General features: G+C 34.4%; 55 protein-coding genes and 3 pseudogenes (1 of these 58 only partly in view). 32 read left to right on the top strand and 26 right to left on the bottom strand.

The window, feature by feature from the left end; translation table 11 throughout:
• A protein-coding gene (locus tag MKX78_RS24255) for an Lrp/AsnC family transcriptional regulator (protein WP_116354207.1) crosses the window boundary here: on the bottom strand, positions 1 to 146 show its 5' end (the start). Its footprint begins 295 nt before the window's first position; the window shows 146 of its 441 coding nt (coding positions 1-146); it begins with the start codon at positions 144 to 146; the stop codon falls past the left edge of the window.
• 132 nt (positions 147 to 278) lie between these two features.
• On the opposite strand from MKX78_RS24255, the gene MKX78_RS24250 reads away from it, so the two are divergent.
• A complete protein-coding gene (locus tag MKX78_RS24250) occupies positions 279 to 692 on the top strand; it encodes a carboxymuconolactone decarboxylase family protein (protein WP_116354206.1) in 414 nt (137 codons plus the stop codon).
• Between the two features lie 241 nt (positions 693 to 933).
• Here MKX78_RS24250 and MKX78_RS24245 read toward each other — a convergent pair whose 3' ends face one another.
• A complete protein-coding gene (locus MKX78_RS24245; protein ID WP_307317420.1) occupies positions 934 to 1,563 on the bottom strand; it encodes a hypothetical protein in 630 nt (209 codons plus the stop codon).
• A gap of 626 nt (positions 1,564 to 2,189) precedes the next feature.
• Between MKX78_RS24245 and MKX78_RS24240 the strand changes: the two genes are divergently transcribed.
• The gene (locus MKX78_RS24240) at positions 2,190 to 2,936 is read left to right on the top strand and encodes a hypothetical protein (RefSeq protein WP_307317417.1); all 747 of its coding nucleotides are present in this window, start codon (positions 2,190 to 2,192) and stop codon (positions 2,934 to 2,936) included.
• A 35-nt stretch (positions 2,937 to 2,971) separates the two neighbouring features.
• Here MKX78_RS24240 and MKX78_RS24235 read toward each other — a convergent pair whose 3' ends face one another.
• Entirely contained in the window at positions 2,972 to 3,256 is a 285-nt protein-coding gene (locus tag MKX78_RS24235) for an AbrB/MazE/SpoVT family DNA-binding domain-containing protein (RefSeq protein WP_307317414.1), read from the bottom strand.
• 427 nt (positions 3,257 to 3,683) lie between these two features.
• Here MKX78_RS24235 and MKX78_RS24230 point away from each other — a divergent pair, with 427 nt between their 5' ends.
• From MKX78_RS24230 to MKX78_RS24210, 5 genes are all read left to right on the top strand, one after another.
• Positions 3,684 to 4,031, top strand: coding sequence for a hypothetical protein (locus tag MKX78_RS24230; protein ID WP_307317412.1), 348 nt, complete (start codon positions 3,684 to 3,686; stop codon positions 4,029 to 4,031).
• Positions 4,032 to 4,361: 330 nt separating this feature from the next.
• Positions 4,362 to 4,862 carry a site-specific integrase gene (locus MKX78_RS24225; RefSeq protein WP_252188118.1) on the top strand — a complete coding sequence of 167 codons (501 nt, stop codon included), beginning with the start codon at positions 4,362 to 4,364 and terminating at the stop codon, positions 4,860 to 4,862.
• 95 nt (positions 4,863 to 4,957) lie between these two features.
• Positions 4,958 to 6,868: a site-specific DNA-methyltransferase gene (locus MKX78_RS24220; RefSeq protein WP_341052955.1), complete on the top strand. Its 1,911-nt coding sequence runs from the start codon at positions 4,958 to 4,960 to the stop codon at positions 6,866 to 6,868.
• 17 nt (positions 6,869 to 6,885) lie between these two features.
• Entirely contained in the window at positions 6,886 to 8,778 is a 1,893-nt protein-coding gene (locus tag MKX78_RS24215; RefSeq protein ID WP_341052953.1) for a site-specific DNA-methyltransferase, read from the top strand.
• On the top strand, positions 8,768 to 11,371 hold the full coding sequence (locus MKX78_RS24210; protein ID WP_307317408.1) for a DEAD/DEAH box helicase family protein: 2,604 nt from the start codon (positions 8,768 to 8,770) through the stop codon (positions 11,369 to 11,371). Before MKX78_RS24215 ends, MKX78_RS24210 begins: the two co-directional genes overlap by 11 nt.
• 554 nt (positions 11,372 to 11,925) lie before the next feature.
• Here MKX78_RS24210 and MKX78_RS24205 read toward each other — a convergent pair.
• The 4 genes from MKX78_RS24205 to MKX78_RS24190 all read right to left on the bottom strand — a co-directional run bounded on the left by MKX78_RS24205 (position 11,926) and on the right by MKX78_RS24190 (position 15,604).
• Positions 11,926 to 12,126 carry a hypothetical protein gene (locus tag MKX78_RS24205; protein WP_040037814.1) on the bottom strand — a complete coding sequence of 67 codons (201 nt, stop codon included), beginning with the start codon at positions 12,124 to 12,126 and terminating at the stop codon, positions 11,926 to 11,928.
• A 153-nt stretch (positions 12,127 to 12,279) separates the two neighbouring features.
• Entirely contained in the window at positions 12,280 to 14,409 is a 2,130-nt protein-coding gene (locus MKX78_RS24200) for a heavy metal translocating P-type ATPase (RefSeq protein ID WP_041098637.1), read from the bottom strand.
• Positions 14,402 to 14,770 (bottom strand): ArsR/SmtB family transcription factor, encoded by a 369-nt coding sequence (locus tag MKX78_RS24195; protein WP_040037816.1) that lies wholly within the window; start codon positions 14,768 to 14,770, stop codon positions 14,402 to 14,404. The genes MKX78_RS24200 and MKX78_RS24195 overlap by 8 nt, the downstream gene beginning before the upstream one ends.
• A gap of 258 nt (positions 14,771 to 15,028) precedes the next feature.
• Positions 15,029 to 15,604, bottom strand: coding sequence for a recombinase family protein (locus tag MKX78_RS24190; RefSeq protein WP_040037817.1), 576 nt, complete (start codon positions 15,602 to 15,604; stop codon positions 15,029 to 15,031).
• A gap of 146 nt (positions 15,605 to 15,750) precedes the next feature.
• Here MKX78_RS24190 and MKX78_RS24185 point away from each other — a divergent pair.
• The 6 genes and pseudogenes from MKX78_RS24185 to MKX78_RS24160 all read left to right on the top strand — a co-directional run bounded on the left by MKX78_RS24185 (position 15,751) and on the right by MKX78_RS24160 (position 22,155).
• Positions 15,751 to 18,717, top strand: a pseudogene (locus MKX78_RS24185) (Tn3 family transposase).
• Positions 18,718 to 18,821: 104 nt separating this feature from the next.
• Positions 18,822 to 19,046 carry a hypothetical protein gene (locus tag MKX78_RS24180; protein WP_307317497.1) on the top strand — a complete coding sequence of 75 codons (225 nt, stop codon included), beginning with the start codon at positions 18,822 to 18,824 and terminating at the stop codon, positions 19,044 to 19,046.
• Between the two features lie 64 nt (positions 19,047 to 19,110).
• The gene (locus MKX78_RS24175) at positions 19,111 to 19,659 is read left to right on the top strand and encodes a hypothetical protein (protein ID WP_307317398.1); all 549 of its coding nucleotides are present in this window, start codon (positions 19,111 to 19,113) and stop codon (positions 19,657 to 19,659) included.
• Positions 19,660 to 20,250: 591 nt separating this feature from the next.
• Positions 20,251 to 20,694 carry a JAB domain-containing protein gene (locus tag MKX78_RS24170; RefSeq protein ID WP_307317494.1) on the top strand — a complete coding sequence of 148 codons (444 nt, stop codon included), beginning with the start codon at positions 20,251 to 20,253 and terminating at the stop codon, positions 20,692 to 20,694.
• Between the two features lie 131 nt (positions 20,695 to 20,825).
• Positions 20,826 to 21,320 (top strand): hypothetical protein, encoded by a 495-nt coding sequence (locus MKX78_RS24165; RefSeq protein ID WP_307317396.1) that lies wholly within the window; start codon positions 20,826 to 20,828, stop codon positions 21,318 to 21,320.
• Between the two features lie 4 nt (positions 21,321 to 21,324).
• Positions 21,325 to 22,155, top strand: coding sequence for a hypothetical protein (locus MKX78_RS24160; protein ID WP_307317393.1), 831 nt, complete (start codon positions 21,325 to 21,327; stop codon positions 22,153 to 22,155).
• A gap of 596 nt (positions 22,156 to 22,751) precedes the next feature.
• Here MKX78_RS24160 and MKX78_RS24155 read toward each other — a convergent pair.
• Positions 22,752 to 23,216 carry a hypothetical protein gene (locus MKX78_RS24155; RefSeq protein ID WP_307317488.1) on the bottom strand — a complete coding sequence of 155 codons (465 nt, stop codon included), beginning with the start codon at positions 23,214 to 23,216 and terminating at the stop codon, positions 22,752 to 22,754.
• A 279-nt stretch (positions 23,217 to 23,495) separates the two neighbouring features.
• On the opposite strand from MKX78_RS24155, the gene MKX78_RS24150 reads away from it, so the two are divergent.
• The gene (locus tag MKX78_RS24150; RefSeq protein WP_307317491.1) at positions 23,496 to 23,900 is read left to right on the top strand and encodes a hypothetical protein; all 405 of its coding nucleotides are present in this window, start codon (positions 23,496 to 23,498) and stop codon (positions 23,898 to 23,900) included.
• A 192-nt stretch (positions 23,901 to 24,092) separates the two neighbouring features.
• Here MKX78_RS24150 and MKX78_RS24145 read toward each other — a convergent pair whose 3' ends face one another.
• Positions 24,093 to 24,284, bottom strand: coding sequence for a hypothetical protein (locus tag MKX78_RS24145; RefSeq protein WP_095373733.1), 192 nt, complete (start codon positions 24,282 to 24,284; stop codon positions 24,093 to 24,095).
• Between the two features lie 27 nt (positions 24,285 to 24,311).
• Positions 24,312 to 24,641, bottom strand: coding sequence for a hypothetical protein (locus tag MKX78_RS24140; RefSeq protein ID WP_095373734.1), 330 nt, complete (start codon positions 24,639 to 24,641; stop codon positions 24,312 to 24,314).
• Between the two features lie 146 nt (positions 24,642 to 24,787).
• Here MKX78_RS24140 and MKX78_RS24135 point away from each other — a divergent pair, with 146 nt between their 5' ends.
• The 3 genes from MKX78_RS24135 to MKX78_RS24125 are packed head-to-tail and all read left to right on the top strand — an operon-like array spanning position 24,788 to position 26,285.
• The gene (locus MKX78_RS24135) at positions 24,788 to 25,447 is read left to right on the top strand and encodes a SprT-like domain-containing protein (RefSeq protein WP_095373735.1); all 660 of its coding nucleotides are present in this window, start codon (positions 24,788 to 24,790) and stop codon (positions 25,445 to 25,447) included.
• 37 nt (positions 25,448 to 25,484) lie between these two features.
• Positions 25,485 to 25,970 (top strand): hypothetical protein, encoded by a 486-nt coding sequence (locus MKX78_RS24130; RefSeq protein WP_095373736.1) that lies wholly within the window; start codon positions 25,485 to 25,487, stop codon positions 25,968 to 25,970.
• 27 nt (positions 25,971 to 25,997) lie between these two features.
• Positions 25,998 to 26,285 carry a hypothetical protein gene (locus MKX78_RS24125; protein WP_095373737.1) on the top strand — a complete coding sequence of 96 codons (288 nt, stop codon included), beginning with the start codon at positions 25,998 to 26,000 and terminating at the stop codon, positions 26,283 to 26,285.
• A gap of 55 nt (positions 26,286 to 26,340) precedes the next feature.
• Here MKX78_RS24125 and MKX78_RS24120 read toward each other — a convergent pair whose 3' ends face one another.
• Positions 26,341 to 27,009 (bottom strand): YqeB family protein, encoded by a 669-nt coding sequence (locus MKX78_RS24120; RefSeq protein ID WP_071220738.1) that lies wholly within the window; start codon positions 27,007 to 27,009, stop codon positions 26,341 to 26,343.
• Positions 27,010 to 27,197: 188 nt separating this feature from the next.
• Positions 27,198 to 27,794 (bottom strand): TetR/AcrR family transcriptional regulator, encoded by a 597-nt coding sequence (locus MKX78_RS24115; RefSeq protein WP_071220739.1) that lies wholly within the window; start codon positions 27,792 to 27,794, stop codon positions 27,198 to 27,200.
• 359 nt (positions 27,795 to 28,153) lie between these two features.
• Here MKX78_RS24115 and MKX78_RS24110 point away from each other — a divergent pair, with 359 nt between their 5' ends.
• Entirely contained in the window at positions 28,154 to 28,723 is a 570-nt protein-coding gene (locus MKX78_RS24110; protein ID WP_076315855.1) for a recombinase family protein, read from the top strand.
• Position 28,724: 1 nt separating this feature from the next.
• Positions 28,725 to 31,670: a Tn3 family transposase gene (locus tag MKX78_RS24105; protein WP_095373738.1), complete on the top strand. Its 2,946-nt coding sequence runs from the start codon at positions 28,725 to 28,727 to the stop codon at positions 31,668 to 31,670.
• Positions 31,671 to 31,713: 43 nt separating this feature from the next.
• On the opposite strand, the gene MKX78_RS24100 is transcribed toward MKX78_RS24105, so the two are convergent.
• The 4 genes from MKX78_RS24100 to MKX78_RS24085 all read right to left on the bottom strand — a co-directional run bounded on the left by MKX78_RS24100 (position 31,714) and on the right by MKX78_RS24085 (position 35,487).
• A complete protein-coding gene (locus MKX78_RS24100; protein WP_095373739.1) occupies positions 31,714 to 32,085 on the bottom strand; it encodes a spore germination protein in 372 nt (123 codons plus the stop codon).
• Positions 32,086 to 32,709: 624 nt separating this feature from the next.
• Complete coding sequence (locus MKX78_RS24095; protein ID WP_095373740.1) at positions 32,710 to 33,669, bottom strand: hypothetical protein; 960 nt, start codon at positions 33,667 to 33,669, stop codon at positions 32,710 to 32,712.
• Positions 33,650 to 34,174: an RNA polymerase sigma factor gene (locus MKX78_RS24090; RefSeq protein ID WP_095373741.1), complete on the bottom strand. Its 525-nt coding sequence runs from the start codon at positions 34,172 to 34,174 to the stop codon at positions 33,650 to 33,652. Before MKX78_RS24090 ends, MKX78_RS24095 begins: the two co-directional genes overlap by 20 nt.
• A gap of 926 nt (positions 34,175 to 35,100) precedes the next feature.
• Entirely contained in the window at positions 35,101 to 35,487 is a 387-nt protein-coding gene (locus MKX78_RS24085; protein ID WP_095373742.1) for a hypothetical protein, read from the bottom strand.
• A gap of 568 nt (positions 35,488 to 36,055) precedes the next feature.
• Between MKX78_RS24085 and MKX78_RS24080 the strand changes: the two are divergent.
• From MKX78_RS24080 to MKX78_RS24060, 5 genes and pseudogenes are all read left to right on the top strand, one after another.
• Positions 36,056 to 36,257, top strand: a pseudogene (locus MKX78_RS24080) (IS4 family transposase); the annotation flags it as partial.
• Positions 36,258 to 37,760: 1,503 nt separating this feature from the next.
• On the top strand, positions 37,761 to 37,913 hold the full coding sequence (locus MKX78_RS24075) for a hypothetical protein (RefSeq protein ID WP_157734013.1): 153 nt from the start codon (positions 37,761 to 37,763) through the stop codon (positions 37,911 to 37,913).
• Positions 37,914 to 39,093: 1,180 nt separating this feature from the next.
• Entirely contained in the window at positions 39,094 to 40,458 is a 1,365-nt protein-coding gene (locus MKX78_RS24070; protein WP_095373743.1) for a coproporphyrinogen-III oxidase family protein, read from the top strand.
• The gene (locus MKX78_RS24065) at positions 40,455 to 41,717 is read left to right on the top strand and encodes an MFS transporter (RefSeq protein WP_095373744.1); all 1,263 of its coding nucleotides are present in this window, start codon (positions 40,455 to 40,457) and stop codon (positions 41,715 to 41,717) included. Before MKX78_RS24070 ends, MKX78_RS24065 begins: the two co-directional genes overlap by 4 nt.
• A gap of 27 nt (positions 41,718 to 41,744) precedes the next feature.
• A complete protein-coding gene (locus tag MKX78_RS24060) occupies positions 41,745 to 42,227 on the top strand; it encodes a DinB family protein (protein WP_095373745.1) in 483 nt (160 codons plus the stop codon).
• Between the two features lie 365 nt (positions 42,228 to 42,592).
• Here the strand turns inward: MKX78_RS24060 and MKX78_RS24055 are convergent, their stop codons facing one another.
• Both MKX78_RS24055 and MKX78_RS24050 read right to left on the bottom strand, forming a co-directional pair.
• The gene (locus MKX78_RS24055; protein ID WP_157734014.1) at positions 42,593 to 43,726 is read right to left on the bottom strand and encodes a peptidase G2 autoproteolytic cleavage domain-containing protein; all 1,134 of its coding nucleotides are present in this window, start codon (positions 43,724 to 43,726) and stop codon (positions 42,593 to 42,595) included.
• Between the two features lie 12 nt (positions 43,727 to 43,738).
• Entirely contained in the window at positions 43,739 to 44,146 is a 408-nt protein-coding gene (locus MKX78_RS24050; protein WP_157734015.1) for a hypothetical protein, read from the bottom strand.
• Between the two features lie 259 nt (positions 44,147 to 44,405).
• Here MKX78_RS24050 and MKX78_RS24045 point away from each other — a divergent pair, with 259 nt between their 5' ends.
• The gene (locus MKX78_RS24045; RefSeq protein ID WP_095373746.1) at positions 44,406 to 44,891 is read left to right on the top strand and encodes a hypothetical protein; all 486 of its coding nucleotides are present in this window, start codon (positions 44,406 to 44,408) and stop codon (positions 44,889 to 44,891) included.
• 33 nt (positions 44,892 to 44,924) lie between these two features.
• On the opposite strand, the gene MKX78_RS24545 is transcribed toward MKX78_RS24045, so the two are convergent.
• Positions 44,925 to 45,161, bottom strand: a complete 237-nt coding sequence (locus tag MKX78_RS24545) for an FtsK/SpoIIIE domain-containing protein (RefSeq protein WP_157734016.1) — start codon at positions 45,159 to 45,161, stop codon at positions 44,925 to 44,927.
• A gap of 714 nt (positions 45,162 to 45,875) precedes the next feature.
• On the opposite strand from MKX78_RS24545, the gene MKX78_RS24040 reads away from it, so the two are divergent.
• Complete coding sequence (locus MKX78_RS24040; RefSeq protein ID WP_307317327.1) at positions 45,876 to 46,751, top strand: tyrosine-type recombinase/integrase; 876 nt, start codon at positions 45,876 to 45,878, stop codon at positions 46,749 to 46,751.
• A 399-nt stretch (positions 46,752 to 47,150) separates the two neighbouring features.
• Here the strand turns inward: MKX78_RS24040 and MKX78_RS24035 are convergent, their stop codons facing one another.
• The 3 genes and pseudogenes from MKX78_RS24035 to abc-f form a co-directional block, all read right to left on the bottom strand.
• The gene (locus MKX78_RS24035; RefSeq protein ID WP_307317329.1) at positions 47,151 to 48,170 is read right to left on the bottom strand and encodes a hypothetical protein; all 1,020 of its coding nucleotides are present in this window, start codon (positions 48,168 to 48,170) and stop codon (positions 47,151 to 47,153) included.
• 949 nt (positions 48,171 to 49,119) lie between these two features.
• The gene (locus MKX78_RS24030) at positions 49,120 to 49,968 is read right to left on the bottom strand and encodes an AraC family transcriptional regulator (protein ID WP_307317331.1); all 849 of its coding nucleotides are present in this window, start codon (positions 49,966 to 49,968) and stop codon (positions 49,120 to 49,122) included.
• A gap of 104 nt (positions 49,969 to 50,072) precedes the next feature.
• Positions 50,073 to 51,318: pseudogene (abc-f, locus tag MKX78_RS24025) on the bottom strand (ribosomal protection-like ABC-F family protein); the annotation flags it as partial.
• Between the two features lie 39 nt (positions 51,319 to 51,357).
• Here abc-f and MKX78_RS24020 point away from each other — a divergent pair.
• From MKX78_RS24020 to MKX78_RS24010, 3 genes are all read left to right on the top strand, one after another.
• On the top strand, positions 51,358 to 51,930 hold the full coding sequence (locus MKX78_RS24020) for a recombinase family protein (protein ID WP_307317333.1): 573 nt from the start codon (positions 51,358 to 51,360) through the stop codon (positions 51,928 to 51,930).
• Positions 51,931 to 52,197: 267 nt separating this feature from the next.
• Positions 52,198 to 52,806 carry a TetR/AcrR family transcriptional regulator gene (locus MKX78_RS24015; RefSeq protein WP_307317336.1) on the top strand — a complete coding sequence of 203 codons (609 nt, stop codon included), beginning with the start codon at positions 52,198 to 52,200 and terminating at the stop codon, positions 52,804 to 52,806.
• 170 nt (positions 52,807 to 52,976) lie between these two features.
• The gene (locus tag MKX78_RS24010; protein ID WP_341052925.1) at positions 52,977 to 53,645 is read left to right on the top strand and encodes a YqeB family protein; all 669 of its coding nucleotides are present in this window, start codon (positions 52,977 to 52,979) and stop codon (positions 53,643 to 53,645) included.
• 55 nt (positions 53,646 to 53,700) lie between these two features.
• On the opposite strand, the gene MKX78_RS24005 is transcribed toward MKX78_RS24010, so the two are convergent.
• Genes MKX78_RS24005 through MKX78_RS23995 form a run of 3 tightly spaced genes read right to left on the bottom strand, consistent with a single transcriptional unit; the run spans position 53,701 to position 55,198 of the window.
• Complete coding sequence (locus MKX78_RS24005) at positions 53,701 to 53,988, bottom strand: hypothetical protein (protein WP_095373737.1); 288 nt, start codon at positions 53,986 to 53,988, stop codon at positions 53,701 to 53,703.
• A gap of 27 nt (positions 53,989 to 54,015) precedes the next feature.
• Entirely contained in the window at positions 54,016 to 54,501 is a 486-nt protein-coding gene (locus MKX78_RS24000; RefSeq protein ID WP_095373736.1) for a hypothetical protein, read from the bottom strand.
• A gap of 37 nt (positions 54,502 to 54,538) precedes the next feature.
• Positions 54,539 to 55,198 carry a SprT-like domain-containing protein gene (locus MKX78_RS23995; protein WP_095373735.1) on the bottom strand — a complete coding sequence of 220 codons (660 nt, stop codon included), beginning with the start codon at positions 55,196 to 55,198 and terminating at the stop codon, positions 54,539 to 54,541.
• A 146-nt stretch (positions 55,199 to 55,344) separates the two neighbouring features.
• Between MKX78_RS23995 and MKX78_RS23990 the strand changes: the two genes are divergently transcribed.
• Both MKX78_RS23990 and MKX78_RS23985 read left to right on the top strand, forming a co-directional pair.
• Positions 55,345 to 55,674: a hypothetical protein gene (locus MKX78_RS23990; protein WP_095373734.1), complete on the top strand. Its 330-nt coding sequence runs from the start codon at positions 55,345 to 55,347 to the stop codon at positions 55,672 to 55,674.
• Positions 55,675 to 55,701: 27 nt separating this feature from the next.
• A complete protein-coding gene (locus MKX78_RS23985) occupies positions 55,702 to 55,893 on the top strand; it encodes a hypothetical protein (protein ID WP_095373733.1) in 192 nt (63 codons plus the stop codon).
• 192 nt (positions 55,894 to 56,085) lie between these two features.
• On the opposite strand, the gene MKX78_RS23980 is transcribed toward MKX78_RS23985, so the two are convergent.
• The gene (locus MKX78_RS23980; RefSeq protein WP_307317491.1) at positions 56,086 to 56,490 is read right to left on the bottom strand and encodes a hypothetical protein; all 405 of its coding nucleotides are present in this window, start codon (positions 56,488 to 56,490) and stop codon (positions 56,086 to 56,088) included.
• A gap of 279 nt (positions 56,491 to 56,769) precedes the next feature.
• Between MKX78_RS23980 and MKX78_RS23975 the strand changes: the two genes are divergently transcribed.
• Positions 56,770 to 57,234 (top strand): hypothetical protein, encoded by a 465-nt coding sequence (locus tag MKX78_RS23975; protein WP_307317488.1) that lies wholly within the window; start codon positions 56,770 to 56,772, stop codon positions 57,232 to 57,234.
• Positions 57,235 to 57,671 lie beyond the last annotated feature (437 nt).

Here is a 57,671-nt window from a genome sequence, read left to right as displayed (position 1 = left end):
ATAACTCCAAATGATTCCATTTGCCTTACCCGTTCTGTTACTGATGGGGAGGACAGATTCACCCTTCTCCCAAGCTCGCTCATTGATAGACGGCTGTTATTAAGTAGTTCATCTAAAATTTTTTTATCAATATCATCTATTTTCATTTTTAAAGTCTATCCCCAATAATCGTTAATTTTATAAAAGATTAATTTGATAATCGTTATAAATTTAATTTGTTTTAGTGATTTTATTTTTTATAATTAATTTGTAATTAAATATAACAGGGAGGTACCTATATGGCAAGGATTGTTGGATCTAATTTCGGGGAAACACATTTTCAGAGACTATTGGGGCATAATAAAGAAGTAATGGAAGGATGGAATCAGTTAGGAAATGTGTTAGAAAAAGATGGACTACTAACATCTGAATTAAAGGAACAAGTAAGGAGAACATTAGCCCAAAGTAACGGATGTGAGTATTGTAAGGCGAAAGGAAAACCTGATCCAGATAAGTTTAATGAAAAAACTTCTATTGCAGTAGGATTTGCAGAAGTCTTTTTAAAACAAAAGGGTGACATAGCTGATTCATCTTTTGATATTTTAAAAGAATATTTCACTGAAGAGGAAATAAGTGAATTATGTGCATTTATCTCTTTTACAACTGCTTCACAATATTTTGGTGCAATGATGAAATTAGAACCTTTAAATTAATATTCTATTCATTCCATTATCGGGCGCGATTGCGAAAAAAGTAGTAAAGAGCGATACATATTATACATGACTAATATGTATCACTCTTTATTTTTTATGACTTTTTACGATTTAGGTCTTGATAAATTCCAAAGCTACAATTGAAATTATAAACCATTCACCTTTCCAAAAGAAATTAATTTCGCCTCAGAGCCAATCTGAAGCGTAGTTAATTTCTTTTTTTGCGTAGCTGAAGCATGAACTATTCTTTTTTGCTCAACCAATTATTAATGGCTACTTTTACATTGGTGGTACTGTCTTTTACCTCTTCAAAAATCATGGATAAAAGAGTAAACCAAGATATTTCTTCGTTGTATGGATTATTCTTATTTACATACTTCATGACTTGTTTTAATTCATCCATGCGTGATTGATCGAGTTGTTCATGTAAGAATAATTTGACCATGGCATTCAATAAATTCACATTCTGCACGCTTGCGTCTAGTAATAAAGCGGTTGCTTTTGATGGCGTGACGTCTAAGGCATCTGACAGCTGGCGAATATCTTCATATGTCCACTGGGTGAATCGAACCGAGACCCTTTCGTTTTTAGGTGATTGATACTTTCTTTGTAGCGATTCCCTTTCGAGTTGTCCAAAGAAGGTTGTATTGAAAAACTGGTAATCCCTTCTGAAATATTGAGACAAGTATTCCATGACTTTTCTCGACTGCAATCCTTTTTCGCAAAGGATTTCTACAATATCTTTTACGGGTTGATTAGTGATATAAGACAATCGGTAAAGACAATTTTTTAATTCAATGGAAATGGTCGGTTTGATTTCTCTTTTTTTATCTGAACGAGTTTTTCTTTTCTTTTTCTCCTCTTCTTTCAACAAAACAATCCCCTCATTTCGTCAGTGTGCTTTAAGACAGTGTCATAGTGTCTTAGATTTAATTTATGTATATGAGAGATAGAGAGGGGGTATGTTTAAAAAGATTCATTGTTGACCAAACTTTTGATAAAAGAGATTTGGGGAGGAAAAGTTAAATGAAATTGACCAAAAAAGAAGCGGAAGAGTTGGCGAAAAAATTACATGAGCATAGTAAAAAATACAGCATTCCTTTGAAACCGAAGAAAGCGAAAAAAGCAAAATAAAGCAAAACCTTTCGTTAATGACCGCCACCTTAAGGTGGTTTTTTTTCTTAAGAAAAAGGTCGGCAATAAGGGAAGTTGGGGAGGAATTATGCATGTTTCCATTCATTCTTTAAAAAGAACAAATCGTGCTTAATCAATGAATTTTTAAATGTATAATGATTGGCCAATAAAAGCGCAAACGAAAAGCCAGTTCCCACAAGGGTTCTGGCTTTTTGTAATTGCCGATAATAAGTAGTTATGTCTACTAGAATGTATGGGCGCTGTATATTTTTTGTCAAGAAATTATCCTTTTTAATTAGACATTTAAGCTATAATGAAATTAAAAACAGATAGGTAGATTAAAAGGATAAGGGGATTAGAAAAGTGAAAAAAGCTATATTTATTACAGCTGCTTTATTTTTGTTAACGGGGTGCGGAGATGAGGAAGGAAAAAAAAAGAAAGTAGAAGCGGGTGAAGAAGTCGTCACCGAAGTGTCCCAACCTGAAAATACCGAAAGTAAAGAAATCAAACCTGATACAAAATCAATTGAAGGGGAAACCGAAGATGGTAGAGTGATAACATCTTATCACTGGCATAATATCGAAGCTATGGAGAAAGCGAAAACGATATCGGAAGCTGTAGAAACTATATACGGAACAGACCGATATTATTATGATCATTCCAAAGATGAAATTGAATTAATGACAAATGTTATTGGTGCTACTTATGATAATACGACGTCTGAAAAAAATCCGTTTGTTTTTCCTATTACCAAAAATGAGAAAGATACAATTATAAATTTTGAGAATGGCTTCACGTTTGATTTAGTTATAGATAAAAATGTAGACATGAGAATGGAGATGATTGACTTCTTTCATTTTTTGAAAGATAGCGGATTAATTCAGTCTAGAGAACAGACGAAAACAGGAGCGTTTAACTACTCAATTAATCTTTACTATGAGAGGTTACCAGGGGAAAACTATAGTGAACCGTCAATTAAATGGACAGTTAGTGGAGAATCATTGCTCGAAATGGACTTTTCAAACAAAGAAGGAATATATAGAAAAATTTATGCGTTCGGTGAATATGACGGACCATATCCAAGCGTTGATGAACAAAATCAAGAATAATAAGGAGGACTAGGTCCTCCTTTTAGTATGTGCGATTAAGCATTTACAGTTATGTAATCCTTTAATTCTTCTTGAAGTAGATGAATTGCAGCGGTACTTAATACAATCTTTCCTCCAGCAAGTTCAACGTTGCTATCGCTTATTTCCCCTGTAATCATACATGCACGTGCATGTGAATATTTACGAAGAATAATCTGATCTTCATCTACGAAAATTTCTAGTGGGTCTTTAATGTTAATATCCATTACTCTTCTTAATTCCATTGGTATTACAACTCTTCCTAGCTCGTCTACTTTTCTTACAATTCCTGTACTTTTCAAAATGGAATCACCTCTTATATTATTTATAGATAAATAGGTAGTTATCATAAGAATGTTGGTATTTTGATAAGTTAATTATACCTTTTTTTACATAAAGTTACACAAGGAGGGGTAGTACCAGCCAAGATGTCACCACCCGCAATAAGAAGATATTCCCTACGATGATTTGTCCCAAAAACGTTTGAAGTTAATATTGTTATAAGAAATTTATGTGACAGTTATTTTGTTACACAGTCTTTTAGGCATTTTGTAGCCAATTTATACAGGGAGGGGTATAGTCGTAACTAAATAGATCATTTTTGTGACACCTAATTCCCCTGTAAATTAAGCTTTAGCTTTCATTAAATTACTTGTTGCGGTCTATAGCAGCTTCGCTGGTATTAGGCCGTGTAAACAATTACAAAGTAGAAAGCGTATAGCCGTAAGTGTGAATGATTTAAACGGAAATGGAATTGAAAAAGCTAGTAAGTATTTAAAGAAAGTCGTGGGAATTGACTTTCCAAACCAAGCGGAAGAATGGACGTATATTAATCATTGTAATCAGTTACGGAACTGTTTTGTTCATAACGGAGGAATTGTTAATGAAGAAAACAAAAAATTATTAAAAGCTATTGATGCAATTCCTTCTGTTAGTGCTAGTAATAATTCACTTGATAAGAGATTACGGTTAGAAAAAACGTTCTGCCTTGATTTTATAAAGAATATTGAAACCTTTTGGGAACGGTTAGAGAACGAGTATAAAGAAGTATTATATCCGTTACCTTATTACTTATAAATTTCCACACCACACGATTTAGTAGAGCAGAAGGAATCCTGTCAGACTTGTCAAATCCTTAAATATGAATGGTAGTTGAGTATTTAACATCGAATCTAACATAATAGATATTTTGTTAAATTCGTATATTGGTGGAAAAACCGGAGAAACCTTTGATAATCAAGGGTTTTTCTATTTTTATTGAGGTATATAAAAAAATGAATTTAACGTTTTATATAATAGTGTTATATTTAATTTAACAAAATGAGTAGATGGAGGTGCACCGTGAAATCCAAACGAACTGGGGCGAATGCTGTTGAGCCGATCCGAGAAAAGGAAACAATTCAAAACATGAAGGAAGTACTATTACACCAATCATATAGAAATTACTTTCTTTTTGTTTTTGGGATTAATTCAGGACTTCGGATTAGCGATATAATCCACCTAAAAGTATTGGATGTGAGAAATGCGGAATATCTCAAAGTTCGAGAACGAAAAACAAAAAAAGTGCGTCGCATTAAGATAACTACTACTTTGCGAAATGAAATTGACAAGTACATACGTAATCTGGCAGATTCAGATTATTTGTTTCCATCGAGAAAAGGACAACAACCAATCAGTAGAGTGCAAGCGTGGAAGATTGTGAATGATGCAGCGCGTGAAGTCGGCATTAAAGATGCTATTGGCACACATACGTTACGGAAAACCTTTGGTTATCACTTTTATCAGAAGACAAAGGATGCTGCCATGCTTCAGAAGATATTCGGTCATTCATCCCCTTCAATTACTTTAAGATATATCGGTATTAGTGACGATATGATTGATGAAGCGTTGGATGATTTTGCTTTATAAGAAGGTCATGAACATCCACCGTAAGAATGGTCTGACCAGGAATGCTATTTACAATATTTGTTATTTTGAGGCTGTTAGTTTAGGAGGATAATAGGGTGGAAACAAGGTTACTACAAGAAATCAATACGGTTCTATCAGTTTTCCCGGAATATTGGGAAGGTGATGTTTTACTTAAAACAAAAGTGATTGAGGATTTAAGAGAATACAAAAAAGAGTTGATTGAGAGCTTACTGTCAAACGACGTTATCAAGGAAGTGTACTCGCTCGATATTGCTCATGGTACGATTTTTAAGATTGATGAGTTTATTAGTATGCTTCGATATAAGAACTATTGGGATAACAGCTACACAAGGTTCAGTAATGAAATTGGTTTGACAAGTGATAGCAAATACTTGAAATATAACACTGATGTAGTGTTAGATTTTCCGCATAAAGATTGTGTTCTTGAAGGTGGCATGACCAAAGAGGACTTCAGTAAGCAGGAGGTTTATTATCATAAGGTTTTAGCGAAAGACGAAATTGATATGATGTTGTCTCCTAAATTGTTGACCAACATGCGTAAATATGATCAGAATGGCGAGCGTGCTACCTTAGAGTTTGATGGAAAAGATAACTTGATCATTAAAGGGAATAATTTAATTGCTTTGCACTCATTAAGAAATCGGTTTGCAGGCAAAGTGAAGTTGATATACATAGACCCTCCTTATAACACAGGTGGAGACAGCTTTAAGTACAATGATCGTTTTAATCATGCAACATGGTTAACATTTATTAAAAATCGTTTAGAGATTGCAAGAGAACTCTTGAGTGATGTTGGTTCTATTTGGATAAATATTGACGATGATGAAGGTCACTACTTGAAAGTACTTGCAGATGAGATTTTTGGCCGAAATAATTTTCTTGCTAATATAGTATGGCAAAAAAAATACTCGCCTCAAAACGATGCGAAGTATTTTTCGGATATGCACGATCATATTTTGGTATTTGCGAAAAATAAAGAAACTTGGAAAGCAAATCCTATGCCACGGACTGCAGAAATGAATGCAAGGTATACAAATAGAGATAATGATCCTAGAGGACCTTGGAAAGCTGAAAACTTCTCGGTCAAAACCTATTCTTCTGACTATGATTATGAGGTTACTACACCGGGTGGAAGAGTTGTTCGCCCACCTAATGGACGGTCGTGGGCAACAAGTAAAGAAAAATTTTTGGAGTTAGTTTCAGATAATCGTGTCTGGTTTGGAAAAGATGGAAATAATGTTCCAGCTATTAAAAAATTCTTGAGTGAAGTTAAAGATGGTATGTCTCCTATCACTACATGGACTGGAGAAGAACTTTATGAAAATGAACAAATTTCCAGTTTCTGGCATTATAGTGAGGTATCCCATACTCAAGATGCTAAACGAGAGCTGATTTCTTTAAATGTTGATTTTTCAACACCTAAGCCTGAAAAGTTACTTCAAAGGATTATTAGTATTGCTAGTGACGAAGGAGATATTGTTTTAGATTTCTTTATGGGATCTGCTACCACACAGGCTGTTTCAATGAAGATGAATAGACGTTTTATTGGAATTGAACAGATGGATTATGTTGAGGGTGTTTCTGTTTCAAGGCTGAAAAAAGTCATTGAAGGAGAACAAGGTGGAATTTCAAAAGAAGTAGGATGGAACGGTGGCGGCAGCTTTATTTATGCTGAACTATATCAACTGAATCATCAATATGTTTCTCGAATCCAGGATGCACAATTGGATGAAGATATTAAAGGGATTGTTGCGGAAATCAAAGATACAGCCTTCTGGGACTATAAAATCAATATCGATCGTTTAACCAATGAGGACAGTGAGTTTTCTGCTATGTCGTTAGAAGCTAAGAAGAAATTGCTCATTGAAAGTCTCGATGCCAACCAAATGTATTTAAGCTACTCGGAGATCGACGATGCACAATACGCGATTCCAGAATCCGTCAAACAATTCAATTATTCATTCTATCAAAGAAGTAAATGCTAGTTTAGGAGGATAATAGAGTGGAAACAAGGTTGCTACAAGAAATCAATACGGTTCTATCAGTTTTCCCGAAATATTGGGAAGGTGATATTTTACTTAAAACGAAAGTGATTGAGGATTTAAGAGAATACAAAAAAGAGTTGATTGAGAGCTTACTGTCAAACGACGTTATCAAGGAAGTGTACTCGCTCGATATTGCTCATGGTACGATTTTTAAGATTGATGAGTTTATTAGTATGCTTCGATATAAGAACTATTGGGATAACAGCTACACAAGGTTCAGTAATGAAATTGGTTTAACAAGTGATAGCAAATACTTGAAATATAACACTGATGTAGTGTTAGATTTTCCGCATAAAGATTGTGTTCTTGAAGGTGGCATGACCAAAGAAGACTTCGGTAAGCAGGAGGTTTATTATCATAAGGTTTTAGCGAAAGATGAAATTGATATGATGTTGTCTCCTAAAGTGTTGACCAACATGCGTAAATATGATCAGAATGGCGAGCATGCTACCTTAGAGTTTGATGGAAAAGACAACTTGATCATTAAAGGGAATAATTTAATTGCTTTGCACTCATTAAGAAATCGGTTTGCAGGCAAAGTGAAATTGATATACATAGACCCTCCTTATAACACAGGTGGAGACAGCTTTAAGTATAACGATCGTTTTAATCATTCCACATGGCTGACATTCATGTGGAATCGTTTAGAAGCTGCGCGTGATCTGTTGGATGATGGTGGCTCTATTTGGTTGAATATTGATGACAATGAGGTTCATTATCTAAAAGTCATTATGGACAGCATATTTCCAAATGGATTTGTTGCCAATGTTCTATGGCAAAAGAGAACGTCCCCTGATGCGCGGGCGACTTTAGGTGATGCACATGATCATATTCTCGTCTATACGAATAATGTTCTGAAATTTAAGGAGCAATTGAAGACACTACCTTTAACAGACGAACAAAAAGATCGATTCCAAAATCCTGATGATGATCCGAGAGGTCAGTGGGTTTCATCAGACTTTACTGCGCAAGGATTTAGACCGAATCAGGTGTATACAATCGTGACACCATCAGGAAAAGAATATACTCCTCCACCGGGAAAGTGTTGGAAGAATATAGAATCAGAATATAGAAGATTACGAGAAGAAGGCAGAATATGGTTTGGTAAGAACGGCGATGCTATGCCGCGTAGAAAAACCTATTTATCAGAATCGCCGGGGAGGGTAGCTTGGACTTGGTGGACAAATAAAGAAGTTGGCCATAATCAAGAAGCTAAGAAAGAATCTATTGCTCTGTTTGGAGAAAACAATCCTTTTTCTACCCCTAAACCAGAAAGGTTAATTCATAGAATTGTGACCTTATGCACTGATGAAAGTGATTTAGTATTAGACTTTTTTGCAGGTAGTGGGACAACAGCAGCTGTTTGCCATAAAATGAACAGACAATATATCGCTATTGAGCAGATAACATATGGAATTGATTACACGCCAGAAAGACTTAAAAAGGTAATAGAAGGCGAACAAGGCGGGATTTCAAAAGAGTTAAGTTGGAATGGCGGAGGTAGCTTTGTCTACGCTGAATTATTCAGGTTAAACCAGCAATATGTTACTCGAATCCAGGACGCAAAATCGGATGATGAGATCAACGAGATAGTTAGAACCATTAAAGATTCGGCTTTCTTAGATTATAAGATCAATATAGATCGTTTAACCAACGAAGACAGTGAGTTTGCTGCTTTGTCGTTAGACGATAAGAAGAAATTGCTTATTGAAAGTCTCGATTCCAACCAAATGTATCTAAGTTATTCGGAGATTGACGATGTACAATACGAGATTCCGGAATCCGTCAAACAATTCAATCATTCGTTCTATCAAAATAGGAAAGTGACGGTGAATAATCATGAGCAATGAGATTTTGCACACCCGGATCGAAAAGCGTTTTAATGACATCTTTGAAACACCGCCAGAGATTCCTGATTATCTGTACGATAATTTAAGTCATGAGTTACGTCCGTACCAGAAAGAAGCTCTACGTCATTTCATGTACACGCAGCGTTCAGATGCAGCTGACCTTTCCTTTAATCATTTGCTGTTTCACATGGCGACTGGTTCAGGGAAAACGCTAGTTCTTGCTGCAACGATCCTGTTTCTTTTTAAGGAAAAAGGGCATCAGAATTTTATTTTTTTCGTTAACAGTGATGCGATTATCAAGAAGACGTTTGATAACTTGACCAATATGGCATCACCGAAGTACCTGTTTAAACCGGAAGGAATCGTCATTAACGGAAATACTGTCACCCTTCAGGTGGTAGACGTGTTCCCTGCTTTACCAGCAGACAACACGATCTATCTGAAGCTAACTACGATTCAGAAGCTGCATACGGACTTAACAAATCCGAGGGAGAATGGGCTAACGTATGAATCTTTGAATGAAATGGATCTTGTTCTGTTAGCCGATGAAGCCCATCATATTAACGCACTGACGCGCAGTGACAAAAAGAAACTCAACACCAAAGAGCTTGAAGAAAAGACGTGGGAAAACACGGTATCTCGACTGTTGAAGCAGCATTCTTCCAACCGTTTGATTGAATATACGGCAACCATTGACTTGACGAATGATGCGCTATTCCAAAAATACCGTGACAAGATCGTGTTTCAATACGATCTGAAGCGATTCATGGAGGATGGATATTCTAAAAACGTTGTGTTGCTTCGTGCGAATGAAGATGACGAGCAAAAGATTCTAAATGGAATGCTTCTTAGTCAATACCGTAAATATGTAGCGAAGGATCATGGAGTGGATTTGAAACCAATTATCTTGTTCAAGTCGAATAAGATTGCTACGTCGCTGGATGCGAACAATACCTTTTTGACGCTCGTTGAAGAATTAACAACGGATCGCTTAAAAGCAATTGTCGATAAAGGGGCAGCCGTTTATCAGAATGCTCAAAGTATCTGGCATAAGATGTTTTCCTATTATCAAATGAAAGACTTGAATCAAGTGGTTCGTGACTTGAAGTGGGAGTTTACGAATGAAACAACCTTAAATGCCAATGATTCCGCCTTTCTTTCAGAAGGAAATGCTTTGTTACTTAATACTTTAGAGGATGCGAACAACCCGATTCGTACGATTTTTGCCGTGGCCAAGCTCAACGAAGGATGGGATGTATTGAACCTGTTTGATATAGTCCGTATCAGTGAAGGGGCATCTAGTTCCAAGGCAACGACAGACAGCGAAGCGCAACTCATTGGACGTGGTGCTCGTTATTATCCGTTCGTCCATGAAGGGGAACGGTCATATATACGCCGTTTTGACTTTGCAGGAAGCGATCTGAAGGTTATTGAAACGCTGCATTATCATACGATTAACGACAACGCGTACATCAAGAACCTTGAGAAGTCACTTCAAGCAGCTAATATTCAGGTCAAAGAAGATCAATACGACCGTTTGGAAGCTAAGGTAAAATCTAAAATTCGTAAGATGGATTTCTTCAAGAATGGAAAAATCTATATCAATAAGCTTGTTCCAACGTCCGCAGCTGACTATCAATCGTTCAGTGATTATAACGTGTCGCATGTCTATGACGTACAGTACGAAACAGCGGTTGAGCAGCAATATTTGTCTGGTCAGACGACTACATCTGGAACGAAAAGCTATGAAGAACAGTTGACAGTTTCCAAAACAATTCTGCAGAAGGCGATTCAGAGGAATACTTTCTATCGTTTCAATAATTTGAAGGCTTACATACCGAGTATTTCGAGTATGAAAGAATTTCTCGAAAGCAGGAGATTTCTCGGTGATCTTAAGATCAACCTTTCGTTACCTCAAGGTATGGGCGTTCAAGACCTATCGTCAAAAGAGAAGTTAGTGCTCGTTGAACGATTCCTAGCTTATGCTGAGAAAAACATCCGGTCCAATTACATGAAAGAACGAGGAACACCAGTGTTTGAGGGGGTTGCCTTCTCGAAATTGATTGATGATTATGTGGTAGAGATGAACAAGATTAATCAGAAAGTGTCCAATGTGACGCAAGTCGTGAAGACAAGAAACATGCGCGATCATGATTGGTACATTTACGATAAGGCGATTGTGAATGGATTAGAAAGCGATATGATTGATTTCGTTAACGATTATGTGGAGCGTTTACGTACAAAGTATGAGGAAGTTTATCTTATTCGGAATGAACGAAAAGTCAAAATTGTTGAAATTGATGGCATCCGTGGATTTATGCCGGATTTCTTACTACATCTGAAGGATACTGATTTCACGTATCAAGTCTTTTTAGAACCGAAGGGGGATAACCTTCGGGATAAAGATCAATGGAAAGAGGATTTCTTAATTTCGTTGTCTACTCGATCGGATGTTGAGGTATTGAGTGAGAACGACAATGTTCGTTTAATTGGCATCAAGTTCTATTCAAATGATCGTGAATTAAAACAAGTATTTAGAGAAGATTTCACAGAAAAGCTAATTGGAGATTACGAAATAAAACAGTTGAGCTAATCATGATTGTTTCTGAACAAGTAAGCTGGAAAGAAGCTAAAGAAATAGACGCAATTTAGGGGTAGTACCAGCCAAGATGTCACCACCCGCAATAAGAAGATATTCCCTACGATGATTTGTCCCAAAAACGTTTGAAGTTAATATTGTTATAAGAAATTTATGTGACAGTTATTTTGTTACACAGTCTTTTAGGCATTTTGTAGCCAATTTATACAGGGAGGGGTATAGTCGTAACTAAATAGATCATTTTTGTGACACCTAATTCCCCTGTAAATTAAGCTTTAGCTTTCATTAAATTACTTGTTGCGGTCTATAGCAGCTTCGCTGGTATTAGGCCAAGGAAGGAGAACTCAAATGAAAGTAGTGATAATGGGGTAGCGTCAGGAAAATGCGGATTTACAACGCTAAGGAAATTCTCATACTAAAAAGCCAAATTTCTCAACATCAATTGAGAAATTTGGCTTTTTTCGTTGCTCAGTTAAAGCGTCCTTTAGTTGTATAATTAAAATATATATGATGAAAGGAGTAGCCTACTCCTTTTTTGATGGCATTTGTCAGCCACCTTCTATACATGTTGCCGTTGAACTTCCAACAATAGCATTGAGTTCTTGAAGTAGGGAAGTCAATGCATCGGCTTCAACCAATGTAACTAAAGTTTTTTCAGTCAGTGGAATATTGTGTTCTTTAAAAACATCCGTTGTACTTTCCCAAACTTCAGCAATAGCTTTGGGTGACATATTTGATTGTATGACCATTTTGACAACCTCCTTTTAATCAGTTATTTCCCTTTTAATTTTACCCTACTAATACAGCAACTGTAATTCCATGATTATTCCTGTTAATATCCCTATTGAAGCATAACATTGTTTTCAATTATCACACCTGATTGTTGAAGCCCATTTTAGAACCTATTCTTTGATTTTCAATAAGCGTAAACTGTTTAATGTTACAAGTAAAGTTGCTCCCATATCAGCAAATATCGCTATCCATAGTGTTAACCAACCGGGCATGACCAACAGTAATGCCACTAATTTAATCGCCAAAGAGAAGGTAATGTTTTGCTTGATGATTGCTAAAGCCTTACGGCTTAATTTTATTGTATATGGTAATCTACTCAAATCATCAGACATTAATGCGATGTCAGCCGTTTCTAAAGCTGTATCAGTTCCAGCACCACCCATCGCTACACCAACGGTAGATGCTGCAAGTGCTGGAGCATCGTTCACGCCATCTCCGACCATTCCCACACTTTGATGTTTTTCTCGAAGTTCTTTAATGAAATTCAACTTATCCTCTGGAAGTAAATCAGCTCTAATATCAGAAACACCAATTTGTTTTCCAATTGCAGTTGCAGTTCTCTGATTATCACCTGTAAGCATTACTGTTTCTATTCCAATATTATTCAATTTTCCGATAACTTCTTTTGATGTTTCCCTAATTTCATCAGCTACAGCAATTAACGAAAGAATCTCTTTTTTCGTTCCTAGCACCATCACGGTTTTTCCTTGGATCTGCATTTCTGTAATCTTTTGTTTTCTATCACTTTCAATGCTTCCATGTAATTCTTCAAAAAGTGCTGGGCTTCCGACATAATACATTTCGTTATTTACTTTGGCTTTTACACCTTTGCCCGTAATGGATTGGAAGTCTTCAACCATTACATCATTAAAGTCTGATCCATTTTCTTCTGCTTTTCTCATAATTGCTGAAGCAAGTGGATGCTGCGATCCTTTTTCAATGGCTGCTGTTATGGTCATTAATTCATTTTCATTTCCACCATATGTCACAATGTCTGTTACAGCAGGAATCCCTTTTGTTAATGTTCCTGTTTTATCAAAAGCAATCGCTTTTAAGTGTCCTGCTTCTTCTAAATGGATACCACCTTTAATTAAAACACCATTTTTCGCTGCATTTCCTATTGCTGTAACAACAGCAACTGGAGTTGAGACTACTAAGGCACAAGGACAACCAACCACTAATACAGCTAATCCTTGATAAATCCATTGGCTCCAGTCTCCCCCAAATAATGGTGGAACTACCGCAATTAAAAGAGCTAGTATCACAATAGCTGGTGTATAGTATTTAGCAAATTTATCGACAAACGCTTGAGAAGGGGCCCGTTCTGCTTGAGCTTCTTCTACCAAGTGAATGATTTTTGAAAGAGTAGTATCTTCAACTCGTTTTGTTACTTTAACCTCAAGTAACCCTTCTTCATTCAAGGTTCCTGCAAATACTTCATCATCTGTGTTTTTCATTACTGGAACACTTTCACCTGTAATCGCAGCCTGATTTAATGTCGATGTACCTTTAACCACTACTCCATCCATTGCTAACTTTTGACCGGGCTTAACAATCATGATGTCTCCAACTTGAATATCATCAACATGAATCATCATTTCTTCATTGCCTCGTCGAATTAACGCTTCTTTTGGGGCAATATCCATTAAAGATTCAATAGATTGACGTGCTTTATCCATTGAATAACGCTCTAATGCTTCACTAATCGCAAATAGGATAACAACGGTTGCCCCTTCACCCCATTCACCAATGATTGCAGCTCCTATAATGGCAATAGTCATAAGCGTATTCATATCGAAATTTAATCTACTTAGATTTTTGAGACCTTTAATGAATAACGAATATCCACCGATTAAAATGGACGCTGCATAACCAATTGTCGGTAGAACATGCTCCTCACCATACTGTTCTCCTAAGAACCAGCTAACTACAAGTAAAAGGGCTGATATATATACCTTAGCGTTTTCTTTCTGCTTCCAAAAAGGTTCTCGTTCTACCCTTTGTTCTTTTTCATCTCGAATTTTTAAATTTTCAAATGCTCCTGCTTTTTCTAATTCTTCAATGGTTGTCGTCCCTTTAACATAAACTTTGGATGCTCCGAAGTTTACTTTCGCATCCTGAACACCGGGAAGTTCTTTAACATTATTTTCAAAAATGGCTGCACAGTTAGTACAAGTAAATCCTTGAACACGATAGGCTTTCATTTCTTCTTCAGATAGTTTTGCTTTCTCACTAGACATTGCTCTTCACCTCTTTCTTATGTGCTAATGCAATCATCATAATTTGTCTGATATGCTCATCATCTAATGAATAAAATGCCAGTTTGCCTTCTTTTCTAAATTTCACAATCCCCTGTTTATGAAGGGAGCGTAAATGATGAGAAGCATTTGCAACCGTAACACCTATAATATTTGCTATATCACACACACACAGTTCGTCATCTTGACACAAAGCATAGGTAATTTTTGCTCTATTTTCATCTGCAATAGCTTTTAACATTTGGGCAACACTAGAAATATCTACTGTCTGTAAATTACCTTGTATTCGATTGACCTTTTCTTCGTCATAACAATAAATTTGACAAGTATCTTTCTTAATCATATTCTCACCTCAATCTCATTCAAGTGTTTGCTTGAATATAGTATAACCATTTTTAATAATTCATTCAAGTGTTTATTTGAATGAATAAAAAAATTCATAAAAAAAGAATTGGAGTACCCAATTCTAATAACAAAATAACCAAACTGCATAAGACTTTAAGTACATAATTCATAATCTCCTTTAAAACATAGGATAAGGATCTGATTTTCTTTAAAGGGGTTACTTCATAATCTGGCCCTTTAATGGAATAGGACTGAACTATTTGTTCTCTTCCGATAGCTTTCTATATAATGAAGCCCTAGACACATTTGTAATTTCACAAATTTGATTTACAGTCATATTTCCTTCTTTATATAGCTTTACTGCATAATTCATTCCCGCATGATTTTTATGATATTTCTTTATCCGACCTTTAAACTTTCCTTCTTTCTTAGCCAGCTCAATCCCTTCACGTTGACGCATACGGATAAGATCTCTCTCTAACTGATTAACTCCAGCCATTACTGTAATTAAGAATTGGCTGTATGGATTATCTTCTGATAAATCTAACCACGTATCCTTTAGGGACTTTAAACTGGCCTTTTTACTTCGTATTAAATCAATTAATTCAAACAAGTCCTGCGTACTTCGAGTGATTCGAGTTAAATCTGTAACATAAATAATGTCACCTTCCTGTAAATCCTCTAACATTTTTTGAAGTTCCTCACGTTTCTTTGTTGCCCCAGAAACTTTTTCTTCGTATATAATATCCATTCCGATTTCGTTCAGCTGCTGAAATTGCCTTGAAGGGTTTTGGCTAGTCGAACTGACACGTATATAACCGATTTTTCGCAAAATATCACCTCGTTTTTGAGACAAGTCTTATGAGACGCTCTTAACTATGATTTTATCAGTCTACTACACTTGTATCAATAGAGTACACTCTATTGATATATAATTGAACTAATAAATTGAAAAATACAGAAATGGGATGATACTGAATGAAAATTGCGAGAGGTAGAGAATTGCTTACACCGGAACAGAGACAGTCTTTTATGCAAATCCCTGAAGATGAATGGATATTGGGGACCTACTTCACTTTTTCCAAACGTGATTTAGAAATAGTTAATAAGCGAAGGAGGGAAGAAAACCGTTTAGGGTTTGCCGTTCAATTAGCTGTTCTTCGGTATCCCGGTTGGCCATACACTCATATCAAAAGCATCCCGGAATCAGTCATACATTATATATCGAAACAAATCGGTGCCACTCCATCTTCGATTAGTCTTTATCCTCAAAGGGAAAATACACTTTGGGATCATTTGAAAGAAATTCGAAGTGAATACGACTTTGTAACTTTTACCCTGAGTGAATATCGAATGACATTTAAGTACCTTCATCAATTAGCTTTGGAAAATGGTGATCCCATTCATCTACTGCATGAATGCATAGATTTTCTAAGAAAAAACAAAATTATACTGCCTGCTATCACTACACTTGAAAGAATGGTGTGGGAAGCAAGGGCGATGGCTGAAAAGAAGCTATTTAATACAGTTAGTAAATCTCTTACAAATGAGCAAAAAGAAAAGCTTGAAGAGATTATTACTTCGCAGCATCCATCTGAATCTAATAAAACGATATTGGGTTGGTTAAAGGAACCACCGGGTCATCCTTCACCCGAAACATTTCTAAAAGTAATAGAACGACTCGAATATATACGAGGAATGGAATTGGAAACGGTACAAATTAGTCATTTGCACCGCAACCGCCTGTTGCAGCTGTCTCGCTTAGGTTCAAGATACGAGCCGTATGCATTCCGTGACTTTCAAGAAAATAAACGTTATTCGATATTAACCGTCTATTTATTACAACTTACTCAGGAGCTAACGGATAAAGCGTTTGAAATTCATGATAGGCAAATACTTAGTTTGTTATCAAAAGGTCGTAAGGCTCAAGAGGAAATCCAGAAACAAAATGGTAAAAAGCTAAATGAGAAAGTTATACACTTTACGAACATCGGACAAGCATTAATTAAAGCAAAAGAGGAAAAATTAGATGTTTTTAAGGTTTTAGAATCGGTTATTGAATGGAATACCTTTGTCTCTTCAGTAGAAGAGGCTCAGGAGCTTGCACGTCCTGCCGACTATGATTATTTGGACTTACTGCAAAAACGGTTTTAATCACTAAGAAAATATACGCCAACGCTATTAAGAGTATTGGAATTTCATTCTACAAAAGCAAATGAGCCACTTTTACAGGCTGTTGAGATTATCCGAGGAATGAACGAATCCGGAAAGCGAAAAGTGCCTGACGACTCACCTGTGGATTTTATTTCAAAACGATGGAAAAAGCATTTATACGAGGATGATGGTACAACAATTAATCGTCATTACTATGAAATGGCTGTTTTAACAGAACTTCGGGAGCATGTTCGGGCAGGAGATGTTTCCATTGTGGGCAGCAGACAATATAGGGATTTTGAGGAATATTTGTTTTCGGAAGATACATGGAATCAATCGAAGGGGAATACGAGATTATCAGTTAGTTTATCATTTGAAGATTATATAACAGAGAGAACTAGAAGCCTTAATGAAAGGTTAAAGTGGTTAGCTGCCAATTTCAACAAGCTAGATGGAGTTTCTCTTGAAAAAGGAAAACTGTCACTTGCACGCTTAGAAAAAGATGTTCCAGAAGAAGCAAAAAAATTTAGCGCAAGCCTCTATCAGATACTACCAAGAATAAAATTAACTGATTTACTCATGGATGTGGCTCATATAACAGGATTTCATGAGCAATTCACTCATGCTTCCAATAATCGAAAACCAGATAAGGAAGAAACAATCATTATCATGGCTGCCCTTTTAGGAATGGGTATGAATATTGGCTTGAGCAAGATGGCCGAGGCCACACCCGGACTTACATATAAGCAACTAGCCAATGTATCTCAATGGCGTATGTATGAAGATGCAATGAATAAAGCCCAAGCCATATTAGTAAATTTCCATCATAAATTACAGTTGTCCTCCAATTGGGGCGACGGTACAACATCCTCGTCAGATGGTATGAGAATGCAGCTAGGTGTTTCATCACTTCATGCAGATGCAAACCCACATTACGGGACTGGAAAAGGAGCCACCATCTACCGTTTTACTAGTGATCAATTCTCTTCTTACTACACAAAGATTATTCATACAAATTCAAGGGATGCGATTCATGTTTTGGATGGATTGTTGCACCATGAGACGGATCTAAATATAGAAGAGCATTATACAGACACGGCCGGTTACACAGACCAAATATTCGGACTGACTCATTTATTAGGATTTAAATTTGCTCCTAGAATAAGAGATTTATCAGACTCAAAATTATTTACAATAGATAAAGCAAGTGAATATCCAAAATTAGAAGCCATTTTACGTGGACAAATAAATACAAAGGTCATTAAAGAAAATTATGAGGATGTTTTGCGATTAGCTCATTCTATAAGAGAGGGAACAGTTTCAGCATCCCTTATTATGGGGAAACTAGGTTCCTATTCAAGACAAAACAGCTTGGCTTCGGCCTTACGTGAGATGGGCCGAATAGAAAAAACGATCTTTATTTTGAATTATATATCGGATGAATCATTAAGAAGAAAAATACAAAGAGGATTGAATAAAGGAGAAGCCATGAATGGATTAGCAAGAGCTATTTTCTTCGGAAAACAAGGTGAGCTTAGGGAACGGACTATACAACATCAATTGCAAAGGGCCAGTGCCTTAAACATAATCATTAATGCCATCAGTATATGGAATACCTTACACCTAACAAAAGCAGTTGAATATCAAAAACAGGCTAGTAGTTTTAATGAAGAATTATTGCACCATATGTCGCCTCTAGGTTGGGAACATATTAATTTGCTAGGAGAATACCATTTTAATTCCGAGAAAATGGTCTCGTTAGATTCTTTAAGACCATTGAAATTTTCTTAACGTTGTTAAAAATGGGGGAATCGTCTCGAAAATGTGCTTAGCGTTGTAAATCCGCATTTTCCTGACGCTACCCCATAATGACAAAGTTAAATACCGAAGGAAGTATGGGATTGAGACGAGGTAGCTTTCTCATTAGCGACTATGAATTTAAGAAAAATCCTGATTGGTATATAGGAATTAAAGCGTATGAATGGATTCAACAACAAATTGCCGAATACGGAGGGAGAAAAACGGAAATTATTCAAGTAACTTGGAATGAAGAAAATGATATTACGGAGGTTGTTAAAAGTATATATCCGATTATGCCAGAGGATGATTTACCTTTTTGACAGCATAAAGTATGAGATATTAGTAGTATAATTATTTTAGATAATTATGGAATGGAGTGTTCTCATGTTATGGATTTTAGGAGCAATATTTGTTGCTGTGGTTGGACTAGGTGGTTTTAAAGAAGTAATATTTGGAAATGAAGCACAACAAGTTAAGTCAAAACTTATAACAGTATTTGGGAGCATTTTAGTAGTAGCAATTATCTTACTTTTTATAGGTGTACGTCAGCTAAATTCTATTGATAGTGCTAATGTTGAGGAAAATATATATCAAGAAGAAAATAACCAATTGACAACAACTACTACTTCTCCGAAAACTCCATCAAATAATGAACGAAAAGAAGCTATCTTAAAGGGGCAAGATGTCACTTTTAATGATGATTTTTATATGGCAATTTCAGAACAATCATTTGATGAATTAATGAATAATGTAGCCCAAAATAATACAGATGCTACTCAAAGAATGGTAGATAAAGGGGATTTAATCTTAATTAATAAAGGAACAGAAGCATATGTATTAAACAGGACTATTGGTGGATTAGCTGAAGTAGAAATAATTAATACAGGATTAAGAGGATTTGTAGTAGTAGAAGTATTGGAGAAAAAGAAATAACCTTAATTAAAAAATACAACACAATTAAATTATATTATTGATAGAATCCGTATATTCCTGACTCACCTTACTAGGTCGATTGGTGACGGCATCGAGCCTAACCAATCGACGTCTTTTCTGCAAGAAAAGACGGTGCGCAATTTTTCTCGCTGGTAAGCCAGCTTAAAATTACTTATCGTACGCTTCAGGCTCCCTTATAGGGAGCCTGTTGCTTATGAGAAACGCCTGCGGGCATCGAGCCCTTGTCGTTTGCGGTCTATCAAGTACGCATAGACCGCTTGGTGTAGTGCCTTCTCCTTCCTTCGTTCTCCTCATTATAACAACTTCGCTTATGACAGATAGAAGGGCGGGCGATCAGGGAAAGAAAAGGGCAAAGCCAAGTAGGCTAAGGAGCAATAAGAAAGCAAAATACGCTTTCTAACTGCCCCTAAGTCATTGGGCTTCACTCCTTTTCTAACGCTTCCTCCCGTCAAGCATGGGAGAAAGCTACCCTTCTCTGGCAAGTCGGCTTCTTCGTAAGCCGACCCTTCCATCTGTTTGCGCGAATTGTTCAGTCCTTTCCGAACAAAGAAAGGAGAGAGGAAAATGAAAATGGAAAAAGTTCTAGAAATCGTAAGCATTAAACAGGTAGTCACAGATGTGGAGGTACTGGAATCAATGACAGTTCGTTCCCCAGAAGATGCAGCAAGAATAGCCGCAGCGTTTATTGGTGATGAAGACAGAGAAGTGTTTTTTGTCATGTGCTTAAACACGAAGAATTGTGTAGTGGCTGTACATCGTTGCCATGTAGGAGGGTTGAACGCATCTATTGTTATGCCACGTGAGGTGTTTAAGAGTGCTATCCTGAATAATAGCGCATCAATCATTGTTGCACACCAACATCCGAGCCAAGACACGACTGCATCAAGAGAGGATATTGACGTAACAAAGAGATTAGTTGAATGTGGCAAGATTTTAGGTATTGAAGTATTAGATCATGTCATAGTCAATGAAAAAGCATCCTTCTTCAGTATGAAAGAAAAAGGATACATCTAATCAGGAGGGAGAGCAATCTCCCTTTTTTTTGGTCAGGTTCTCATAAATCGAAAATAATGCCAGATTTTTGTTTACTTAGTAAACATCTAATGATATACTTTGTTTACTTAGTAAACAAGAGGAGAGGTTCTATGAAAAAAGTAACCGAAAGAGTCATCAAGAATTTCCCCATGTTAGAAAGTAAAATTACTGCATATGAAAATGTACTCTTAATTGAAGAAGCCATAAAGGGATTAAATGAGATTGAAAGGACCTTTTTAAAATTAGTTTGGTACTTTGAAGAGCCTGAATCTCAATCATTTGATATGAGAAATCTTTATTTGTACCTTTCAGACGAATGGCTCGATTTCGCATTAGAATTAATCACTGATTATTTTCGTAATGAAACGTATTTAATTAATACTAAGCCTACTTTCTCTGTTATCAAAGAAGATGATGAATATTTGGGGATGAGTCAGTTTGCAGATTACTTGACTGAAAATGGATTGAAATATACCAAGCAAAGAATAAATATGGCTTATAAAAGAGGGAAAATGGTTGAACCTGATTTGGTTATTGCTGGTGTAAAGTATTGGTCTATTGAAACAGCGGAAAAGTTTTTAGAGAAAAATAAGTGGGGTGTATGATTATATGGAGGTAATTGATTCTAAACCTTTTTATGAATTTGAATTGAATATGCTTGCTTTATTACAGTGTGATAACAATAATATGAGGGAATTAATAACGGATTTATACAAAATTAATAAAAATTGTCACGAAGAATACTCTGCCATAATTAATACTTCTTTAAGCATTAATAATAGAATTAAGAAAACAATTGAGAAAGAACTAGAAACATATCGCAGACATATTAATGAAATGTTGGAAGATAAGGATTTTGATGAAGAGGATGATTATAATATATATAAAATATCTCAAATGGTTAGTTTAAGGGAAGATGGATTTCGCCTTTTAGAGAGGGGAATTGAAATTCAATCAATTAGCTCTATTGTAATGTTGTTAAGTTTGTTAGAATCTACATTATTTGAAATAATAAATAAATTTTCAAGTTTTGATAAAGAAAAATTTCCTGACATTAAATCTGTATATAAAAGGGACAAAGGAATTGCTAAATATTTGAAGTATTTGGATAAGTATTTAAATGAAGTTGAGGAAAACTTTATAGTTGGGAAACCAATATATAATGAACTCTTACATTGGGCTAATCTTAGAAATAATATTGTGCATAGTTCAAATAGATATAATGATGAATTATATGCAAAGTCTTTAAAATTAAATATTCAAATAAAATATAGTAGGCGATATAATAAATTCTGCTTTGAAACAAAATCGGTTATTCAGTTAGGTATACTAGTGGGTCAAATTCTAAACATTTGCATAGTAGAAGGGTTTTATAAATATTTTGGTGAGGATTTTTTAGAAATTAGTGAAACTTTTTCGCCACCGATAATTATTGATTGACGTTATATTATGTAAGAATTTGAACATTTGTATTTATTGATGTTTGGGCGGCATGCACTACAGAATGTAAATTTACGGCCATCTACGAAAAAGCGTGTAGATAGCCATAAACCAACATTCTGTACGTGTCACTGTGGCACAAAATGATCCGATAACAACGGTCTGTACGGCTACGCCTACATTCCGTAAGTTCCTGCCTCCTTTACCTTTCAGGTCGTACCCCATGAGCCGAAAACCTTTAACAACGTATAATAATGTTTAAACCTTGGACTTTGCCCAAACCCACTGGGGAAGTCTTCCCCAGACCCCCTTCAACGAACTCCCCAGCCCCTCAAATCCTTGAGGGGCTCCCTCGCCGGTAGGCAGGTCAAAAGGTGTTGCCTTTTGACACAGCAAGAGGGTTTGGGTGTAGTGAGTCTATCAACTCCTTAATGCTCCCTGCGGTCCGCTTACCGTTGACAGACGCCATATATTAGCTTCTGTACCTTTATGAGATTGCTGCTTTTATAATTCACTGTATTTAGTAATGTGCCCGCTATCGTATGTTTTGAACTTTTAGTTGGAAGGGGGATAGAGAAAAACGACCTCTTGAGAGGTCATTTTTTTTGAACTTCTTCATGTTCATACTTTATTAACTTTATTTTATTTGTACCATCAGGAACTTTGGTTGTATTTAACACCGATGGTTCAACAGCAAAATATAGTGTATCTTTACCAACAACGGTTCCATTTTGATAAGAAGGAAGCAATGTAACTTTTAATAAATAACTAAATTGGTTTTCTAAATCTTCATCTAGATTTCTTGTTGTACGTATAAAGACAGATTGATCGTTTTCAGGCATTCCATAACCTTGAACGTTTTTATCCTTATAATACCTTTGAACATGGCTTAATATTTCTTTGTGGTAAAGGTCCAGCATAAAGTATCCAAATAATTGATTATTTACTTTAGCTGATGGTGGAAATTCCATTGTTTGAGTATTTCTTGCGTTTGTAATAGCCGAAAATGAAGATATACATAACAAAATTGCTAAAAGTGAACTTATAATTATTTTTTTCATGTTTACACACCTCCATTTTGTAATATCTATAAAAAACGTAATATTTATACTAAATAAAAATAGGTAATTTTTATCTAATTACTTTTATTTTTTTCCATTTTTTAAAGGAATTACAAACTTAATAACGAATTTTTAATTTAGCAATCTATCATTAACATCTCAGAATTTTGATTTAATCATAAAATCCTTATAAAAAAGAGAGCGTGGTGATAGAACTTTAAAACATTTTAAAACTTAGGTATTGTTATATTTTTAAATTAATATTAAGGGGGAAATTAAATGAAAAAGTTAACACGCTTTATTATTATGGGATTTTTAGCAATCGTGTTAATCCCTACTCAAGCAGGCGCAGCATACATAGGATATGATAATTTGTCACTGACACCTTTGATTTGGAAGCCCTCTAAAACTTTTCAGACTCCTAGTGGATATGTTACAGCGTGTATAAGTGGGGTTAATAACTCTGCTAATACTTATGCAATAGATGCTTATAAGGATGACGGTATTGGTGCAGGTTTAACAAAATTAGGTGCTATTAGTGTGAATAGTAATCCTAATAAATGTGTTACTTTTCCAACAAGAGCAGTAGCTGATGGAACTAATGGTAAAGCAGAAGTATATGTTCGAATTGGAAATGTTCGATATTCTGATAGTTCAGTACGAGTGGAAATTTCCGTTAATTAAAATGCGTTTGATACCCCTTAGCTCTTAAGGGGTTTTTTCTTGCAACGATATTTCTTGCTACTTTTACTTTCATGTAAAACCACCCCCCTTCCAACTAAAAGTTCAAAACATACGCTAAGGGATTGTACAGAAAATGTTACCTAACACCATACTGTCATGGTGTTTATAAGGGCGTTCCATTTAAAATTTCCCTCATTTTTTATTCGATCTGTGTTCAGGATTTAATAAATCTGCGAAGATAAAGGACCCTTTCGATTCGTAGTTTGCTACAAGGCTATGCAACGCCATTACGGCTAATTGATTTTGTGATAACCCTACCTCCTCTGACATCTTTTCAAAGTCCTCTTTAAGCGCATCTGGCATGTTGATGGGTAATCTTTTCATAAGTAAAACTCCTTTTTAATATCTATTTCAAACAGGTTCTTTAATAGGAGAAGCATCATAATTTTCAAATCTGCTATCACAAGTGGAACAAAATTTTATCCAATTAGGATGTTCATCGTACATGGGTGTGAATATACCACCGCAACTGCAAGCTTCACTATAATCTGGCTCTTCTGGTTCGTCAAATAACCCCTCATTATGTGCCTGTTCCCATAAAAGATCATTTACTTTTTCTTTTAACTGTTCTATGGCGTCTTTTAACGCAATTTCATTTTCCTTTAAATTTTGAATTTCATTTAGCAAACGTTCATTCTGCTTTTCTAATGAAACTATTTTTTTCTTTCTGCTGAAAAGCATACTAAAAATCACCTTCCTTTTCGATATCTATTTAGTGCTATTTTAGCACATGACAAGCATCAAAACAATACCAATTGTCAGAATTTTATGTTATAATATAGTTAAGGTAATTGAATATTAATATTCAAAAAGGAGAATTCACTTAAATGTCCAGCATAAAAGTGGCTACTGACGAATTGCATATTGCGTTTGAGTTATTAAATAAGACGTTCTTCAATGATGAATTGCCTAACCTCGCCATTACGATTCAAACCAGTGGTAAACGCAAATCTATGGGCTGGTGTACAACAAAAGAGGTTTGGGGTGATCGTGACGGAAAAATCAAACTGTATGAAATAAATATAGCTGCGGAATTTTTGGATTTAGATTTTTTTGAAACCATGGATACATTACTTCACGAAATGGTGCACCTGTACAATATCACTCATGATATTCAGGATTGCAGTCGAGGTGGAAACTACCATAATAAAAAGTTTAAAGCCGAAGCAGAAAAACGAGGGTTTTACTTTGAGAAAGATAAGCCAGATAAGAAATATGGGTGGTATAACCCTAAGTTAACAGAAGAAACAAAGCAGAAAATATCCTCTCTTGATATTGATAAAAGCGCTTTTTCAATCGCTCGAAGGGGAATGCAATTACATCTTAGTAATGATGACACTAATCAAGAAGAAGATGGCCAAGAGAAAGAGAGGAAAAAATCTTATAAATGGGTTTGTCCTGGTTGTGATTTAATTGCTCGTTCTACTAAGCCCGATGTATCCCTAAAATGTATGAAATGCAATGAAGAGTTGGAAGAAAGAGACTAAGGGAGAGGTGTTCTCTCCCCTTTATGGAGGTTAAAAAATGCTAACTTGTGCTTATTGTGCCACTGAATTAAGTTCTAAATACTGTCCTTTCTGTGAAATGGAATTAAAGGATTATCAAATATCAAAAAATGGCAATCGCATGTCAAACACTATAGATTCAATTCCTGCAGAAGTGGAAATTTTCAAGGATACTAAAACCCTTATGGAGAAAGAAACCATTGAATTGTTATTCTTATTGCGTTATGCCAGAAAACACCGTTCTGATGTATATAATTTACGTATAAACGTTCATAGGGCAACCGAACAAGGGAATGAAATGCAGGAATATAACGCTGCTTCTTATAGTGATTATGAAGAAGCAACTCGAAAAGTATGGGTGATTGAAAATATTATTAAGGAGCGTATAGGTTACTTCCCTAGTAAGGTTACTGAAAAATTCATTTATATTTATCTGGACCGTATAAATCAATCTAACGAAAAAAAGATGAAAATTAAAGAATCATCGGTACAAGAAAATGCTTGAGTATAGGATTAGAAGGGAGGGAACTGTATGCATCCAATGAATAGTCTTTTTCCATTGTTGATAGGGTTATTTTTATATCTTGTTTTGAATCCTTTCTTCCAGTCATTCGACCTACTATCTGTTTATTTTATTTGTGCTGTTCCAGCTGGTTGGTCAATGATTAACCGTTATAAAAATAGACCGACAGATACGCAGCTCATTATTCGCGAAATATATCGAGTGCGTTCTGATATATTCTTCGATTTATTTTTTTTAGCAATACGGGGTCATGTCGACAAAACGCATATATTATACGCTAAGCAAATTGCAACCTAAAAAGTCGAATTCCTATACGCTAAGGAACCGACTTTTTTAAATTTGGCTTGTTTAGTTAAATCTTTCGTACATATTGATCCTTACCCTGATCTTTCACAACTACCCCTAGCTCATTTAAATCCATTTTTAAATTTTTTGCCTTTTTCTTATCTCCTTCTCTAATTGCATTTCTACGTTCATATAAGATTGAATTGGTGTTCTCCCCAAGTAAATGATCTTCTAGGGCCCAAAGTTTGAATTCATCTACATAAGGGTCCTGTTCACACCAAAGGTAATGATGATACAGAAAGATTTCTCGTATTTTTTCCTTCTTAATATCCGTCTTTTCACTCAAAAGTTCTTGACCTTTATTTCCAGTAATTACGACATTATTATCTTCCATAAAGATTTCTTTTACCTCAGATTTTCTAATTATCTTTTCTTTATCATCTTTATTGATCAATATTTCTTGATCGCTTATGCTCATTTTTAGTGCTTCACTATAAACTGTTAGTGATAAAAGAACACCTATAACTACACCTACGAACATCAAGATAATAGACACCCAAAAAGGGTTGAATGCATCCAAAAGTTCAATGACTTTTGAATCAGAAAAGAAAGATATTCTTTTTACGAATTCCAACAACTTTGGAAGAAACCAACCTATCGTTCCTAAAACAATAGGAAATAATACTGCAATCAATTTTTCCAAGAAACCCATACCAATTGTGGATGTATTTTTCATTGGGATTGTTACCTCCGAGACTTTATAGTTAAAAATAGTTGAATTAAGATGTTTAGAGTATCTTGAAATTCTGACAAAAATATTCAATACAAATGAAAATAATAATTATCAAACAACAAATACGCATAAATATATATCCTTATTCAACCATCAATTATTCTAATTAAAGGGAAATAGACCTTTTGATGTTACATAACTATTTTTGTTATTACTCTAGTTAAATCATCCCTATACTTCTCAAGACTAAAGGAAGCCCTATTTTTAAGCATACTTTCTTCTATTGCACCTTGAATCAGAACACAGATCATTTCTACATCAAATTCATTAGAAAACTCTTGTTTCTTTTGTCCCTCTAATAAAATCTCTTTGAGCAATACATTTAACAGATCTTCCTCGTCATCATCAGCTTTATAGTAAGGCACTCCTTCTTCGTCTTTAGCGTTAAAGACAATTTCAATCAATGCGATATTATTTTTATAATTAGCCACTTGGTAAGCCAAACTAGCTTCAATATATGCTTTTAATTGTGAAATAGCCGTTTCTTCTCGAACAACCTTCCCACTAATAAAATCCAATTTTTTGTTAAATAAATGCACTAAGGTTTGATTGATTAAATCCATTTTGCCAGAAAAATGATACGAAATTAATCCTGTACTCACTTTTGCCTTTTTAGCGACTTTAGTTAAACTGACATTTGTATAGCCAAGTTCATCGAGTGTATCAATACAAGCTTGAATAATCTGTTCTCTTCGTGCTTCAGCAATAAAAGATTGTTTGTTTTCCATCAGGGTCTTCCTCTCGTTTATATTGGTTATTCAATTTTTAAATTGGTCTTTCAATCAATTTTTATTTTAATACAAACTTCTTATTCCTGTCAACACTAAGAATTCGACTATCCTGCCTAGTTAGTTTAAATACACCTTTTTCACATTCTCTTATCTATTTTTAACAGAAATATCTATTTTCTTGTTAAAAAACAACAACCATAAACGACCGTTTATGGTTATGGTGAGTGAGCGTCTTTAAAAGTCTCAAATAGTGCTAAAATACATACCCAAAACTATAACCAAAAACAGAATACCAATACATCAGCCTTAACCCCCTTTTTGGTATAATTAATTTGTATGGAAAGGGGAGTTTCAAATTGAAATTTGGTTATGCACGTGTGAGTACGCAAGATCAGTCATTATCATTACAACTTGATGCATTGGATCGTCATGGAGTGGACGAAACTTTTGAAGAAAAAGAATCTGGTAAAAGGAAAAATCGCCCGCAGTTGGAGGAGCTTCTTAAAGTATTACGTAAGGGTGACACAGTAGTTGTCTATAAATTAGATCGTATCAGTCGGAGTACCAAACATTTAATCGAACTCATGGAACAGTTTGAAGCAAAAGGAATCCATTTCGCGTCTATTCAGGATAAAATTGACACAACAACAGCTATGGGGCGATTCTTTTTCAGAATGTTGGCTAGCATAGCTGAATTAGAACGGGATATCATTAGTGAACGAACGAAAGATGGGTTGGTGGCAGCTAGATCTAGGGGAAGAAATGGAGGTAGACCGAAGGTTGAATCAAAAAAAATTATGCTTGCCATGAAGATGTATGAAAGTAAAGACTACTCCTTATCTCAAATTAAAGAAGCCACAGGAATAGGAGCAACAACGCTATATCGTTACTTGGGAAAGAAAGGGCTATCCAGCGAGGAGGTGTAACATGAGAGGGAAAGAACTATTAACCCTTGATCAGCGAAATATGTTTATGTCTATTCCTGATGATATGACTGAGCATGATATGGAAATGCACTATACTTTTACCACAGAAGATCTTGCATTTATTAATAAGCATCGAAGAGACCATAATCGCTTAGGGATTGCCTTACAACTTGCAGTTCTTCGGTATCCGGGTTGGACTTTATTTCAGATTAAAGACATTCCCAACCAAATACTCGATTATATTGCGAAACAAATTGATGTCTCCCCACAAGAATATACACAGTATGCAAAACGGGTAGCAACTCGAAATGAACACCTAGAGGAACTTCGACAGCATTATGGCTACCAAAATTTATCCTTTGGGATGTATCGAATAATTGCACAATATACTCTTCAACACGCTCTTGGGAACGGGAATACAGATTACTTGATTCGCTCAACAATTAAGGAATTGCGAAGACAAAAAGTAATTTTGCCAGCTATGACAACAATAGAAAGAATTGTATGGGAGGCTCGTCAACGGGCAGAAGAACGAATTTTTAAATCTATCAGCTCTACATTAAATGAATCTCAAAAACCAAAGTTAGATCACTTACTTGATGTAAGTTCCACCTATTCAAAGACACCCCTTGCTTGGTTACGAGAAGTTCCCGGTCAATCTTCTCCAGATGCCTTCTTAAAGGTTATAAAACGTCTTCAAGTCATACGAACTTTGCAACTTAATGTGGATATTAAAGAAATTCATCCAAATAGGGTCTTACAGTTAGCACGATTGGGTTCCAAATATGAACCCCGTTCATTCCGTAGATTTAAAGAGAATAAGAAATTTACACTTTTAATTTTACATCTCCTACAACTTAGCCAAAACCTTACTGATCATGCCTTTGAGATACATGATCGGCAAATCAGCTTATTGTTATCAAAGGGACGTAAAGCTCAAGAAGAGATTCAGAGGTTAAATGGTAAATCAGTTAATGAAAAGGTTATTCACTTTGCAGATTTGGGATCAGCATTGATTCAAGCAAAAGAACAAGGGAAGGACCCATTTGAAGCATTAGAAGCTATTATGCCTTGGGAGGACTTCGTAAACTCAATAGAAGAGGCGAAGCAATTGTCACGCCCAATGGATTACGATTACTTAGACTTACTAAAATTTCGCTTTAACTACTTACGTAAATATACCCCAACATTGTTAGAAGCCTTGGAATTCACTTCTACAAAATCAGGAGAGCCATTGCTTCAAGCTATTGAGACCATTAAAGAGATGAACAGAAATAATAAACGAAAGGTTCCAGAAGGTGCTCCTTTGGACTTTATCTCGAATCGCTGGCAAAAGCACGTTTATGATGATGACGGGAATATAAATCGCCAATACTATGAGATGTCTGTTCTTACCGAGTTAAGAAATCTTGTACGCTCAGGTAACGTTTCTATTAAAGGAAGTCGTCAGCATCAAGATTTTGATAATTATTTAGTGACAAAAGAAACATGGGAGCAAAACAAGCAGCTTAATGAACTTACCGCACCACCTTCTGTTGATGAATACTTAAAAGGAAAAATGGATGTATTACATAATCGGCTTGAATGGATTAAAGCGAATATCACAGAATTAGATGGGGTTAATTTTGAGGATGGACGGCTGCATGTCCATCGTTTGGAGAAAAACGTTCCAGAAAAAGCACGAGAATATAGTTTATCTCTATATCAACTGATACCTCGTGTGAAGCTGACAGATTTGCTTATGGAAGTAGCAAGTTGGACGGGATTCGACAAGCAGTTTCTTCATGCTTCTACACTGCATCCTCCAAAAGAAGAAGAAAAGCCAGCGATCATGGCAGCGATTATGGCTATGGGAACAAATATCGGTCTTACTAAGATGGCAGAAGCGACACAAGGAGTTTCATACCGGCAAATGTCCACAGCCTCACAGTGGCGTTTATATGAAGATGCCATGAATAAAACACAAGCCATTATGGTGAATTTTCAGCATCAGTTAAGCTTGTCGTCGTACTGGGGAGATGGTACATCTTCTTCTTCAGATGGAATGCGTGTTCAAGTAGGAGTTTCATCCTTACACGCTGATGCAAATCCACATTATGGAACGGGAAAAGGAGCAACCATTTATCGCTTTGTTAGTGACCAATTTTCTAGCTTCTATACGAAAGTGATTAATACAAACGCAAGAGACGCTGTTCATGTTATAGATGGTTTATTGCATCATGAAACCGACTTGCATATTAAAGAACATTATACAGACACAGCCGGTTATACAGATCAAGTATTCGGACTAACTAATTTGTTAGGGTTTCGGTTTGCCCCAAGATTACGAGACCTTGCAGATTCAAAACTTTACTCATTTGAAAAGCCCGACCAATATCCAGAAATGGAGAAGTTGCTACGTGGAAGAATTAACACCAAGATCATTCAGGAAAATTATGATGATGTATTAAGGTTGGCACATTCCATTCGTAAAGGAACGGTATCTGCCTCTCTCATTATGGGGAAATTAGGTTCTTATTCTCGTCAAAATAGCCTTGCTACTACACTAAGAGAGATGGGACGTATTGATAAAACTTTGTTTATATTAGACTACATTTCTAGCGAAACATTACGTCGGAGAATCCAACGTGGATTAAATAAAGGTGAAGCCATGAATGCCTTGGCACGAGCTATTTTCTTTGGGAAACATGGGGAACTTAGAGAAAGAGCACTACAAGATCAGTTGCAGCGTGCCAGCGCCTTAAACCTCATTATTAATGCTATTAGTATTTGGAATACCGTGTATCTATCACAAGCAATTGAACATTTTAAAACTACAGGAAAATATCAAGAGAAATTGCTTCCACACATATCACCATTAGGATGGAAACACATAAACTTTCTAGGTGAATATTCATTTAAACCTGAGATTTCGACCTTTCATTCCCTACGTCCACTCAGAACATAAATAAAACCCTGATTTTTCTGCTTAGCGTAGAAAAATCAGGGTTTTACCTTCTGAAAAGTTCCTTATCGTATAATATCTGCGTTTTGTCGGCAGGACCCCTTATTGCACGTGTCTCGAAATTCTCTAATTTAACAGAGTAAAATTTATGTTCTAGCAAGATAATAAGGCAGCCACTGAAAACCTTTTCAACTGCGATTTTCTCTTCATCAATCAATGACCATTCTTCAAAGGACATAATGTAGTCCTCAAATTCAGCCATATGAGTTGTACCATAAAAAGATGAGATTATATTATCGTTTATTTTTTTTTCATCACATATAGACTTAAAATAAAAAAGTGTGATTTTTTCTGATGTTTCTTTACTAACTTCCCGTTGAATAAAGTCATCATTCTTTAGTAACTCTTTAAGTTTCATGAAAACACCTCAAGGGAATTATCCCCATTCGCCATTAAAGTTATGCTTATTTATATTAAATGTTTGGAAAGTATTTGAATGATTGGGGGTAAGAATAAGGTTCTATATTCAGCTAACTCACCAGTCTAAGTTTAATTTACGATTCTAACGGTTCATTAGTAAAATCTACAGTAACAATCGCTCTTACCACAACCACCATAGTCTGCTACCAATTTCCCTTTTTAGTGGACTTATTCATCATCTAACCGCATAACTTTTTCTGATAATAATTTTTGGTCTGGAATAAAGTTCGATCAAAATTATCCCCCAAACCCTTATTTAAAATTAAACGATAAGAACCCGTTTTGAAAGAAAGGACTGGTCAAAACGGGTTAACACTTTGTGAAATACTATGCAATTACTATACTAAAGTTTGATTGTTTTCTACTGTTGATATTAAACAATCGCGCCCTTTAATGGAAGATCGTTCTCGAATATCCATGCTGAACAGATATTCAAGAAAAGCACCTGATTATTCAGTAGCTATTTCCATACAGACATATATTTTTTTCGATATTTACTATCAAGAGCCTTCCTACATGATTGTAAGTAAAGGGCTTTTATTTTTATCAGCCTTAACATAATTCATTGATTTGCAGGAGGCCCAGATTTTCTCACCTCAACCGTCACTGATTGTTTTAGAACAGTTATTCGATATTTACCGCTTTTCTTTATAACTATGTCGCCTGTAAACATACTTGCTTTTTTTGCAGTTGAGGATTTTATAAAATCCATTCCATCAGAAAATGTGAATACTTCTTCCGTACCATCTTCTAGACTTAACAGGCTAAGCTTTACTTGCTCAGGCAGATCTTCTCCTTCAACTTCAAGATTCACATCCTCAAAAGTTCCTGCCACCAAATCCTCCTTTGAAATTATTAGTGTGGCCTTACCGACCTCCACATAAGGTTCCTTAACATAGACTGAGAATTCTCCAAAGGTTCCTTCCCTATTTATGAACTTCAGGTTCCAATAACCTTGCTTTTCAAAAGGCTTAAAACTTGTTAAGGCGTGGGCATCAGAGCCATACATGCCATTACTTAATGTGAAAGAAGCCATTTCCTGAGTAAAGCCGCTGTCAACATGCACACCCTCTATTTTCATATCCTTATTAACAAGGTCATTGGGATTGCCCCATAGATTAACCATTATTTTTGATACACCTCTATAATCTTCTGCAACCAGTTCAACTGGAAGTAATAAACTCACTTTTCCAGGTATCCCATAGTTTGAATCTAGATAAATTGGCTTCCCATCTTCTTCAAATAGAGCAAAATATTCACCAATCTCTGCTCGCTCAACAGCTGCCAATGAATTAATTTCAGGCAGATCCATATTCTCTAAAAATAAAACAGGAACAATAATCAATACCGCAAATAGAGCCCCCAACACACCAGCCCGCTGAAAAGAAAAACCAAATCTTCTTCTAGGTGTCTTTTGCTCCCGTATACTCTTAATAATTCTAGTTTTTTGCTCCCCATTCAGTTCATAAGCAGGGAGTTCCTTCATCTTCTTAAGAAGCTCTTTATCTGAAAGATGGGTCAATTTGTTCATCCTCCTTTAAAAGCGAATTTAGTTTTTTTACTGCACGATGAAAAGTAACATTTACTTTATTATCAGTCCATCCTAAAACTTGGGCCGTCTCCTCAGCAGACAAATCAGCAATTGCTCTTAGGAGGACCACATCGCGGTAATTATTTTTCAATGCATTGATAGTCTCTAATAATCGTGCAGATTCATCCTTTTGGATAACAATTTCTTCTGTGATAGATAATTCTTTTCCAGAAGTTTGCCGTAACAGCTTTTCCTTAAGATTATTCAAAACACTTCTTTTTCTATAAAAATCAATAGCTGCATTACGGGCAATACTGATTAGCCATGTCTTTGGGTTAGATTCAAACTTAAAGCGCACGAAGGACTGAAAAGCCTTTAAAAATGTTTCCTGTACAAGATCCTCCACATCTTTGGATCCTGTGTAATACACCAAATAATTGGTAATGTCTTTTTCGTATTCATGAAACCATTGCTCCACTTGCCGGCCAGCATCCATCGCTGTCCCCCCTTTTGTAATTGGACGGATTTTTAAAGTGCATCTTACAGTTTTATAGATAAAAAATCTAGACGATAAAAAAGCTACCAAAAATGGCAGCTGATTACTTTAACTCAATTCAATATTACCTTTTTGAGACATTGTTTGGAATATTTCTTGTTAAACTAACTACACCTTTAATTGCAATACAACATTTCACATTCTCCATTGAAATTTTGCAAAGAGGTCCAATTTTCTATAAAGGAGTTACTCCACAATCTGGCCCGTTTATGTAATACCGTTATGTTATTTTTACCGTTAAACTCCCCTTTGAACAATGCTTATCCAAAGGGCCTAACTTCGCATCTTTTTTTCAAACATCGCGACTTTATTTTAAATCTACAGAAATAGCTCTTTTCTAATTTAAAGTAATTATATTATCCGAGCATTTATTAAATATTTTCATAAGATACAACAATTCCATTCAGCCAATCTATTCATTCTTCTCCACAAGGTCCTCTGGATAGCATCTTTTCTTAGATATTTGCCTTATAAATATAATTCATAACATATATAGACTTCTAACTAAAATATCCTCCTTTAGGTAGAGCCTTTTCAAGGGCTCTTTGTTATTTTGGAAATTTCTTTCTTTGTATAAAAAAATAATGAACTAACTTTGATTTTTCATCCATCTAACTATATATCTCAAAAAAAGAGAGTGATTCAAATGGATGAAAGTTATTTCCTATATGTAGTTAAAATTACTTGTGCTCTATTTGCTATTTACTGTGATCGAAATAAAAAGCAAAATTGATTTGAACCTCTAGTGAGATGGTTTTTCCTTTCTATGAGTCTAAGAGTAGGATAAGCGCCCAGCGCCTTGTCGTATTACTACGATAGGTTTCCAAACGCTCTCCCCCGATCGGTACGTACACCTCTCAATAGTTTTAATTTCTCACGTTAAAAGTAGTTTTCCCCTGGACTTGACGTGATGGGTTTGTAACCTTTGCTACATCTGCATAATATTTTCCTTTTAACATATTTGTGAATAGAACCGCTCGAGAATTTGTTACATTTTTGTAAGCTGTACAATTACCATTTGTACTGCAGAGACGAACTTTCAAAACGTCATTATTAGTTTGATTTAATACTTGAGCAGATACAGTCTCCCCGTTTCGGGCAACCTCCAATTGCCCATCCCATTTTCCATCATTTGTAACAAAGTTGAATGGTCCATAGAATCCTGCTGAAAACACCGGGGAAACCGTGGCAAAAAGTAGTGATAACGATACAAGTAGTAGAACAAAAATTTTCCTCGTTTTCTTCATTTTCAAATAAGTACCTCCATTTAAATATTTTAATACTTATTAAGTATATGAAAGCCACCAAAAAACTTTCTAGGAGACAAACATATTGTGATTTTAAAGTTAACACAATCAGATAGAACTCAAACCCTATTAAAACCCTTCCTAAGCTTCCTATATACAACTAATCGGATAAATTCCTGTAATATCTTAAAATAATTTAGTCTGTCCCCTAATATTTAAAACAATATACATAAATTTGTAGTGATAAGTTGTCTAATTTATTACCTATTTAGATTGGGGTAATACTCATAGCCATCAAGCTTAGCAGAATGAAATACCCCAAAATGAAAATTTAAGTTGCCTTTCTAAAAATATCTTCGAATTTTTAATTTTTTGGAGCAGGCTACACCCTTTAATTCACATTTTTATTTGATCATCTTACAACTATAAAGTTCTAATATAAGTTGTTCTACACTGTATAGGGGTGCCGCCAAACTTTAGTTCAACTCGCATTATCCATTGTTTAACAAATAATCAAATGCAAACACCCCTTAAAAACCAAGCAATCCGAGAAAAAAAATAAAGGCATTGTCATGAAAAGAAAAAGCAGGAGTTGAGGAATACAAAATTTCCATTAATATTTCAAGTGATGGCCGTAGGCACATAAGAACTTTTGAAAATTCAAAATCGCTTATCACCTACTCGAAAAGAATAGTCGTAAGTGCCATCAGCATAAGAAGAGGACTATCTTTTATGTTCTTGGGGTTGTGTATGAAACTACGGTGAAGGACAGATAATCTAACTAACAAAAAAATATATTTAAACAGGTTATTTTTATTTAACTTTACATTTTTAGCTTGATGGGCATGTGGTGACCACGGGTTATCTAGTTAATGAACGCTGATTGCTTTAAATTATCGGCATCACCTTTGTTATCGATAAAGCCGTTTTCTGTGGGATTACTACCATATGACTTTCACGTAAACCAGGTAAGTTCTTCTATTTCATGCACTATTAATTGTGGTAACCGGAATTTGTACTATTATCTATTTAAATATAGAAGCTAAACTCACTGCTTATCGTGTTATCTAAACTTCCATGCATACATTTATTTGCCATGGATATAATACTTATTGGGTAAGGGTTATTTCTTTTGCTCGTCACCTTACAATTTTCGATTTAGAATTCCATACCCGCCACAACTCCTTATTTTAAGACTATTACGATTAGATTAGAGCCTAAAATGGCTCTTTTCTAATGTGAAGTAATTAAATTACCCAAGCACTTATTCAATAATTTCATAAGATACAGTAATTAGTAATTCTAATTCCATTCAGCCAATATATTCATTCTTCTCCACAAAAGCCTCCGAATAGGCTCTTTTTTGCTATTTGTCCAATCACTTATAAATATATCTCATTACAGACTTCTAACTAAAATAACCTCCTTTAGGTAGAGCCTTTCCTGAGGGCTCTTTTTATTTTGGAAATATCTTTACTCTTTTTGTATAAAAAATAATGAACTAAATTTGATTTCAACCGTCTAACTAATATTTCAAAATAAAAAGGTGAATCAAATCGATGAAAATTATTTTCTTTCTGTAGTTGCAATTACTTGTGCTCTATTTGCTATTTGCTATGATCGAAATAAAAAGCGAAATTGATTTGAACTATGGTGAGGTATTTTTCTTTTCTAAGAATAGGATTAGCCCCAGCGCTTTGTCGTATTACTACCATAGGTTTTCATACGCTCTTCTCCGAACCGTACGTACTCCTTTCAATGTATACAGCTCTCTATTGTCAACCTGGTTTTTCTGCATGTAACTTTTTATGGCAGTGAACATACATAGCTAATGTTTTCTTTAACAGATAATTTGTTACATTTTTTCCTTATCATGCTGGCCTTATAGCTTTTTTAAATGATGAATCTCAATAGGCATATCTTCTTTTCCAAACCATTCACATTTATTAGCCATCTAGCGCTCAATATGATTGTCTCGAAAGCATGACTACTTCAGTAATGGCACATTTTTTTATATTTTTCATCGGCTTTATCACATACTCAAAAAGATAGTTATCAATAAATTCCACATAAACAAAAGACTGTATTTAATATCTTGAAGATATGTAGAAACAATAGTGAAGGACAGGCTATCTTCCTAGCAAAAATAAAAATGTATTCAAATGGGCATATTTGTCATGACTCTAAGCTCCTGTTACTGCCTTAAATAAAAGTTTAAGTGCTTTAAATTAGGGTAAAAATAATGGTTATATATATGTCTTTTTATAAGGAGGATCTAAATGTTAGATTTAGTAGAACGACAATTAATAATTAGAGAAATAAGGTATTTATGTGAAATGAAATCTAAATTAGATGGTTTCATAGAAATAGATTCCTCCTTAATTGACGAACATATAATATTGTTATTGGATGCCCTTTATACAAAAGGTTAATGATATTGATATAACTTTGTTCCATATATACTATATAGAATTTCATATAGATGAATCATTTTGTAGTTCCTTAAATCTAATAGCCCCATAAACTCTACACCTCTTTATCACCAGTTTTCCACCTATCATAATTTTTTTCGATAAAGAACTTTTATTAATTGGTTAAGTTAGAATAGTTAATCTAATTTATAATTCTACGAGGAAGACCATTCTAAGGGGATATTCCAAAAAGTATAAAAAATAATCAAATCTATATATAGTAGAGGCTTCAAGTAGCCGAACAGGGTTAAATAGTGTCCTTTAAATTAAATGATTTCAATACAATAAACTACTTAATCTAAGGTTATTTTGCAGCATTATTTAAAAAAACTACTAAGAAAGTTAAATCTAGAAGTCGAAAAGGAGAAGCTTCAAATCGGCCAAAGAACATGGTAGAAGTAATAAATGAACTCGTAACATTTCATTAAACGATGCCAATATACCATTCCACTCTAGATCAAAATGACCCTCCCAATAATTAATCATCGAGTATTCAAACTTCAAGGAACTGATGAAAAGTTATCCGCATAATTCTTAACTATTCTCTCTAGGTCTATCTCATTTCAAAGGTATATTTATCATATTATTCAGATATTTTAATTTAATAATTAAGACTAATACTTGAACAAACTTTCCGAGATGTATTATGAAATTCTTTTTAGAAATACTCATTAGTTTATTAGTAGTGGCAGCCACGGAATTTATGCAATTTCTATTTTTAATAAAATCTAAACTCGTTGCTTACTTTGTATAACTCCTATAATTCAATAGTAAAAATATGCTCATGACTCGTTAAATGAACAACTATAAGCCAAAAGATATATATATACCAAATTTTTCCCATAACAACATCTAATTTTAATAGAGACTAAATAACTAAAAATTCAAATTATTATAAAATTTGTATAATTTTTATTTACAACTTGTTTGTTTGTATATAAAATACTACTAATAACTGGTAATTAACTGGTTATTATAGAGGTTTAAAATGAGAGGAGGGGAGATTTAAATGAAAAAAGAGTGGGTTGCATTAAAAAACGAATGGGTAGCTTTGTAATTAAATTTAATCACGGGATAAGAGTATGAAAATTAAGGCTAAGAAGGGACTTCCCTTCTTAGTTCATATTATGGAGGTAATTAAATGCATAATTTAAGTGATTACTATGATAACCATCCTATCCTATGGAATTTCCTTTATCCTTTTTTTGGAGAAAATAGCGGAGAAAACGCAAAAGAGAGAGTATTAGATTCAGTTATAAATAATGACATCAACATTAGACCTGGAAAAAATGCACTTTATTTACATATTCCTTTTTGTGATACGATTTGTTCATTTTGTCCATTTATAAAATCCACAAAATATGAACCTGTGATTGGTGAATATGTAGATGCGCTTATAGAAGAAATGAAAATGATTTCTGCTTCTCCCACAATACAAAAAATGAAATTCGATGTTGTTTTTGTAGGTGGTGGAACACCTTCAGTATTAACTCCAGAGCTAATTTATAAATTGAGTACTGCTATTAAAGAAAATTTTACTTTGTCTGAAGACTATGAATGGACATTTGAATGTGAAGCTAAGACAGCTAGTGAAGAAAGAATAATTGCTATGGTTGAAGGCGGGGCAAATAGAGGTAGTTTTGGCGTTCAAACTCTTAATCCCAAATATAGAAAAATGTTTAATCTCACGGCAACTTTCGATCAAATTCAGCAAACAATTCATTCAATGAAGAAACATTTTGATTTATTTAATTTAGATTTACTTTATCAGTTACCTGGACAAACAGAAAAAGAACTTTTAGATGATTTAAATGCAGTTACAAATTTAGGTACTACTAGCATAGATTTTTATCCTTTAGAGTATATTGCTTGTTCTAAAGGGTGGCTTCGAAAGATTACAAACGGAAAAATTCCTACCCCTCCTCTTTCATTAGATAAAATAAAATACAATGATATTGTTTATAAATATTTAAAGGAAAAAAATTGGTCCCAAAAATACGTTTATACTTTTATGCCTCCAGAATATTCCGATGCTAGATTTAAATATGGAGAAATAATTTATGGAGGATATGAAGATCAGTGCATAGGTTTAGGTACTGGAGCGATTACTTATATGCAAGGCATTACTTGGGCGAATGATGGAAATACGAGTAGTTATATTAAATCTATTCAAAACAAAACTCTACCAATTGTACGATCACGGAATTATCATGCCTATGACAGAAAATTTGTATTTTTCCCTAAGACAATGGAAATTGAAAAATCATATTTAGATACCATCCCTGAAAATGATGAAATTTTCAATAAATTAAATAACTTATTAAAAAGAGGACTCGTAAAAGAAAAGAATGGTATATATTACTTAGAAGAACACGCAAGACCATGGTATCCATCTATTCTGGTAGATCTACTTCCTGAAAGTGAAAGAAATTACTATAATCAATCTGTAGAAGGATTACAAAAAGAACTAAATTGGTTTGAGCCTACAGAAGTTGTTTCGAAATGATTGATAAAAAAGAAGATAAATATCTACTGAGAAATAAAAATTTTATTTTACTACTTATAAGTCAAAATCTATCTGCTTTTGGCGATTGGTTTAGAACCATTGCAGCAATTGGTCTTATCTACAAAGTTACTGGTAGTGCAGCAAACTTAAGTTTATTGTTTATTAGCTCCATGTTACCAATGATTTTAGTTTCGACTTTATGTAGCCCCTTAATTGATAAATACTCTCGTAAAACAATTATGATGATTTCAGACTTTTGCCGTCTAATAATCGGCTTAAGCTTCGTATTTATTGTAGTTAATGATTTAAATATTAATTATATGTACCTTTTATTAGCAATTAATGGGGTTTGTACTGGGTTTTATTTTCCTGCTCGATCAACAATTATTCCAGAGTTAGTAAATATTAACCACTTAACAAGAGCTAATAGTATTTTGGCGACTAGCTTTAGTACCTCTATGCTCATAGCAACAGGATTAGGTGGAGTTATAGGTGAAGTTTTGGCAGTAGAATACATTTTTTTATTAGATGCAATCACCTTTTTATTATCTGGAATTTTAATTGTATTTATTAAGACAGTTAAAAAGAGTTCATCAAATCAAAATCAACCATCCCAATCATATTTCCAATCAATTACAGAAGGATTTAAAATAATAAGAAGTAAACCAATTATTCAAAGTAGTATTTGGATTTTAACTTCAAGGGAATTTGCAATAAGTATAGTAAATATTATTTTCAGTCTATATATTTTGAGTGTAGTACAAGCAGGAAATTTAGGGTTAGGTTTGGCTTATCTTGCAAGTGGTCTAGGCCAAATAATCGGAGGTATTACACTAGCTAAATATTTTAAAAACAAGCAGCTATCAATAAAATTCTATAAAACATGGTCTTCAATATCACTAATTTTATTAGGAATTCTGCATAGCTTATCCTATCAACAACCATATTTTATTGTATTTTTGATTTTAGTTGTTATAGCTAACATTTGGTATAGTCCGATTGAAGTACTATATACAACTAGTATAATGACAAATGTAAGTGAGGAGCTAAGAGGAAGAGTCTTTGCTTCTGCAATATCTTTATCAAGAACGGCACATATTTTGGGATTTATACTAGTAGGTATAATAGGTGATATTCTTCCTGTTTCAACAATCGCGATGGGTATTGGTATATTTTTAATTACAGCAGGAATTTTGAATAGGGTATTATTATTGAGACAGAAAGAACACATTACTCAAACATCATCACTAAATTCTTAAGTAAAACGAACAAGGGGTAACGATAAAGTGAAACTTCATAACCTAGAGTTAAATGAGATTTTGATTTCATTAAAAGAAAATTTCGATAAGATAGAAAGATTTGCAACTGAAATTGATGAATCAATATTATTTAGAACTCGAAAAAATGGAACATGGACTGTCAAACAACTAATAGGTCATTTATATGATACACAAGAGGTGTGGGGAGAAAGAATCAAACAGTGTTATGCCTCTCCATCATTAATTACCTTTACATCATATGATCCAGAAAAGCTTGTTAAAGAAAGAAATTATAATAGTGCCAATTTGAAGAGTGTTATAGAACTATATAGAAAACACAGAATGGACATGTATGAAATATTAACAAAGAAAAATGCAACAAAAGAGGGATTGCACCTTGAAGATGGGACAATGACAATAAAGGATTTAGCAGAAACCATAATGGCCCATGAAAAGCATCATATTGCACAAATTGAAGATATCAAAAAAGAGTATGGAGTGAAAATATGAAGCATGCTGAATATTTAATTGGCAACTTAGTGTCTGTACAAGATTATGAAAAGTACACTAAAGAATTAAAGCTTAGGGAAAACCTAAAGTCATAAGGGATACCATCAATATTATGCGGAATATAAAGTTAAGGGTAATCAACAGGCTTAAATCTATTTAAGGCAAACAAAATACTAACACTAAGCATGAGACCACCTATCGGGGTAATGACAGCTTCGCTGGTACTACCCCGATAAGAAAGAGAAACTCAGCTTAAGGGTTACATTGAAAATATCAAAAGAGTCTACTCAATTGATATTTTTTTAAAAGCGATGGTTAAAATGTTTCTTTTTTCACTCTACTGAGCAAACCATGTGTTCAAACAATCATGATCTATTATCTAATAGCTGTTGTATCAACTGATTTTGCTTTGATAGTTGTTCTTTGAGTTGTAATATTTCATTTTGATTTGCTTTATTTTGATTCTCCAAGTCCTGGACCTTTCTTATGAACTTCCTACTTTCACCATCATTTGGCTTTAATAAAACAAGTATTTGATTGGCACCAGTTCTTTTAATCACACGGAAGCCTTCCTCTGACTTTGTTGCTATCCCTTCATCATTAGGGCGACAGTAATTATTCACTTCACAACTGCCATCATCTCTCAAAAGAACTTGTCCTACTAGACCTACCGGTACCCACTCAGCACGATACTCACGGGGAATATAATTTTTTTGAGCATCCCACAATGGATTCATGAGAGGTTGAGTTTCTATGCTTGCTGGGACAAGGATATTTCCAGCTTTATCCTTGATTTCAGGAACTTCTACTTCCTGATATTGTCTTCTTCCCCATTCGTCTAATTGATAACGCCCATGCCAGTTCAACCCTGCACTATTACCTAAAATACTAGGAGTTGCGCTCGTAATTCCTAATATATAATCATCAGAGGTCGCTTTTTTGATTCTATTTCCAACAAGTGTCACAAAGTATCCCACTTCAATTTCTTTTCCATCTATAGTTTCAAACATTTCTGCGAAGTCAGCTCCACCAGTGTTGTATGAAGCCCCATCAATGTACATTTCTCCGTTACTGGCCAGCCATTTGGCACCTAAACCTCTACTAATACTACTCGATCCATTACCAATAAACCATGAATAATCTTCCTCGGCATCTCCATAACGCCCCATAATATGTGTAGCTGTAAAACCTTCGGCACTGGTATTGATTCCTTCAGCATGGGACATTTGACCACTTGCAATGGTGAATATACCCTCGGCATGGGAATTAGGGCCACTGGCTATAGTTCGGCTTCCTTCAGCATGAGAGTTTTCTCCACTTGCCAATGTCTCTTCACCCTCTGCATGCAGCAATCGTCGTAATACCCTCAGCATGAGCACCCGGGCCGCTTGCAATACTGGCATTCCCTTCGGCATGTGAATATGCCCCATTCGCTTGAGTATTAATGCCTTCAGCATGAGCTGCTGCTCCGATTGTAGTAGACTGAATCCCCTCTGCATGAGAGGCTTCACCTAAAGCTCTTGATGAAGATCCCTCTGCATGTGAAATAGTACCGCTTGCTTCAGTTTGAAACCCTTCGGCATGTGATGTGCTGTTCCAATTGCCTGCGAGCCGCTTCCCTCCGCATGAGAAGCCTCACCTACAGCAACCGTGTCATATCCTTCACTGTGAGAGGCTAAGCCAATTGATTGAGTAGTGGAGCCTTCAGCATGGGAAGAACCACCAATGGAATGATTTCTATAACCTTGAGCATGAGAAGCCTCACCTGCTGCAATTGTAGAACTTCCCTCTGCATGAGCAGAAATGCCGCTTGCTTCAGTATCAATGCCTTCGGCATGCGAAGTTGCACCACTTGCTGTTGTATTCGCTCCTTCTGCCTCTGAACAATTGCCTAAGGCATTTCTGTTACATTCAACCATTATGTTATTTCCCCCTAAAAAATAAGATTGATAAGGTTATCATATGTAATAAGCAGAGTGGACAAACATACTATATGAACAACTTGATTTTTCCGATACAATCACACCAAACTTAGTTTGTTATACACTAGCCTATTGCTTTACATTAATCACTTGTTTGAATTGTAATTGCACGGTTAGGTAATTCGTCTTTGAAGATGTCTGGATTCTTATAGCTTATTAGAAAAGAAAATAATCGATAAATATTGGAGGGAATAACATGTTGGAATGGTTTGCTCCACCTTTACTAATTGCTGCTGCAATGCTCCCGAAACGAAAAATGTCTGATGGAAAAAAGATTGAGGAAATATTTAAGAATGCAAGAATATGCGTGAAAGATGGAGATTCATTTAGTTACCCGAAGTTATACAAAACAATTAAACAAGAGCATAAAGCCACTTATCTACACTACCACTCCGGAATACCAAGCGAAATCTTTAATAAGATTAAACCTGTTTTTGAAGATGAGTTAAATAAAGATATTGAAATTGAGTATGAAGGATTATTAAAAATCAATGTTTATAATCAAATACTTCCCAAAAAATGGACGTTTGATAATAATATTCTTACTCAAAAATGGGAAGCGCCTATAGGGAAAAATCACGATGGTACACTTTACCATGACTTTAATAAATATCCTCATATGCTTGTTGGAGGAGTTACTCGTTTTGGAAAGACGGTATTTATTAAAGAGATTTTTTTGTAATTGTGGATGAAGGTGCTGAATTATCTCCAGACACTATTGCTGCTGGAGACTTAAAAAAGTATCAACTATATTTGTATAGCCATTCTTTTTCATATAATTTTGGCGTTTTTTTATATCCTCTAGAATGAAAGCTAACGTTTTAGTTGATTCAAACAAATCACATGCAATGGATTTTACATTGGGTAAACCCTCATATTTACTGAACTCCATACCACCTTTTAAATCTAAAATATAAAACTCAACATCATCTGGATTTGTTATTGCATTCAATATGAATATATTAAAGGCTTAGTGTGAAGACCATTGCTCTAAACCCAAAAGTATTGTTTTCATCCTTTAATCGATAGATTACACTCAAATTAGCAGTAATGCTTCTTTTTAAACTTCTTCTTGGAGAGTTCTCCTCTATAACCTTCACGTTGTTTAGCAATCGCTTTTCTTTTGGCATTCATTCCACAATCATATCCTATTCAATTCTATTCAAAAAAATAATGGCTGTACCTATTTGAGGGAATTTTAATAACACTATATATTATCTTTAAAAATTGTTTTCAAAAGAAACACTATATAATAGAAGAAACTCGGTATAATAATATATTTTTTGTGGTTATTAATTTCTGAAAATAGCTCTGAGATAAAATTAACTAACCTCCCCCTGTTCTATAAATATTTTCATTTATAGTGATTATATACGACAAGCTGGTATAGGGTTTTTGTTAGTATCTTTTCTATCCTTAACTATAATAACGAAAAAATCATGCTGTGATGATGTTAATAAATATGATAAAATGAAATTATATAAACAAGAAAAAAACGCCATGATATAGGCGTTAAAAATTAAATTTAAAAACTGCGTAGAATGTTAGATTCCACGCAGTTAATCGATTTTAAAGATTTTACGAGGTCGCATTCGACTGTTTCGTAACGAAGAAAAATAACTGCGTGGAATCTAATCTCTGAATTAATCATAAGGTGGTAAAAAATGTGAATGATATTATTATACAATTTATGGAAAATAAAAAATTTGACAGTCAAGCGACATTTTGTACATTTCAATACACACTTCTGAAGTTTCGAAAAATTGTTGAAGAAGGTGGCGGAGACGTAAATCGATTAACAGAATATGACATCCGTTATTATTTCCAGAAAAGGGAAGATAAAAAAATCGCAACCAAGCAAAAGGAATATTCGATTATTTCCAGTTTTCTTAAATATCACAATTGGCAAGATCGAATGAACGGGATTGAGTATCCAGAAGAAAAAATCGTGAGTATGGAAAGAAAATCAGTTGATAGTGTCGATATTGCTAAAATCAAAAGAGAAATTGAAAAGATGAATCGTAAACTTAATGGAGATTGGAAAAAAGGAGGAAAGATGCGTGTCGCTCTTATTTATACGCTTAGCTATACAGGACTTCGAGTGTCAGAACTCGTAAACTTGAATAAAAGCGACATAGATATACGAGAAAGAACCGGCACGATCCAAGTTACGGGAAAGGGAAACAAAGCTCGCACTGTTCCAGCACCGAAAGAACTCAGAAGAAAATTAACAGAATACCTGAGCGAACGTGTAGACGACCACCCCGCTGTGTTTATCTCTAATCGAGGTGGCCGCATTAGTGTACGTAATGTGCAGGACATTTTAGCAAGATTAAATGATCGCTGCGGTTTTAAAAAAGGAACGCTTCATCCGCATGTGCTCAGACATACATTTCTCTATCAAACGGCCGATCATGTACCACTAACGACACTCACACAACTAGCTGGGCATGACGACCCGAAGACGACGATGATTTATACAACGCCGAACTTGCAGGAAGTTGGCAATCGACTTGATAGTTTATATTACGAAGAAGATTGAGAGTGTTGGAGAGGATTTTTATAATAATCCGCTCTTTTAAATTTATTATTTTATGTTTTTTGAAAATTACGATAATATAGCGCTTATTTAATTAATTAAAAGGAGTTGATATCAATGGTAAAACATTCGGGTGGAAAAGTAGGAAAGATACTATCTGGTAAAAAATCAAGTAAATCTCAAAAATCAAAAGCCGCTAAAACATTAAAAAATCATCAAAATAATAAACATTAATACTAAAATAATGTACTAGCCTATTTAATTAGCTGGTACATTATTTATAAAATTAACACTTACCACGATTTAATATATCCGCTTTTAATTATTAGTTTAAATCAACTTATTATAATAAAGCCTTTACTTATAAATATTTTGAATTTTTTAACTAATATTTTATATGATTTATAATTCTATTTTTATATGATCATCTGTTAGAATTAACTTATCCCCCTGTTTAATAATAACAATATTCAGATGTATGAGATACTTGTCACTCTCATCGATATCTGTAATAATAACATCCAAATTATTTTTTCCTTCAATTAGTTCTTCTGATAAATCCAACTCGAATTTCTCTACCTTCTTATATTTATCTATTTGATAGTTCATATTATCACTAGTATTATTTGATCCCATAACTGGAGACTTAGAGTCATTCATTACTTCGATTACTCCATGATAACTTAAAAGATCGTTCATCTTAAAAAATTTACTATTTTCATTGTTCTCATTATTCATTTCTATTGAGATATCAATATTATTTAAATTGTATGCTGTTACTATAACCCTATGGCTTTCTTTATCTGTTTGAAACTCAACCCTTTTATCTATATTAAAGGCTAACAAGGTCAAAATAATACTAAAGAACGCTACTAATATTAAGAGATAAATGAATATTGAATTCCTTCTAACTAGTTTTACACCTCTATCAAATACTCGACTTTGATAGATAATTTTTTCTTTGATTAAAAAACTTATAATAAAAAAAAGCACTAAAGCACCTAATGAACACCAAAAGAAAAAAACAACACCATCCTTTATAGTAAAAAAATATATTAAAGACATTACTAACATTGAAATTATAATCCATTTGAGACTTCCAACTATAGATTTTAAAATCTCATTGTAACTCTCATCAGCTTTAAAGACTGCCTGGTGATGCTTCTCATTATTCTTGTGATAACCTAGAGTCTTCATTTCGTTATAAATGTAAAATACAATTCTTAGATAAATATAAATAATTCCCGTTAGTATTACTAATGAAAAGCAATGCTCTATATTGAATAAAGTCTTTGTATAAGCACTTGTAGTAAACGTACCTATCCATATTTTTAAGGCAAAGTTTAAAATGAAGAAACTACCCAAAAAAAGCGTTATTACTAACACCAAACGCGCTATTCTACTATCATTTATCTTACTCATGATTCCCTCCTAAATTCTTTAACTTAATATCGTCAATTACAGATATAAATACACTTTCCATAATTATTACTATTATGACTGTGTCCTTAAATGTTCTTTTCTCGTATAATAAAGCCTAAAATGTATACATCCCATAAAGCAATATTGAATGAACTATATGGCATAATTGAAAAATTTCTTCGGATAGCTGAGGAGCTAAAAACTCTTGTTTACGATGGTAGAAACTAACCAATATAAACCCCATCAAATTTTATAGACGGAGTTGAAAGAATGGAAAATAGTATAAAAAAAATATTCATACCTGATGACAAAGGTAATCAGAAACGAGGAATTGACATAGGTATGTGCACCCATATCTGTGCATATCATGCGTGTCTCCCTATTAATCTTGATAGTTACTTTTCAGATTTCCCTGTTGATTCTAAAAACGTCTCTTCTTCCGGTGTGAAAAAATCAGGGAGCTGAAAGTCCGTTACGTCTGATTCCATTAATTCTTGTTCTTTTTCAAGTTGTTCTGCAAATTCTTCTTTATTATCAATATGTTTGTTAACAGTTCAGTCATTTTATAAAGAACTTCAAAGGCTCCAGGTGATTGTGGAGAAACACCGTCTTTCAAAAGTTTTTTTATCGTTACTAACAGATCCAACATTTCTATATCCCTTTTTTGCCCTTGTTCTTTCGAAAGAACTAAGATAATCCTCCTTTCTTCCGTTTAATGAACAAACCGAATAAAATTTGCTTAACCACTCTTATTCACCCCATCCTTTTAAAGCAAAAAAGGATGGGGTGAAGTTAGCATTTTTTTTAGATTATGTGAGTCCTTTTAAAGGGTTTGAAGAAAATGATTGAACAAGGGATTCAGAAATATTGGACAAGGAAAAAACTGAATTCCCTATGGAAATTCAGCTCGAAATGAATTTATATTAGATCTTACCATTTAGATTAGATGTTAACCTTTTTTCTTAATAGATATCCAAATCTCACTTTTTTGATCTTTACTAGCTAGTATTTCAGGACCTTCTGCCAGTTCATACGAAGTTGAAGGAAACCACTCAGAGTATATCCGTTGCCAATGTTCTTCGACTTGCGTCCAGTCCCCATCTACTTCAAAAATTACCCATAACAAAGGAGGGATTTCTAAGGTTGTATACTCGTCTGACCCTTCCTCAGTTGTGACAGCTCCTATATATTGATCGAAAGTTGCCTTTCCTTCTATAGTTTCTGAGTAATTGACTGATACATGAACAATACCATTGGGTTCCTTATTCGAGAGAGATTCTAATTCTTTCATTCTGTTATCACCGATGCCCTCTATCATATCTTCGTAAGTAGGCGTAAGGATTTGATCTACCATCTCGACTGCATACTTAACCCCGACAATTTTAAATGGTCCTTTTTCATCAATACGATATTTCATTTCAGTTCCTCCTTGAATGGTTAATTGAAAGGACATTCTTGGATATGCTTTCAAGTTCTGCTCTGGGTTTCTAGCTAAAGTTGGAATGACGCCATGAAAACTTTGAAAAGCTCTGGAGAAGGCATCTGGAGATTGGTATCCATATTTGATTGCAATATCAATAACTTTTACATGCTGATCCTTCAATTCCAAAGCTGCTGCTGTTAATCGCCGTCTACGAATATACTCTGATATCGTGATACCCGATAGAAGAGAAAATAGTCGTTTAAAATGAAACTCAGAGCAGTACGCTCTTTTTGCCACTTCTTTTAAGTCGATACGGATATCCAAATGATCTTCAATATAGTTTAATGCCTCGTTCATCCCTTTTAACATATCCATTATTCAACTCCTTTCACTTATAACATAACAAGAGAATTCACCTTATATCCGACTTTTCATTCTTATATTAGTCGGGTTTAATTACATTTTACTTAACCGTATGATTAGCTTTTTAACACTAAATTCTGTTCTTTTATGGCATACACATAATCAGCCACTCTATCAACAAAAGTACGGTCATGCGATACAAGAAGAACTGTTCCTTCATATCCTTTTAAAAAGCATTCCAATGCTTCAATACAGAAAACATCTAAAAAGTTTGATGGTTCATCTAAAACTAATATATTGTACCTTCCTAAAAATAGCTGACACAACACTAAACGAATTGCCTCTCCACCACTTAAATCACGAACATTCTTTTTTATATCATTTCCTCCAAAATTCATTGAGTGTAAGACAGAACGAATCATACTTTCATCATAGTTGCTTCTTTCTTTCATAAAGCCTAGTACAGACTCATCTTTCGAAAATTGATAATCCATCTGTTCATAAGCTCCAATAACAGCTTTTGGAGAAATCGTTATCCCTCCACCACGCTCTAATATATGGTGTAATAATGTTGTTTTTCCTGACCCATTCTTTCCAGTAATTGCGATTGTCTTGCCCAAAGGAAATTGGAAACTCGCTTCTTCGAGAAGCACTCTGTTTCCTACTTTTATCGTTAAGCGATCCGCCATAAGTGGTAACTTATTGTGTAATTTAAGAGCATTTGACTGTTGAAAACGAATAATTTGCTCCTCTTTTGGAGCCTCGACCTCTTCAAGCTGTTCCACTCTTTGTTCTATTGCCTTTGCTGCCCGTTGTACAGACTTTTGACTCGTCCCCTTTGATTTCGTCTCAAACATTCTATTCACCATAGCTTTTGTCTCTTTCTTTGACATACGACTATTGGCCTGTGTTATTTTTTCAGCCTTCTTCATTTTATCATCTGCGGCTTTGATCAGACGTGTTTTTTCTTTTACATATTTATCATGTTGCTCTTTTTGTTGCCTTTTCTCAAGCACTTTTTGGCGGGAGTATTTCGAGTAGTTACCTGTAGATTCATTTACTTTCCCATCTTCTATTTCCCATTTTCGTCACAAGTTTATCTAATACATACCGGTCATGACTCACAAGTATGAGTGTACCGTAGTAGTACATCAATTCTTGTATAAAAAACTGAGTACCTTCTGCATCAAGATGCGTTGTTGGATCGTCAATTAGTAAACTTTCATGATAGTTTGAGAAAATTCGAGCTAACTTTAGCCTAGTCTGTTCACCGCCACTAAAGTTTTCGAGTTCCGTTGCTGGAATAGATAATTTCCCTTTTAGATTATAATCAATCTCTGTTTGTTCAGGTTTTTTTAGTTGAGTGTCTCATAAGACTTATCTCAAAAATGAAATGATATTTTGCGGAAAATCGGTTATATTCGTGTCAGTTCGACTAGCCAAAATCCTTCAAGGCAATTTCAGCAGCTGAACGAGATCGGAATGGGTATTATATATGAAGAGAAAGTTTCAGGAGCAACAAAGGATCGAGAGCAACTTCAAAAAATGTTAGAGGATTTACAAAAAGATGACATTATTTATGTGACTGACCTAACTCGGATCACTCGTAGTACACAGGATTTATTTGTATTAATTGATGATATAAGAGGTAAAAAGGCAAGTTTAAAATCACTAAAAGATTCATGGCTAGATTTAACAGAAGATAATCCATACAGCCAATTCTTAATTACGGTAATGGCTGGTGTTAACCAATTAGAGAGATATATTATTCGTATGCGACAACGTGAAGGGATTGAGTTAGTTAAAAAGGAAGGAAAGTTTAAAGGACGGTTAAAGAAGTATCATAAAAATCATGCTGGAATGAATTACGCGGTGAAGCTATATAAAGAAGGAAGTATGACTGTAAATCAAATTTGTGAAATTACAAATGTCTCTAGGGCTTCATTATATAAAAAGCTATCGGAAGGGAAATAATAATCGTTAATTATTCCATTAAAGGGCCAAATTGTGGAAGATAATAGAGAACATATACATAGCGATAAAAGTAAATATTTCTAGCTAACTGTTAAATGGTAAATATCTAAATTCATAATTAGGTGATTTTAACTTTATATTGACCAACGAAACATTTGGCGAATCACTTTGGTGTTGACAGGAATAAGAAATATGTGCAAAAATAAAATTGATTGAACGACCAATTTTAAAAACGAACAATCAATATAATTTTAGGTGGAGATTCTATTGGGAGACAAACAATCTTTTATTGCTGAAGCACGAAAAGAACAGATTATTCAAGCTTGCATTGACACACTTGAGGAACTCGGTTATACAAATGTCAGTTTAACTAAAATCGCTAAAAAAGCAAAAGTAAGTACAGGATTAATTTCATATCATTTTTCTGACAAAATGGATTTGATCAGTCAAACTTTACTGTACTTGCTTAACAAAAAATTGGATTTTATTAGCGGAAAGGTGGTTCAAGAAGAAACACCTATTTCGCAATTAGAAGCATATATTGAAGCTAGTTTGGCTTATCAAGTAGCTAACTATAAAAATAATATCGCATTAATTGAAATTGTCTTTAATGCTCAAAATGAAGAAGGAATTCCTTACTATAGGGTAGATAATGAGGAAGAAGAGGATCCATTAAATACATTTATCAAAGAGATTTTAATTGAGGGACAACAGAAACAAGAATTTTCTAATGAATTCGATGCTGAAATGATCTGTGTCCTAATTCAAGGAGCAATTGAAGAAAGTATGCTTAAACATAAGAATTCCTTTAATTTTGAGAAGTATAAGGATGAGTTGATTAAAATAGTAACAAAAATAGTCATGATACATAAATAGCGCCAAGTCTGCAAATTAAAGGCTATACATTTTAAAGTTTAATTGGCTATTAGAACAATTATTACTTTATCTAAACTTGATTCTATGTCATGAATAATTTCTTGTTGCAAATGTCAAAATACCGTACAAATCTTAGGTTAAATATTAAAATGTTGGAGGTAACAACCTTAATGAAAAATACAACAACAATTGGTATGGGTTTCTTGGAAAAATTGATTACCGTATTATTTCCTATTGTGTTAGGAATGATAGGGTGGTTCCTTCCAAAGTTGCTGGAATTCATAAAAAGAATACCTATCTTTTCCGATCAAAAAGTCATTGAGCTTTTACTTTCATTCAACCTTTTCTGGGTATCTATTATCTTGATGTCCGTAGGTGGAATTATAGGTGTTCTATTATCACTAACGGTCTATAGTGAAGCGTTGAAAATGATCGTAGGAGATCAAGAAATACTGATCAATAAAGATGATAAAGAAAAGAAAATTAGAAAATCTGAGGTAAAAGAAATCTTTATGGAAGATAATAATGTCGTAATTACTGGAAATAAAGGTCAAGAACTTTTGAGTGAAAAGACGGATATTAAGAAGGAAAAAATACGAGAAATCTTTCTGTATCATCATTACCTTTGGTGTGAACAGGACCCTTATGTAGATGAATTCAAACTTTGGGCCCTAGAAGATCATTTACTTGGGGAGAACACCAATTCAATCTTATATGAACGTAGAAATGCAATTAGAGAAGGAGATAAGAAAAAGGCAAAAAATTTAAAAATGGATTTAAATGAGCTAGGGGTAGTTGTGAAAGATCAGGGTAAGGATCAATATGTACGAAAGATTTAACTAAACAAGCCAAATTTAAAAAAGTCGGTTCCTTAGCGTATAGGAATTCGACTTTTTAGGTTGCAATTTGCTTAGCGTATAATATATGCGTTTTGTCGACATGACCCCGTATTGCTAAAAAAAATAAATCGAAGAATATATCAGAACGCACTCGATATATTTCGCGAATAATGAGCTGCGTATCTGTCGGTCTATTTTTATAACGGTTAATCATTGACCAACCAGCTGGAACAGCACAAATAAAATAAACAGATAGTAGGTCGAATGACTGGAAGAAAGGATTCAAAACAAGATATAAAAATAACCCTATCAACAATGGAAAAAGACTATTCATTGGATGCATACAGTTCCCTCCCTTCTAATCCTATACTCAAGCATTTTCTTGTACCGATGATTCTTTAATTTTCATCTTTTTTTCGTTAGATTGATTTATACGGTCCAGATAAATATAAATGAATTTTTCAGTAACCTTACTAGGGAAGTAACCTATACGCTCCTTAATAATATTTTCAATCACCCATACTTTTCGAGTTGCTTCTTCATAATCACTATAAGAAGCAGCGTTATATTCCTGCATTTCATTCCCTTGTTCGGTTGCCCTATGAACGTTTATACGTAAATTATATACATCAGAACGGTGTTTTCTGGCATAACGCAATAAGAATAACAATTCAATGGTTTCTTTCTCCATAAGGGTTTTAGTATCCTTGAAAATTTCCACTTCTGCAGGAATTGAATCTATAGTGTTTGACATGCGATTGCCATTTTTTGATATTTGATAATCCTTTAATTCCATTTCACAGAAAGGACAGTATTTAGAACTTAATTCAGTGGCACAATAAGCACAAGTTAGCATTTTTTAACCTCCATAAAGGGGAGAGAACACCTCTCCCTTAGTCTCTTTCTTCCAACTCTTCATTGCATTTCATACATTTTAGGGATACATCGGGCTTAGTAGAACGAGCAATTAAATCACAACCAGGACAAACCCATTTATAAGATTTTTTCCTCTCTTTCTCTTGGCCATCTTCTTCTTGATTAGTGTCATCATTACTAAGATGTAATTGCATTCCCCTTCGAGCGATTGAAAAAGCGCTTTTATCAATATCAAGAGAGGATATTTTCTGCTTTGTTTCTTCTGTTAACTTAGGGTTATACCACCCATATTTCTTATCTGGCTTATCTTTCTCAAAGTAAAACCCTCGTTTTTCTGCTTCGGCTTTAAACTTTTTATTATGGTAGTTTCCACCTCGACTGCAATCCTGAATATCATGAGTGATATTGTACAGGTGCACCATTTCGTGAAGTAATGTATCCATGGTTTCAAAAAAATCTAAATCCAAAAATTCCGCAGCTATATTTATTTCATACAGTTTGATTTTTCCGTCACGATCACCCCAAACCTCTTTTGTTGTACACCAGCCCATAGATTTGCGTTTACCACTGGTTTGAATCGTAATGGCGAGGTTAGGCAATTCATCATTGAAGAACGTCTTATTTAATAACTCAAACGCAATATGCAATTCGTCAGTAGCCACTTTTATGCTGGACATTTAAGTGAATTCTCCTTTTTGAATATTAATATTCAATTACCTTAACTATATTATAACATAAAATTCTGACAATTGGTATTGTTTTGATGCTTGTCATGTGCTAAAATAGCACTAAATAGATATCGAAAAGGAAGGTGATTTTTAGTATGCTTTTCAGCAGAAAGAAAAAAATAGTTTCATTAGAAAAGCAGAATGAACGTTTGCTAAATGAAATTCAAAATTTAAAGGAAAATGAAATTGCGTTAAAAGACGCCATAGAACAGTTAAAAGAAAAAGTAAATGATCTTTTATGGGAACAGGCACATAATGAGGGGTTATTTGACGAACCAGAAGAGCCAGATTATAGTGAAGCTTGCAGTTGCGGTGGTATATTCACACCCATGTACGATGAACATCCTAATTGGATAAAATTTTGTTCCACTTGTGATAGCAGATTTGAAAATTATGATGCTTCTCCTATTAAAGAACCTGTTTGAAATAGATATTAAAAAGGAGTTTTACTTATGAAAAGATTACCCATCAACATGCCAGATGCGCTTAAAGAGGACTTTGAAAAGATGTCAGAGGAGGTAGGGTTATCACAAAATCAATTAGCCGTAATGGCGTTGCATAGCCTTGTAGCAAACTACGAATCGAAAGGGTCCTTTATCTTCGCAGATTTATTAAATCCTGAACACAGATCGAATAAAAAATGAGGGAAATTTTAAATGGAACGCCCTTATAAACACCATGACAGTATGGTGTTAGGTAACATTTTCTGTACAATCCCTTAGCGTATGTTTTGAACTTTTAGTTGGAAGGGGGGTGGTTTTACATGAAAGTAAAAGTAGCAAGAAATATCGTTGCAAGAAAAAACCCCTTAAGAGCTAAGGGGTATCAAACGCATTTTAATTAACGGAAATTTCCACTCGTACTGAACTATCAGAATATCGAACATTTCCAATTCGAACATATACTTCTGCTTTACCATTAGTTCCATCAGCTACTGCTCTTGTTGGAAAAGTAACACATTTATTAGGATTACTATTCACACTAATAGCACCTAATTTTGTTAAACCTGCACCAATACCGTCATCCTTATAAGCATCTATTGCATAAGTATTAGCAGAGTTATTAACCCCACTTATACACGCTGTAACATATCCACTAGGAGTCTGAAAAGTTTTAGAGGGCTTCCAAATCAAAGGTGTCAGTGACAAATTATCATATCCTATGTATGCTGCGCCTGCTTGAGTAGGGATTAACACGATTGCTAAAAATCCCATAATAATAAAGCGTGTTAACTTTTTCATTTAATTTCCCCCTTAATATTAATTTAAAAATATAACAATACCTAAGTTTTAAAATGTTTTAAAGTTCTATCACCACGCTCTCTTTTTTATAAGGATTTTATGATTAAATCAAAATTCTGAGATGTTAATGATAGATTGCTAAATTAAAAATTCGTTATTAAGTTTGTAATTCCTTTAAAAAATGGAAAAAAATAAAAGTAATTAGATAAAAATTACCTATTTTTATTTAGTATAAATATTACGTTTTTTATAGATATTACAAAATGGAGGTGTGTAAACATGAAAAAAATAATTATAAGTTCACTTTTAGCAATTTTGTTATGTATATCTTCATTTTCGGCTATTACAAACGCAAGAAATACTCAAACAATGGAATTTCCACCATCAGCTAAAGTAAATAATCAATTATTTGGATACTTTATGCTGGACCTTTACCACAAAGAAATATTAAGCCATGTTCAAAGGTATTATAAGGATAAAAACGTTCAAGGTTATGGAATGCCTGAAAACGATCAATCTGTCTTTATACGTACAACAAGAAATCTAGATGAAGATTTAGAAAACCAATTTAGTTATTTATTAAAAGTTACATTGCTTCCTTCTTATCAAAATGGAACCGTTGTTGGTAAAGATACACTATATTTTGCTGTTGAACCATCGGTGTTAAATACAACCAAAGTTCCTGATGGTACAAATAAAATAAAGTTAATAAAGTATGAACATGAAGAAGTTCAAAAAAAATGACCTCTCAAGAGGTCGTTTTTCTCTATCCCCCTTCCAACTAAAAGTTCAAAACATACGATAGCGGGCACATTACTAAATACAGTGAATTATAAAAGCAGCAATCTCATAAAGGTACAGAAGCTAATATATGGCGTCTGTCAACGGTAAGCGGACCGCAGGGAGCATTAAGGAGTTGATAGACTCACTACACCCAAACCCTCTTGCTGTGTCAAAAGGCAACACCTTTTGACCTGCCTACCGGCGAGGGAGCCCCTCAAGGATTGAGGGGTTGGGGAGTTCGATTTAACGGGGTCTGGGGAAGGATTTCCCCGGTGGGCTTGGGCAAAGCCCAAGGTTTAATCATTATTGTACGTTGTTAAAGGTTTTCGGCTCATGGGGTACGGCCTGAAAGGCAAAGGAGACAGGAACTTACGGAATGTAGGCGACAGCCGTACATG

This window comes from Cytobacillus sp. FSL R5-0569, from assembly GCF_038007265.1.
GTDB classification, from domain to species: Bacteria; Bacillota; Bacilli; order Bacillales; family Cytobacillaceae; genus Cytobacillus; species Cytobacillus kochii.
Note: the sequence above shows the minus strand (reverse complement) of the source record. Positions and strands in the feature narration are given on the sequence as shown.

Excerpts from the sequence above, each read along its gene's own strand:
- MKX78_RS24005 (WP_095373737.1), bottom strand. The coding sequence starts at position 53,988 with ATGCATCCAATGAATAGTCTTTTTCCATTGTTGATAGGGTTATTTTTA.
- MKX78_RS24135 (WP_095373735.1), top strand. The coding sequence starts at position 24,788 with ATGTCCAGCATAAAAGTGGCTACTGACGAATTGCATATTGCGTTTGAG.
- MKX78_RS24010 (WP_341052925.1), top strand. The coding sequence starts at position 52,977 with ATGAAAAATACAACAACAATTGGTATGGGTTTCTTGGAAAAATTGATT.
- MKX78_RS24105 (WP_095373738.1), top strand. The coding sequence starts at position 28,725 with ATGAGAGGGAAAGAACTATTAACCCTTGATCAGCGAAATATGTTTATG.
- MKX78_RS24200 (WP_041098637.1), bottom strand. The coding sequence starts at position 14,409 with ATGTCTAGTGAGAAAGCAAAACTATCTGAAGAAGAAATGAAAGCCTAT.
- MKX78_RS24050 (WP_157734015.1), bottom strand. The coding sequence starts at position 44,146 with ATGGTTGAATGTAACAGAAATGCCTTAGGCAATTGTTCAGAGGCAGAA.
- MKX78_RS24165 (WP_307317396.1), top strand. The coding sequence starts at position 20,826 with ATGAAAAAAGTAACCGAAAGAGTCATCAAGAATTTCCCCATGTTAGAA.
- MKX78_RS24125 (WP_095373737.1), top strand. The coding sequence starts at position 25,998 with ATGCATCCAATGAATAGTCTTTTTCCATTGTTGATAGGGTTATTTTTA.
- MKX78_RS24180 (WP_307317497.1), top strand. The coding sequence starts at position 18,822 with ATGGGATTGAGACGAGGTAGCTTTCTCATTAGCGACTATGAATTTAAG.
- MKX78_RS24000 (WP_095373736.1), bottom strand. The coding sequence starts at position 54,501 with ATGCTAACTTGTGCTTATTGTGCCACTGAATTAAGTTCTAAATACTGT.
- MKX78_RS24195 (WP_040037816.1), bottom strand. The coding sequence starts at position 14,770 with ATGATTAAGAAAGATACTTGTCAAATTTATTGTTATGACGAAGAAAAG.
- MKX78_RS24175 (WP_307317398.1), top strand. The coding sequence starts at position 19,111 with ATGTTATGGATTTTAGGAGCAATATTTGTTGCTGTGGTTGGACTAGGT.
- MKX78_RS23975 (WP_307317488.1), top strand. The coding sequence starts at position 56,770 with ATGAAAAAAATAATTATAAGTTCACTTTTAGCAATTTTGTTATGTATA.
- MKX78_RS24030 (WP_307317331.1), bottom strand. The coding sequence starts at position 49,968 with ATGGATATGTTAAAAGGGATGAACGAGGCATTAAACTATATTGAAGAT.
- MKX78_RS24070 (WP_095373743.1), top strand. The coding sequence starts at position 39,094 with ATGCATAATTTAAGTGATTACTATGATAACCATCCTATCCTATGGAAT.
- MKX78_RS23985 (WP_095373733.1), top strand. The coding sequence starts at position 55,702 with ATGAAAAGATTACCCATCAACATGCCAGATGCGCTTAAAGAGGACTTT.
- MKX78_RS24145 (WP_095373733.1), bottom strand. The coding sequence starts at position 24,284 with ATGAAAAGATTACCCATCAACATGCCAGATGCGCTTAAAGAGGACTTT.
- MKX78_RS24065 (WP_095373744.1), top strand. The coding sequence starts at position 40,455 with ATGATTGATAAAAAAGAAGATAAATATCTACTGAGAAATAAAAATTTT.
- MKX78_RS24205 (WP_040037814.1), bottom strand. The coding sequence starts at position 12,126 with ATGGTCATACAATCAAATATGTCACCCAAAGCTATTGCTGAAGTTTGG.
- MKX78_RS24090 (WP_095373741.1), bottom strand. The coding sequence starts at position 34,174 with ATGGATGCTGGCCGGCAAGTGGAGCAATGGTTTCATGAATACGAAAAA.
- MKX78_RS23980 (WP_307317491.1), bottom strand. The coding sequence starts at position 56,490 with ATGAAAAAGTTAACACGCTTTATTATTATGGGATTTTTAGCAATCGTG.
- MKX78_RS24160 (WP_307317393.1), top strand. The coding sequence starts at position 21,325 with ATGGAGGTAATTGATTCTAAACCTTTTTATGAATTTGAATTGAATATG.
- MKX78_RS24170 (WP_307317494.1), top strand. The coding sequence starts at position 20,251 with ATGGAAAAAGTTCTAGAAATCGTAAGCATTAAACAGGTAGTCACAGAT.
- MKX78_RS24120 (WP_071220738.1), bottom strand. The coding sequence starts at position 27,009 with ATGAAAAATACATCCACAATTGGTATGGGTTTCTTGGAAAAATTGATT.
- MKX78_RS24250 (WP_116354206.1), top strand. The coding sequence starts at position 279 with ATGGCAAGGATTGTTGGATCTAATTTCGGGGAAACACATTTTCAGAGA.
- MKX78_RS24035 (WP_307317329.1), bottom strand. The coding sequence starts at position 48,170 with ATGAGTAAGATAAATGATAGTAGAATAGCGCGTTTGGTGTTAGTAATA.
- MKX78_RS24155 (WP_307317488.1), bottom strand. The coding sequence starts at position 23,216 with ATGAAAAAAATAATTATAAGTTCACTTTTAGCAATTTTGTTATGTATA.
- MKX78_RS24130 (WP_095373736.1), top strand. The coding sequence starts at position 25,485 with ATGCTAACTTGTGCTTATTGTGCCACTGAATTAAGTTCTAAATACTGT.
- MKX78_RS24075 (WP_157734013.1), top strand. The coding sequence starts at position 37,761 with ATGTTAGATTTAGTAGAACGACAATTAATAATTAGAGAAATAAGGTAT.
- MKX78_RS23995 (WP_095373735.1), bottom strand. The coding sequence starts at position 55,198 with ATGTCCAGCATAAAAGTGGCTACTGACGAATTGCATATTGCGTTTGAG.
- MKX78_RS24150 (WP_307317491.1), top strand. The coding sequence starts at position 23,496 with ATGAAAAAGTTAACACGCTTTATTATTATGGGATTTTTAGCAATCGTG.
- MKX78_RS24225 (WP_252188118.1), top strand. The coding sequence starts at position 4,362 with ATGAAGGAAGTACTATTACACCAATCATATAGAAATTACTTTCTTTTT.
- MKX78_RS24045 (WP_095373746.1), top strand. The coding sequence starts at position 44,406 with ATGTTGGAATGGTTTGCTCCACCTTTACTAATTGCTGCTGCAATGCTC.
- MKX78_RS23990 (WP_095373734.1), top strand. The coding sequence starts at position 55,345 with ATGCTTTTCAGCAGAAAGAAAAAAATAGTTTCATTAGAAAAGCAGAAT.
- MKX78_RS24055 (WP_157734014.1), bottom strand. The coding sequence starts at position 43,726 with ATGCAGAGGGGATTCAGTCTACTACAATCGGAGCAGCAGCTCATGCTG.
- MKX78_RS24100 (WP_095373739.1), bottom strand. The coding sequence starts at position 32,085 with ATGAAACTTAAAGAGTTACTAAAGAATGATGACTTTATTCAACGGGAA.
- MKX78_RS24140 (WP_095373734.1), bottom strand. The coding sequence starts at position 24,641 with ATGCTTTTCAGCAGAAAGAAAAAAATAGTTTCATTAGAAAAGCAGAAT.
- MKX78_RS24115 (WP_071220739.1), bottom strand. The coding sequence starts at position 27,794 with ATGGAAAACAAACAATCTTTTATTGCTGAAGCACGAAGAGAACAGATT.
- MKX78_RS24210 (WP_307317408.1), top strand. The coding sequence starts at position 8,768 with ATGAGCAATGAGATTTTGCACACCCGGATCGAAAAGCGTTTTAATGAC.